The organism is Azospirillum sp. UENF 112521, from assembly GCF_058780665.1.
The window spans coordinates 1-55773 of sequence record NZ_JBSNCI010000002.1 but is presented as its reverse complement, the minus strand read 5'-3'; the positions used below and the strand labels follow the sequence as shown (position 1 = coordinate 55773).

The 55773-nt window shown below is 69.1% G+C and carries 51 protein-coding genes, 1 tRNA gene and 1 pseudogene (1 of these 53 only partly in view); 18 read left to right on the top strand and 35 right to left on the bottom strand.

Translation table 11 applies throughout. From position 1 onward, the window contains the following. Together ACWPN8_RS02415 and ACWPN8_RS02410 are read right to left on the bottom strand one after the other, a co-directional pair. Window positions 1-1680: the 5' portion of an adenylate/guanylate cyclase domain-containing protein gene (locus ACWPN8_RS02415; protein WP_492239799.1), read on the bottom strand. Its footprint begins 333 nt before the window's first position; the window shows 1680 of its 2013 coding nt (coding positions 1-1680); it begins with the start codon at window positions 1678-1680; the stop codon falls past the left edge of the window. 179 nt (window positions 1681-1859) lie between these two features. After that, a complete protein-coding gene (locus ACWPN8_RS02410; RefSeq protein ID WP_492239798.1) occupies window positions 1860-3350 on the bottom strand; it encodes a M48 family metalloprotease in 1491 nt (496 codons plus the stop codon). Between the two features lie 52 nt (window positions 3351-3402). Here ACWPN8_RS02410 and ACWPN8_RS02405 point away from each other — a divergent pair, with 52 nt between their 5' ends. Further along, a complete protein-coding gene (locus ACWPN8_RS02405) occupies window positions 3403-4275 on the top strand; it encodes a thermonuclease family protein (protein ID WP_492239797.1) in 873 nt (290 codons plus the stop codon). Continuing rightward, entirely contained in the window at window positions 4272-5132 is an 861-nt protein-coding gene (locus ACWPN8_RS02400) for a c-type cytochrome (protein WP_492239796.1), read from the top strand. The genes ACWPN8_RS02405 and ACWPN8_RS02400 overlap by 4 nt, the downstream gene beginning before the upstream one ends. Before the next feature lie 48 nt (window positions 5133-5180). Here the strand turns inward: ACWPN8_RS02400 and ptsP are convergent, their stop codons facing one another. From ptsP to ACWPN8_RS02360, 8 genes are all read right to left on the bottom strand, one after another. Next, a complete protein-coding gene (ptsP, locus tag ACWPN8_RS02395) occupies window positions 5181-7052 on the bottom strand; it encodes a phosphoenolpyruvate--protein phosphotransferase (protein WP_492239795.1) in 1872 nt (623 codons plus the stop codon). Then, window positions 7042-7344, bottom strand: a complete 303-nt coding sequence (locus ACWPN8_RS02390) for an HPr family phosphocarrier protein (protein WP_109095987.1) — start codon at window positions 7342-7344, stop codon at window positions 7042-7044. Before ACWPN8_RS02390 ends, ptsP begins: the two co-directional genes overlap by 11 nt. A 9-nt stretch (window positions 7345-7353) precedes the next feature. Further along, window positions 7354-7752, bottom strand: a complete 399-nt coding sequence (locus ACWPN8_RS02385; protein ID WP_042690507.1) for a PTS sugar transporter subunit IIA — start codon at window positions 7750-7752, stop codon at window positions 7354-7356. 122 nt (window positions 7753-7874) lie between these two features. Continuing rightward, window positions 7875-8912, bottom strand: a complete 1038-nt coding sequence (rapZ, locus tag ACWPN8_RS02380; protein WP_492239794.1) for an RNase adapter RapZ — start codon at window positions 8910-8912, stop codon at window positions 7875-7877. Continuing rightward, a complete protein-coding gene (locus ACWPN8_RS02375; protein WP_109095988.1) occupies window positions 8909-9367 on the bottom strand; it encodes an HPr kinase/phosphorylase in 459 nt (152 codons plus the stop codon). The genes rapZ and ACWPN8_RS02375 overlap by 4 nt, the downstream gene beginning before the upstream one ends. A gap of 141 nt (window positions 9368-9508) precedes the next feature. Continuing rightward, window positions 9509-9919 carry a hypothetical protein gene (locus ACWPN8_RS02370; RefSeq protein ID WP_247872783.1) on the bottom strand — a complete coding sequence of 137 codons (411 nt, stop codon included), beginning with the start codon at window positions 9917-9919 and terminating at the stop codon, window positions 9509-9511. Between the two features lie 224 nt (window positions 9920-10143). Then, the gene (locus ACWPN8_RS02365; protein ID WP_492239793.1) at window positions 10144-11898 is read right to left on the bottom strand and encodes a stimulus-sensing domain-containing protein; all 1755 of its coding nucleotides are present in this window, start codon (window positions 11896-11898) and stop codon (window positions 10144-10146) included. Beyond that, window positions 11870-12565 (bottom strand): response regulator transcription factor, encoded by a 696-nt coding sequence (locus ACWPN8_RS02360; RefSeq protein WP_109052301.1) that lies wholly within the window; start codon window positions 12563-12565, stop codon window positions 11870-11872. Before ACWPN8_RS02360 ends, ACWPN8_RS02365 begins: the two co-directional genes overlap by 29 nt. 261 nt (window positions 12566-12826) lie before the next feature. Between ACWPN8_RS02360 and ACWPN8_RS02355 the strand changes: the two genes are divergently transcribed. From ACWPN8_RS02355 to ACWPN8_RS02345, 3 genes are all read left to right on the top strand, one after another. Continuing rightward, a complete protein-coding gene (locus ACWPN8_RS02355; RefSeq protein ID WP_109095991.1) occupies window positions 12827-13771 on the top strand; it encodes a HugZ family pyridoxamine 5'-phosphate oxidase in 945 nt (314 codons plus the stop codon). 497 nt (window positions 13772-14268) lie between these two features. Next, window positions 14269-16092, top strand: a complete 1824-nt coding sequence (locus tag ACWPN8_RS02350; RefSeq protein ID WP_109095992.1) for a phosphoenolpyruvate carboxykinase (GTP) — start codon at window positions 14269-14271, stop codon at window positions 16090-16092. Window positions 16093-16385: 293 nt separating this feature from the next. Beyond that, window positions 16386-17165, top strand: coding sequence for a DUF1003 domain-containing protein (locus ACWPN8_RS02345; protein WP_492239792.1), 780 nt, complete (start codon window positions 16386-16388; stop codon window positions 17163-17165). Between the two features lie 27 nt (window positions 17166-17192). Here the strand turns inward: ACWPN8_RS02345 and ACWPN8_RS02340 are convergent, their stop codons facing one another. The 9 genes from ACWPN8_RS02340 to ACWPN8_RS02300 form a co-directional block, all read right to left on the bottom strand. Further along, window positions 17193-19061: a hypothetical protein gene (locus tag ACWPN8_RS02340; protein ID WP_492239791.1), complete on the bottom strand. Its 1869-nt coding sequence runs from the start codon at window positions 19059-19061 to the stop codon at window positions 17193-17195. 179 nt (window positions 19062-19240) lie between these two features. After that, window positions 19241-19480, bottom strand: coding sequence for a hypothetical protein (locus ACWPN8_RS02335; RefSeq protein WP_109095995.1), 240 nt, complete (start codon window positions 19478-19480; stop codon window positions 19241-19243). A gap of 151 nt (window positions 19481-19631) precedes the next feature. Beyond that, window positions 19632-20075 carry a ferritin-like domain-containing protein gene (locus tag ACWPN8_RS02330; RefSeq protein WP_109095996.1) on the bottom strand — a complete coding sequence of 148 codons (444 nt, stop codon included), beginning with the start codon at window positions 20073-20075 and terminating at the stop codon, window positions 19632-19634. A 148-nt stretch (window positions 20076-20223) separates the two neighbouring features. Further along, window positions 20224-20613, bottom strand: a complete 390-nt coding sequence (locus tag ACWPN8_RS02325; RefSeq protein WP_492239790.1) for a YgjV family protein — start codon at window positions 20611-20613, stop codon at window positions 20224-20226. A gap of 861 nt (window positions 20614-21474) precedes the next feature. After that, window positions 21475-21723 (bottom strand): hypothetical protein, encoded by a 249-nt coding sequence (locus ACWPN8_RS02320; RefSeq protein ID WP_492239789.1) that lies wholly within the window; start codon window positions 21721-21723, stop codon window positions 21475-21477. A gap of 203 nt (window positions 21724-21926) precedes the next feature. After that, window positions 21927-22000: transfer RNA gene (locus ACWPN8_RS02315), tRNA-Gly, on the bottom strand. Window positions 22001-22047: 47 nt separating this feature from the next. Continuing rightward, complete coding sequence (locus ACWPN8_RS02310) at window positions 22048-22914, bottom strand: lysophospholipid acyltransferase family protein (protein WP_109095999.1); 867 nt, start codon at window positions 22912-22914, stop codon at window positions 22048-22050. 7 nt (window positions 22915-22921) lie between these two features. Continuing rightward, window positions 22922-23815 (bottom strand): GNAT family N-acetyltransferase, encoded by an 894-nt coding sequence (locus ACWPN8_RS02305; protein WP_492239788.1) that lies wholly within the window; start codon window positions 23813-23815, stop codon window positions 22922-22924. A 397-nt stretch (window positions 23816-24212) separates the two neighbouring features. Then, the gene (locus ACWPN8_RS02300; RefSeq protein WP_014249126.1) at window positions 24213-24626 is read right to left on the bottom strand and encodes a Ros/MucR family transcriptional regulator; all 414 of its coding nucleotides are present in this window, start codon (window positions 24624-24626) and stop codon (window positions 24213-24215) included. An 89-nt stretch (window positions 24627-24715) separates the two neighbouring features. Between ACWPN8_RS02300 and ACWPN8_RS02295 the strand changes: the two genes are divergently transcribed. Next, window positions 24716-24970 (top strand): sulfurtransferase TusA family protein, encoded by a 255-nt coding sequence (locus ACWPN8_RS02295; RefSeq protein WP_098740857.1) that lies wholly within the window; start codon window positions 24716-24718, stop codon window positions 24968-24970. A 3-nt stretch (window positions 24971-24973) separates the two neighbouring features. On the opposite strand, the gene ACWPN8_RS02290 is transcribed toward ACWPN8_RS02295, so the two are convergent. Both ACWPN8_RS02290 and tsaB read right to left on the bottom strand, forming a co-directional pair. Continuing rightward, window positions 24974-25441 (bottom strand): GNAT family N-acetyltransferase, encoded by a 468-nt coding sequence (locus tag ACWPN8_RS02290; protein WP_109096001.1) that lies wholly within the window; start codon window positions 25439-25441, stop codon window positions 24974-24976. Beyond that, window positions 25438-26220 carry a tRNA (adenosine(37)-N6)-threonylcarbamoyltransferase complex dimerization subunit type 1 TsaB gene (gene tsaB, locus ACWPN8_RS02285; RefSeq protein WP_492239787.1) on the bottom strand — a complete coding sequence of 261 codons (783 nt, stop codon included), beginning with the start codon at window positions 26218-26220 and terminating at the stop codon, window positions 25438-25440. The genes ACWPN8_RS02290 and tsaB overlap by 4 nt, the downstream gene beginning before the upstream one ends. Before the next feature lie 197 nt (window positions 26221-26417). Here tsaB and ddpX point away from each other — a divergent pair, with 197 nt between their 5' ends. From ddpX to ACWPN8_RS02270, 3 genes are all read left to right on the top strand, one after another. Beyond that, on the top strand, window positions 26418-26987 hold the full coding sequence (gene ddpX, locus ACWPN8_RS02280; protein WP_492239785.1) for a D-alanyl-D-alanine dipeptidase: 570 nt from the start codon (window positions 26418-26420) through the stop codon (window positions 26985-26987). 240 nt (window positions 26988-27227) lie between these two features. Continuing rightward, window positions 27228-28280, top strand: coding sequence for a polysaccharide deacetylase family protein (locus ACWPN8_RS02275; protein ID WP_109096003.1), 1053 nt, complete (start codon window positions 27228-27230; stop codon window positions 28278-28280). Between the two features lie 189 nt (window positions 28281-28469). After that, window positions 28470-29000 (top strand): hypothetical protein, encoded by a 531-nt coding sequence (locus tag ACWPN8_RS02270; protein WP_109096004.1) that lies wholly within the window; start codon window positions 28470-28472, stop codon window positions 28998-29000. 80 nt (window positions 29001-29080) lie between these two features. Here ACWPN8_RS02270 and ACWPN8_RS02265 read toward each other — a convergent pair whose 3' ends face one another. Both ACWPN8_RS02265 and ACWPN8_RS02260 read right to left on the bottom strand, forming a co-directional pair. After that, window positions 29081-29284, bottom strand: a complete 204-nt coding sequence (locus tag ACWPN8_RS02265; protein ID WP_098740861.1) for a hypothetical protein — start codon at window positions 29282-29284, stop codon at window positions 29081-29083. A gap of 12 nt (window positions 29285-29296) precedes the next feature. Continuing rightward, a complete protein-coding gene (locus ACWPN8_RS02260; protein WP_492239783.1) occupies window positions 29297-29581 on the bottom strand; it encodes a hypothetical protein in 285 nt (94 codons plus the stop codon). A 337-nt stretch (window positions 29582-29918) separates the two neighbouring features. On the opposite strand from ACWPN8_RS02260, the gene dnaK reads away from it, so the two are divergent. From dnaK to ACWPN8_RS02245, 3 genes are all read left to right on the top strand, one after another. Then, window positions 29919-31835 (top strand): molecular chaperone DnaK, encoded by a 1917-nt coding sequence (gene dnaK, locus ACWPN8_RS02255; protein ID WP_109052287.1) that lies wholly within the window; start codon window positions 29919-29921, stop codon window positions 31833-31835. Window positions 31836-31986: 151 nt separating this feature from the next. Next, on the top strand, window positions 31987-33138 hold the full coding sequence (gene dnaJ, locus ACWPN8_RS02250; RefSeq protein WP_109096005.1) for a molecular chaperone DnaJ: 1152 nt from the start codon (window positions 31987-31989) through the stop codon (window positions 33136-33138). Window positions 33139-33363: 225 nt separating this feature from the next. After that, window positions 33364-34554 carry a GGDEF domain-containing protein gene (locus ACWPN8_RS02245; protein ID WP_247872785.1) on the top strand — a complete coding sequence of 397 codons (1191 nt, stop codon included), beginning with the start codon at window positions 33364-33366 and terminating at the stop codon, window positions 34552-34554. A gap of 8 nt (window positions 34555-34562) precedes the next feature. On the opposite strand, the gene thpR is transcribed toward ACWPN8_RS02245, so the two are convergent. The 4 genes from thpR to ACWPN8_RS02225 form a co-directional block, all read right to left on the bottom strand. Further along, on the bottom strand, window positions 34563-35114 hold the full coding sequence (thpR, locus tag ACWPN8_RS02240; protein ID WP_109096006.1) for an RNA 2',3'-cyclic phosphodiesterase: 552 nt from the start codon (window positions 35112-35114) through the stop codon (window positions 34563-34565). Window positions 35115-35193: 79 nt separating this feature from the next. After that, window positions 35194-36249: an NADP(H)-dependent aldo-keto reductase gene (locus ACWPN8_RS02235; RefSeq protein ID WP_492239781.1), complete on the bottom strand. Its 1056-nt coding sequence runs from the start codon at window positions 36247-36249 to the stop codon at window positions 35194-35196. Window positions 36250-36277: 28 nt separating this feature from the next. Continuing rightward, window positions 36278-37444: an FIST signal transduction protein gene (locus ACWPN8_RS02230; RefSeq protein WP_492239780.1), complete on the bottom strand. Its 1167-nt coding sequence runs from the start codon at window positions 37442-37444 to the stop codon at window positions 36278-36280. 6 nt (window positions 37445-37450) lie between these two features. After that, complete coding sequence (locus ACWPN8_RS02225; protein WP_492239779.1) at window positions 37451-38071, bottom strand: arylesterase; 621 nt, start codon at window positions 38069-38071, stop codon at window positions 37451-37453. Window positions 38072-38183: 112 nt separating this feature from the next. Between ACWPN8_RS02225 and ACWPN8_RS02220 the strand changes: the two genes are divergently transcribed. The 3 genes from ACWPN8_RS02220 (at window position 38184) to ACWPN8_RS02210 (ending at window position 42547) form a co-directional block, all read left to right on the top strand. Beyond that, complete coding sequence (locus tag ACWPN8_RS02220; RefSeq protein WP_492239778.1) at window positions 38184-38951, top strand: ABC transporter ATP-binding protein; 768 nt, start codon at window positions 38184-38186, stop codon at window positions 38949-38951. Window positions 38952-39149: 198 nt separating this feature from the next. Then, complete coding sequence (locus ACWPN8_RS02215; protein WP_492239777.1) at window positions 39150-41675, top strand: ABC transporter permease; 2526 nt, start codon at window positions 39150-39152, stop codon at window positions 41673-41675. A gap of 146 nt (window positions 41676-41821) precedes the next feature. Continuing rightward, window positions 41822-42547 (top strand): Bax inhibitor-1/YccA family protein, encoded by a 726-nt coding sequence (locus ACWPN8_RS02210; RefSeq protein ID WP_063635611.1) that lies wholly within the window; start codon window positions 41822-41824, stop codon window positions 42545-42547. A 103-nt stretch (window positions 42548-42650) separates the two neighbouring features. Here ACWPN8_RS02210 and ACWPN8_RS02205 read toward each other — a convergent pair whose 3' ends face one another. The 7 genes and pseudogenes from ACWPN8_RS02205 to ACWPN8_RS02175 form a co-directional block, all read right to left on the bottom strand. Continuing rightward, on the bottom strand, window positions 42651-43379 hold the full coding sequence (locus ACWPN8_RS02205; protein WP_492239776.1) for an SAM hydrolase/SAM-dependent halogenase family protein: 729 nt from the start codon (window positions 43377-43379) through the stop codon (window positions 42651-42653). Between the two features lie 66 nt (window positions 43380-43445). Beyond that, window positions 43446-44151: pseudogene (gene phoB, locus ACWPN8_RS02200) on the bottom strand (phosphate regulon transcriptional regulator PhoB). Window positions 44152-44246: 95 nt separating this feature from the next. Further along, the gene (gene pstB, locus ACWPN8_RS02195) at window positions 44247-45077 is read right to left on the bottom strand and encodes a phosphate ABC transporter ATP-binding protein PstB (RefSeq protein WP_109096012.1); all 831 of its coding nucleotides are present in this window, start codon (window positions 45075-45077) and stop codon (window positions 44247-44249) included. 5 nt (window positions 45078-45082) lie between these two features. After that, window positions 45083-46396 carry a phosphate ABC transporter permease PstA gene (gene pstA / locus ACWPN8_RS02190; RefSeq protein WP_492239775.1) on the bottom strand — a complete coding sequence of 438 codons (1314 nt, stop codon included), beginning with the start codon at window positions 46394-46396 and terminating at the stop codon, window positions 45083-45085. Beyond that, a complete protein-coding gene (pstC, locus tag ACWPN8_RS02185; RefSeq protein WP_492239774.1) occupies window positions 46389-47771 on the bottom strand; it encodes a phosphate ABC transporter permease subunit PstC in 1383 nt (460 codons plus the stop codon). Before pstC ends, pstA begins: the two co-directional genes overlap by 8 nt. A gap of 26 nt (window positions 47772-47797) precedes the next feature. After that, on the bottom strand, window positions 47798-48838 hold the full coding sequence (locus ACWPN8_RS02180) for a PstS family phosphate ABC transporter substrate-binding protein (protein WP_492239773.1): 1041 nt from the start codon (window positions 48836-48838) through the stop codon (window positions 47798-47800). A gap of 127 nt (window positions 48839-48965) precedes the next feature. Beyond that, window positions 48966-50588 (bottom strand): ATP-binding protein, encoded by a 1623-nt coding sequence (locus ACWPN8_RS02175; protein ID WP_492239772.1) that lies wholly within the window; start codon window positions 50586-50588, stop codon window positions 48966-48968. A gap of 170 nt (window positions 50589-50758) precedes the next feature. On the opposite strand from ACWPN8_RS02175, the gene ACWPN8_RS02170 reads away from it, so the two are divergent. Together ACWPN8_RS02170 and ACWPN8_RS02165 are read left to right on the top strand one after the other, a co-directional pair. Further along, complete coding sequence (locus tag ACWPN8_RS02170) at window positions 50759-51355, top strand: helix-turn-helix domain-containing protein (RefSeq protein WP_492239771.1); 597 nt, start codon at window positions 50759-50761, stop codon at window positions 51353-51355. An 11-nt stretch (window positions 51356-51366) separates the two neighbouring features. Then, window positions 51367-51927 (top strand): GNAT family N-acetyltransferase, encoded by a 561-nt coding sequence (locus ACWPN8_RS02165; RefSeq protein WP_492239769.1) that lies wholly within the window; start codon window positions 51367-51369, stop codon window positions 51925-51927. Between the two features lie 82 nt (window positions 51928-52009). Here ACWPN8_RS02165 and ACWPN8_RS02160 read toward each other — a convergent pair whose 3' ends face one another. Then, entirely contained in the window at window positions 52010-54274 is a 2265-nt protein-coding gene (locus tag ACWPN8_RS02160) for an NADP-dependent malic enzyme (protein WP_492239768.1), read from the bottom strand. Window positions 54275-54582: 308 nt separating this feature from the next. On the opposite strand from ACWPN8_RS02160, the gene ACWPN8_RS02155 reads away from it, so the two are divergent. Continuing rightward, the coding region (locus tag ACWPN8_RS02155; protein ID WP_492239767.1) for an MFS transporter at window positions 54583-55773 on the top strand (1191 nt) is incomplete at its 3' end.

Here is a 55773-nt window from a genome sequence, read left to right as displayed (position 1 = left end):
GGTGTAGTTGATCCGGCTGTCGGAGCCGATGTTGCCGACCACCACCGGGCCGCTGTGCAGCCCGACGCGGACATGGATCGGCGCCCGGCCTTCGGCGACGCGGCGGCGGTTGTCGGCGCGGATGGCATGGTGTATCGCCAGTGCGGCACGCAGCCCGCGGACGGCATGGTCCTCCTGCGCCTCGGGCGCGCCCCAGAAGGCCATCAGCGAATCGCCGATGAACTTGTCCACCGTGCCGCCCTCCGCCTCGATGCAGGCGGCAAGCAGGGTGAAATGCTCGTTCAGCAGGGCGGCGGTGTCGGCGGCGGCCATATGCTCGGCCATGCGGGAGAAGCCGCGGATGTCGGTGAACATCACCGTCACCTCGCGCTGCACCGAGTCGAGCCCGCCCTCGGTCTCGCGCTGGCGCATCAGGCGCAGGACCAGCGCCTTCGGCACATAGGTCTCGAACCAGCGCAGGCCGGCGACCATGGCGTTGAAGGCGGTGGCGGCGCGCGCCATCTCGCGCAGGCGGGAGTCGGGCAGGTCGGAAATGGCGCGGAACTCGAAGGCGCGGACGCGGTCGGCGGCCTCGGCCAGCCGCGCCACCTGCCGGCTGATCCGCCGCCCGACCAGCAGCGCCACCCCGACCGACACCAGCAGGATGGCGAGGCCGACGGCGCCGGTGATGTAGAGCCGGCGGACCTCGACATTCAGTTCGCCGTCGCGATAGCCGATGCCGATGATCCAGTCCTGCTGCCCGTATCCCGACATCTTGCGGGTCAGGAAGATGTAGTCGCTGCCGAGAACCTGGACGGCGCGCGCCTCCACCCGCTTCTTCAGCGACTGGACGGGCACGCCGCTGGACCACAGCGCCGCCAGCGCCGGGTCGTCGACCTGATCGGTACGCGGCAGCGGCGGGCCGTCCAGCTTGCCGGAAAAATCGAAGCTGCGGCCGACCAGCGCCGGATGGGCCAGCACATGGCTCTGGTCATACAGCACGAAGGCGTTCAGCCCCTGCTCCACATACAGCACCGACAGGAAGCGCGACAGGTCGCCCAGCGACACGCCGACCGCCACCTGCCCCAGATAGCGGCCGTCGCGCCGCACCGGCTGGTAGAGGGTGACGAAGCTGTTCTGCGCCTCCTTCAGCCAGCGCGGGTCGGCCCAGGTCGCGGCGCTGCGGTTGGGGCCGTCCAGGATCTCCGGCGGAATGTCGCTGTCGCCCTGCAAGTCGATGGGATCGGCGGCTAGCCCGCCGTTCAGCCGGCCGACGCGGACGCCGGTCAGGTCCGGGCGGATGAAGGCGAGGCCGGTGACGTCCGGGGCGCCGGCCAGCGCGCCGCGCAGCGTGTCGATCATCGCCGTGTTGTCGCCGGCGCGCAGGTCGCCGCGCTCGATCAGTCCGGCGACGAAGCGCGCCATCTCGCGCGCGGGATCAAGCTGGTGGCGGACCCGCACCTCCACCCCGGCCAGCGCCAGATCGGCCTTGTCGTTCAGCAGGGCGAAGGTGTTGGTGCTGGCGCTGACCAGACCCAGCACCAGGACGCTGGCGACCGCCGCCAGCATCAGCGAGCCGAACCCCGCCACCAGCACCGCGGCGATGGGCAGCCGCAGGCGCCGGCGCCCGGCGGGCTTCAGGCCGGCTTTTCCCGCAGCCTTCGCCGACGCCTTCGCCACCGCCTGTCCGGCCGGCTTCACGGCCGTCGCCGGAAGGGGCGGAGCAATCTGGGGGCGCGCTGACGGGGTATCGGACATGCGCGGCAGCCTACCCGCCCATCCGGCCGGCGGCAACCCGCGGGGCTGTATCCTTACGCGGATTTCATGCGGTCATGCTCATGCTTGGGGTTGCCGCTACTCCCTGCTCACTATTGCCCGCCCTATTGCCCGACAATCACCTTCACCCGCTGGCCGGGTTGCAGCGGCGTGCCGGGCGGGAGGTCGTTGATGATTCGGAACAATTCTTCGGCATAAGGCTCCTGCGGCATGCGGCGAACGAAGCCGGCAACGCTGTCGCCGGGCTGCACCGCCGTCACCTGCACCCGGCGCGGGCGGTAGCGGGCGGCCTCCTCCGCGGTCATGCGGTGGAAGCTGTTGGCCGCCGCCTGGAAATCGCTGTCGAAACGAGCCAGCGATCCGGCGGGCGCCAGGAAGGTGAAGCGGTACATCTTGCCGTCCTGGGCGCGGATCGCCACCAGCCGGATGTCGGCGCTGGTGCCGTCGGTCTCGCCGCGCGTGGTGGCCGTCGCCGCTGCCATGCCGCCGATGGTGAGACGCTGGAGGTTCGACAGCGTCGCGTCCTTGCCCCACACGCCGGTCAGGAAGCCGGCCGGGTCGGACACGCCGGCGGCCGATCCGCCGTCGAAGGCCATGGCGGTGCCGTTCGGTCCCTTGGCGACCACCTGATCGGCGCCGTTCAACAACGAATAGCCCTGCGGCACGGTGAAGGCGATGCCAAGCTGCGGGTGGGCGAAGGTGCGGCCGCGGACATAGCCGTTCTCCGGGCTGTCGCCATAGATCATGCCGTCGACTGCCGCCAGGTAAGGATCGCGCGGGCGGGCACCGCCCGGCGGGATGGCGCGGGCGAGGTCGGCGGTGCGGCGGACGCGCTCCTCGGTCGCCGGATGGCTGGCGAGGAAGTCGAAGCCGCCCCCGCCCTTGTTGCCGGCGCGCAGGCCGTCATACTGGCTGTCGCGGCGCAGCGTCTCCAGGAAGGTCGCCATGGCGAAGGGATCGTAGCCGGTCCGCCGCAGCGTCTCGACGCCGAGCTGGTCGGCCTCCAGCTCCTGCTCGCGCGAATAGCTGGCGACCATCGCGGTGCCGCCCAGCCCGGCCAGCTGCGCCAGCGTGTCGTTGCCGAACACCAGCCCGACCCCGGCGGCGAGCAGCCCGGCGATGGTCTGTCGGGTCTGGCGCTGCGCCGAGTGGTGGGCGGTGACGTGGCCGATCTCGTGCGACAGCACCCCGGCCACCTCGGCCTCGTCCTTCGCCAGCGCCAGCAGGCCGCGGGTGACGTAGACATAGCCGCCGGGCAGGGCGAAGGCGTTGACCACGTCGCTGTCCAGCACGGTGAAGGTCCAGGGCTCGCGCGCCAGCGCCGTGGTGGCGGCGAGCTTGCGGCCGAGCTGGTCAATGTAGCCCTGGAGCTTGGCATCCTTCACCGCGCCGCCGAACTGGGCCAGGATCTTCGGGTGTTCCTGCGCCCCCAGCGCCGCCTCGTCGCCGCCGGAGAGGACATTGTCGAGCAGCCCGGCGCGGGCGGGCGCGGGCGCGACAAGGGCGGGCGCGGCGGCTGCCAGCATCAGGGTGGCCAGTGCGGCGCGGAGGGGTGCGGCGCGGAGGGGCTTGCGGAAGGGGAGATGGGTCGGCATACCGGTCAAAACCCCGCCCGGCGGCGGATGTTCCGCAAGGACGGCCTTCCCGATGCGACGTGTCACGCTTCCGCTTGTGCGCTTGTCGATTCTGCTGCTGGCCGGGCTGCCGGTGACCGGCGCCGCCTGGGCGGACGGGCTCCGGGTCACCGCCGTGCTGGACGGCGACACGCTGGAGTTGGAGGACGGCCGCCGGGTCCGTCTGGCCGGGATCGACGCGGCAAAGCCGCCGCGGAACGCCGATCCCGCCGACGGGCGGGTCTGGCCGCTGGCCGAGGCGGCGACCGCGGCGCTGGCCGATCTGTCGCTGGGCCGCCGCGTCAGGCTGCATGGGCCGGCGCCGACCGACCGCCATGGCCGGCTGCTCGCCCATCTGGTGCGGGAAGACGGGCTGTGGCTGCAATCGGCGCTGCTGGTCCGCGGGCTGGCGCGCGTCCACACCCGGCCCGACGCCCGCGCCTATGCGGCGGAGCTGCTGGCCGGCGAGGAGGCCGCGCGCAACGCCGGGCGCGGGCTGTGGCGCAGCCGGGTCTATGCCGTGCGCGACGCCGCCGACGCCGACGGGCTTTCCCGCGACCGCGACAGCTTCCAGCTGGTGGAAGGGCTGGTGCTGGCGGTGTCCAAGGGCGGCGGCGAGAGCTGGCTCGATTTCGGCACCGACTGGCGCAGCGACGTCACCGTCCATATCGGCCGCGCCGCGATGCGCGAGGTCACCCGCGCCGGCATCGACCCGCTGTCCTACGAAGGCCGCCGGGTGCGCGTGCGGGGCTGGATCACGCTGCGCAATGGCCCCATGATCGAGATCACCCATCCCGACCAGATCGAGCGGCTGGAGCGGGAGCCGGCCGCCGCCGCCCCGCAGCGTGCCGGCGCCGACGATGACGACCCATGGGATGACGACGAAGGGGAGGAGGATCCGGAATGAGGAAGCCGTCGCTTGGGCCTGTGGCTGGACGCCTGTTTGCCGCCCTGTCTTTGCTGCTCGTCGCCCTACCGCTGCATCCGGCACTGGCCGGCGGGCCGGCGCTGACCGTCGCCGTCGCCGGGGCCGAGCGGGTGTTCGACCGCGACACCCTGCTGGCGCGGCCCGACGCGGTGACCGTCGACATCCCGGCCGACATCTCCTATGGCCGGCCGATGAGCTACCGCGCCGTGCCGCTCGCCAGCCTGCTGGGTACCGTAGATTTTCCGCCCGGCACGGTGCTGGAGGGGGTGGCGTCGGACGGCTTCACCGCGCAGCTGCCGCCGGAGCTGTGCCTGCGCAGCGGTCCCGACGGCGCCGTCGCCTTCCTGGCGGTGGAGCCGGCCGACCGGCCCTGGCCCAACCTGCCGGGAAAGGAGGTCTCCGCCGGCCCCTTCTATCTGGTGTGGGTGCGGCCGGAGGCGTCGGGGGTGCGCAGCGAACAATGGCCCTATCAGCTGGCCCGCATCGTCGCCTCCGACGATCCGCTGCGCCGCTGGCCGCAGCTGGCGGTCGAGCAGGGCCTGCCCGCCGACTCGGCCATCCGCGCCGGACAGGCGGTGTTCATCACCCAGTGCATGGCCTGCCACACCCTGAACGGCGCCGGCAGCGCCACGATGGGGCCGGACCTGAACCGGCCGATGAACCCGACCCAATACCTCACGCCCGCCGGGCTGAAGACGCTGATCCGCGATCCGCGATCCGTCCGGACATGGCCCGGCCAGCAGATGCCGGGTTTCGACACCACAATGCTGAGCGATGCCGATCTGGACCGGGTCGTCGCCTATCTCGGCCATATGGCGGGGCGGAAGGCGCCGTGAGAGGGGGGCTTTCGCCCCCATCCCACCGGCGACACATCCGGCGGGGCGTCATAGGGTCGCGTTGAAATCGTCCAGCAGCGTGGCGATGCGGCCGCTGTCGCTCTGGTCCATGATGACGCGGGCGCGGCGGCCCGCCTCCACAAGGTCGAGCGAGCGGATGCGCTTCTTCACCGCCGGCACCGCCAGCGGCGCCATCGACAGCTCGCGCACGCCCAGCCCCAGCAGCAACGCCGTATAGCGCGGGTCGCCGGCGATCTCGCCGCAGACCGACACCGGGATGCGGGCGCGCAGGGCGGCCTCCACCGTGAACTGGATCAGCCGCAGCACGGCCGGATGCAGCGGGTCGTAGAGGGTGGCGACCTGTTCGTCGGCGCGGTCGATGGCCAGCGTGTACTGGGTCAGGTCGTTGGTGCCGATGGAGAAGAAGTCGGCGGCATAGGCCAGCGCGTCGGCGGCCAGCGCCGCCCCCGGCACCTCCACCATCACGCCCACCGGCGGCAGCGGGTCGGCGATGGCGACGCCGCGGCGGCGCAGCCGGCGGGCGACCTGCCCCATCATCTCGCGCACCTTCTGCACCTCGGTGACCGAAGCGATCATCGGCAGCAGGATGCGCAGCGGTCCGTGGACGCCGGCCCGCAGCATGGCGGCGAGCTGCGTCTCCAGCAGCTTCGGCTCGCGCAGGCCGAGGCGAATGGCCCGCAGGCCCAGCGCCGGGTTGGCCGGCTCGCCATAGCGCCCGGCCATCCAGCCGGCCAGCTTCTCGCCACCCAGATCCATGGTGCGGGCGGTGACGGTGCGGCCGCCCATCCCCTCGATCATGGTGCGCAGCACGGCGTACTGCTCATCCTCGTCGGGCAGATGGTCGCGGTTCATGAACATGAACTCGGTCCGCAGCAGGCCGATGCCCTGGGCGCCATGCTCCAGCGCGTGGTCGAGATCGCGCGGCAGCTCCAGGTTCGCCATCAGCGTGATGGCGGTGCCGTCGCGGGTGACGGCGGGCAGCTTGCGCAGGCTCTTCAGCCCCTGGCGTTCGCGTTCGCGGGCGGCGCGCCGCTCGCTGTAATCGGCCAGCACATCGGCCGGCGGGTCGATCAGCACGCGGCCCTGCAGGCCGTCGACGACCACCGTCACGCCGTTGCGCACGCCGGCCAGCAGGCCGGGGGCACCCAGCACCGCCGGCAGGCCGAGCGAGCGGGCGAGGATGGCGGTGTGCCCTTCCGCCCCGCCCAGCACCGTGGCGAAGCCGCCGACGACGGTGGGGTCGAGCAGGGCGGTGTCGGCGGGGGTCAGCTCCTCCGCAAGGATGATGCTGCCGGGGGGCAGGCTGCTGAAGGCCCGGTATTCCTGCTTCATCAGGTTGCGGGTCAGCCGCCGCCCGACCTCGCGGATGTCGTCGATGCGGCCGGCGAGATAGGCGTCGTCCATGCCGGCGAAGGTCGCGGCGATGGTGGCGATCTCCGCCTGGATGGCGGCCTCGGCGTTGATCCGGTCCTGCTTGATGCGATGCTCCACCCCGCGGGTCAGGCGCGAGTTGGTGACCATCGACAGGTGGGCGTCGAGCAGGAAGCCGATCTCCTCCGACGCCGAGTCGGGCAGGACGAGCGCCTTGCTCTTCAGCTTCTTGATCTGTCGGCGCGCCTTGGTCGCCGCCTCGTTGAATCGGGCGACCTCCGCCTCGACCGCTTGCGGTTCGACGGCGTATTCGGGAATGGCGACGGCGCCGCTTTCCACCACATGGGCCGGGCCGATGGCGATGCCGGGCGACACGCCCAGGCCGCGCAGGGCGCGCGCCGCAGCGCTGGCCGAAGCGCTCACCGGCTCGGGCGACGGGGTGCCGCCGGAACCGCCGCGGTCGGGGCCGGATACTTGGCCGCCAGTTGGGCCGCCGGTCTGGCCGGCGGGGGGCAGGTCATTCTTCATCGAACTTGCGGTTGATCAGGTCCAGGAGGGCGTCCATCGCGGCATCGGCCTCAGCGCCGCTGGCGCGCAGCTCCACACTGGTGCCGGGACCGGCGGCCAGCATCATCAGCCCCATGATCGACTCGCCGGACACCACGGACTCGCCGCGGCGCACCGAGATCTCGGCATCGAAGGTGGCGACCAGCTTGACGAACTTGGCCGAGGCGCGCGCGTGCAGGCCACGCTGGTTGGTGATGGTGGCGGTGCGGCGGATTTCGCCGTCGGCGGATGCCGTGTCGTCGGGGTGGCTCATCGCGGGCGGTCAGTCCGACAGGAGGGTGGAGGCGACGTTGATGTATTTCTGCCCGGCGTCGCGGGCGGCGATCACCGATTTGTCCAGCGGCTCGGTCTTGCGCACGCTGGCGAGCTTGATCAGCATCGGCAGGTTGACGCCGGCGATCACCTCGACCTTCGCCTTGTCCATGATGGAGATGGCGAGGTTGGACGGCGTGCCGCCGAACATGTCGGTCAGCACCACGACGCCCGACCCGTCGTCGACCTCCGCCACCGAGTTCAGGATGTCCTGGCGGCGCTGTTCCATGTCGTCGTCCGGGCCGATGCACACGGCGCGCACCTGCTGCTGTTCGCCCACCACGTGGAACAGTGCGGCGATGAATTCCTCGGCCAGCCGCCCGTGGGTGACAAGAACCATACCGATCATGGGACATCCTTCAAGGTTGGGTCCTCCCCGGAGACCTGCGCGAGGGCCGCCGCCGCGGGGCGGCAGCGCTCATCGCATCTGGATCGTTGGTTGGACGCATGGTCGTCAAGGCGCAATTTGCATCATCCCTGATGGTTGGCCTGATGGTTGGCCTGATGGTTGGCCTGATGGTTGGCCTGCTGGCCGCCGGCTTGCTGGCCACCGGCCGGCTGATTGTTGGCCGGGCCGGCCCCGGCGGTCCGCAAGCCCAGCCGTTCCAGTTCGCGGTGGCTGAGATTGACCCGCAGCCCCTGGTCCTTCAGCCAGGCCGCCAGCCGTTCGGCGATGAAGACCGACCGGTGCTTGCCGCCGGTGCAGCCGATGGCGATGGTCAAATAGCTCTTGCCTTCCTGGTTGTAGCGCGGCAGCAGCGGGCGCAGCAGCTCCGTCAGGTTGCCGAAGAAGGCGGGGAAATCTGGATCGCTCTCCACCCGCGCGGCGACGGCCGGGTTCAGGCCGGTCAGCGGCCGAAGCTCCGGGTCGTAATGCGGGTTGGTCAGGAACCGCACGTCGAAGACCAGATCGGCTTCGCGCGGCAGACCCTGGCGGAAGGAGAAGGAGGTCACGAACACCTGCAAGGCTGCCTGGGCGTCACGCCGGAAATGCCCGGACAGGATGCGCCGCAAATCGTGAATGGACAGTTGCGTCGTGTCGATGGTGACGTCGGCTTCCTCCTTCAGCGGGAACAGCAGGGCGCGTTCGCGCTGGATGCCGTCGGGCACCGTGCGGTCCTCCGCCAGCGGATGGCGGCGGCGCGTCTCGGTGAAGCGGCGCTGCAGCACCTCGTCGCCGCAGTCCAGGAAGACCAGACTGACGTCGAGATCGCCGTCGCGCCGCAGCTCCTCAAGCTCGTCGAGGAAGTTCTGCGCGGAAAAGTCGCGGGTTCGGCTGTCGATCACCAGGGCCAGCGGCCGGCGCTTCGGATCGGCCTGCCGGATCAGGGCCGGCACCAGCGACAGGCGCAGATTGTCCACCGCCTCGTAGCCCAGATCCTCCAGCGCCTTCAGCGCCACCGACATGCCGGCCCCCGACATGCCGGTGACCAGGACGATGCGCCCGCGGGCGGCAGGGGCGGCGGGGTCGGCCGGCGCGTCGGACATCAGGGTGTCGGGAGGTTTCATGATGGGGCCGAAAGGCTGGCGGGCACCCGGTCCAGCCGTCCGCCGCACAGGCTGGCGGCGGCAAGGCGGATCTTCGCGGGGGTGGAGGCATCGAAGGCGTGCAGGCCGAGGCGGGGCAGGGCGACGCCCAGCAGCGTGTCGGTCTCCGCCTCCGGCAGCCGCTCCACCTCGTCACGCTCGAGCAGATCGACGACGAGGCCGACGGGGGACGGCCCGGCCGACGGAACGGGAAGAATGCCGACGCCCCGCACCTCCAGCAGCCCGGCCAGGGCGGGCGGGGGAGAGGCGGTCAGGCGGCCGGAATCGCAATGCAGCGCCACCCGGTCATCCGCGACCAGCAAGGCTCCGCCATCGATCAGTCGCAAGGCCAAATCCGATTTTCCCCGTCCGGACTCCCCACGCAGCAGCACGCCGATGCCGGAGAGCAAGACGCAGGTGCCGTGAATCGTCACCATAGTCTGGCGAAGGTGAGACGTGGCGCCGGTTCTGTCAATGGGAACGGAACGGTGTCCCGCAAGGTCAGGCGGGGAAACCTGTCCGGGATCCCCCATCCGCTTCCAACCGTTCTTTCGGCATGGATAAGGACTGTGCCGACCTCAGGCGCCGGCGGCGCCGCGGGGAGTGCGGCGGATCGCCTCCAGCTCCAGGGCGAGGGCGTCGCGGCGGCGGATCATCTCGTCCAGATCCTCCAGTTCCGCCGCCTCCTGGCAGGCGTCGCGGAAATCCTTCTCCCGCTTCAGCCGAACCAGCAGGACCTTGTAGTTGTCGGCGATGCTGGCGAGGTGGCGCTGCGCGCCCTGGAGCGCTTCGGCGAGCTGGGTCCGTTCCCGCGCGGATTGCCGCATCATCCTTGCCAGTTCGCCCTGCTGCCGGCCGGCATCCCGGATCAGGCGGGCCAGACGGTAGCGGCGCAGGTCGACGACGTCGCCCGGCGCAGCACCCGGGACGGCGCCCGCGGCGGCACCCACGACTGCGGAACGGCGGCCGGCCGCGGACAGGGTATGCACGGAGGAGGATTCGGGCGGAACGCACTCAAGCATGGCAACCCCACATCTTTGTCCCGGGGTATGGCCACCTTCCCGTTGCCGTATGGTGCAGGCACACAACCGGACCGGCATGGTCCGTCCGACCCGGCAGCCGACAAGCGAGAACGACCAAGACCATGATCGATGCTTGGACAGGGCTTGTCTAGCCGAGAGTGGGAAGGAAGCCTGGAATTCCGCAGAGTTTCTCACAGCAAAGGCAGAGTCACCACGAAGTCGGCGCCCTCGATGGTCCCGTCCGATACATGACGATTTTTCGCAAATACAGAACCATTGTGCGCACTGACTATCTGCTTGGCAATCGATAGGCCGAGACCGGAGTGGGTTCCGAACTTCTCGCCCGCCGGACGTTCGGTGTAGAAGCGGTCGAAGATCGCCTCCTCCTTGCCGTCGGGAATGCCCGGCCCCTGGTCCGACACGACCACCTTGACGCTGCGGCCGCTGCGCCTTGCGGTCAGCCGCACCGTGCCGCCGGGCGGCGAAAAGGACAGGGCGTTGTCGATCAGGTTCTGGAACACCTGGGTCAGGCGCCCTTCCAGCCCCGGCACCACCAGCCGCTCGCCGGCCGGCAGGTCGAGCACGAGGCGCGGCGGCCGCGCCCCGCCATTCCCGCCATCGCCATCTCCGGCCGCCACCCGCTCGTCCATGGTTGCGGCAACCGTCTGGCGCAGCTCCGCCAGCATGGTCAGCAGCAGTCCGATGTCCACCGGCTCCGGCTCTGCCCGCGACAGTTCGGCATCCAGGCGCGACGCGTTGGAGATGTCGCTGATCAGTCGGTCCAGCCGCTGCACATCGTCGGCGATGATCGCCATCAGCCGGTCGCGGTGGCGCGGGTCGCTGACGCGCTCCGCCGTCTCCACGGCGCTGCGCAGCGAGGTCAGCGGATTCTTGATCTCGTGGGCGACGTCGGCGGCGAAGCGCTCGATGGCGTCCATCCGCGTCCACAGCGCGTCGGTCATCTCGCGCAGCACGCCGGACAGCTCGCCGATCTCGTCGCCGCGGCGGGTGAGGTCGGGGATTTCGGCATGGCGCCCATGGCTGGTGCGCAGCCGGTCGGCGGCCTGGGCCAGCCGGCGGATCGGCCGGGCGATGGTGCCGGCCAGATAGAAGGACAGCGCGATGGTCACCAGCAGCGCCACGCCGAACACCCGCAGGATGTCGAAGCGGACGGAGCGGATGGCCCGGTCGATCTCGCCGCCGCCGCGGGTCAGCAGCACCGCCCCCAGCACCTCGCGGTAGCGCTGGACCGGAACCGCCACGGTCAGCAGCAGTTCCGGGTCGCCGCCGGCGCCGTCGACGCGCCAGACGGTGGCCGCCGCCTCGCCGGCCAGCGCCCGCTCCACGTCCGGATTGGGCTGGCCCGGCTTCTCGCGGTAGACCGGCAGCCCTTCACGGCTGGGCACCACGTCGATCAGGCGGGTGTAGAGGTCGTTGATCGCCCGGCTGACCGGATCGCCGGACGGCGGGGTCGGCAGCTCGCGGATTTCGATGCGGCCCTGCGATCCCACCAGCACCCGGCTGTCGGACAGCATGTTCCCGTCGATGTCGAAGAGGCGGGTGCGGGTCGAGGTCGCCTCTGCCAGCCGGCGGATCATCGGCCGCGCCAGTTCGGGCGCCAGCTCGAAGCGCTCGCCGCTCTCGTCGCCGGTGGGGGAGGGGGCGGTCAGGATGCGGTTCACCGCCCCTTCGCCAAGCGCGGAGGCGAAGATGCGCGCCTCCGTCGCCAGCGCCTCGGTCTCCGCCTGGATCAGCCTGTCCTGGTAGCGGCCGAGATAGAGCAGACCCGCCAGCAGCACCAGCAGCGCCAGCACGTTCACCGCAAGGATGCGCAGGGTCAGCGGCGAGACGCCGCCCAGCCTCCGCCGCTTCCCGCCCCCGGTTCCGCCCCCAGCCCTGCCGAGCGTGGACACCGCGTTATTCCTTGTACCGGTAGCCGACGCCATAGAGCGTTTCGATCTGGGAGAAGTCGGCGTCGACCGCCTTGAACTTCTTGCGCAGCCGCTTGATGTGGCTGTCGATGGTGCGGTCGTCGACATAGACATGCTCGCCATAGGCCGCGTCCATCAGCTGGTCGCGGTTCTTCACATGGCCCGGCCGCTGGGCCAGCGCACGCACCAGCAGGAACTCGGTCACGGTCAGGTCGATCGGCTGGCCCTTCCAGCTGCAGGCATGGCGGGCGCCGTCCAGCAGCAGCGGGCCGCGGGTGATGATCTGGCCGGGATCGACCTCCGGGCTCTCGCCGCGCAGGGCCTCGCGCCGCAGCAGCGCCCGGATGCGCTCGATCAGCAGGCGCTGCGAGAAGGGCTTCTTGATGTAGTCGTCCGCGCCCATGCGCAGGCCCATCAGCTCGTCCAGCTCGTCGTCCTTGCTGGTCAGGAAGATGACGGGCATCTGGCTGGTCTGGCGCAGGCGTTGCAGCAACTCCATGCCGTCCATGCGCGGCATCTTGATGTCGAGCACGGCGAGGTCGGGCGGGCGCTGGCTCAATCCGCGCAGCGCCTCGGCGCCGTCGGTGTAGGTGCGCACGTCGAAGCCCTCGGCCTCCAGGGCGATGGAGACCGAGGCCAGGATGTTGCGGTCGTCATCCACCAGGGCGACGGTGTGGGCCATGGTCGTAACTGATCCTATCGAAGCGGGGCAGGGACAGTGGGAAGCGGACAGTCGGGAACAGGTTGGCGCGGTCGAACTGCCGGAACCCGGTAATGTTAGCGGAAACATCAGGCATAGGACGAGTGGTCATTCCAATACTTTATGCCAGAGTCCAGGTACCAGCGGCAGTTTTCTCTTTTCCCGCAGCATTTGTATGGGCCAATATGGCGGCAATGCGGCGCCGAACAACGGTGCCGCGCGGGAGAACGCGCTCGTTTTGGAATGAGTTTTTCGAACGCCCTTTCCGCGTCCTCTCCGGCCGGCGCCACTGCGGACGGCCAGGGGGGCGCGACGCCGCCGGGTTCCGACCGGCCTGGCACGGCTCAAGCCAACCCGGCTCCGGCGACCCAGGGTCCGGCGACCATGGCTCCGGCCTTGCGTGCCCGGCGCCTGATGCGCGCCTGCGACCGCGCCGCGCTGGCAACCGTGCAGCGGCCGACCCCGGCCGACGAGGGTGCCGGGGCGATGGCGGATGCCGCCGGTTGGCCCTACCCCTCGCTGGTGCTGGTGGCGTTCGACCATGACGGCAGCCCGCTGCTGCTTCTTTCCACGCTCGCCGACCACACGCGCAACCTGCTGGCCGACGGCCGGGTCGGGCTGCTGTTCGACGGCACCGCCGGGCTGGCGCAGCCGCTGACCGGCGCGCGCCTGTCGGTCCAGGGCCGGGCGGAACGGTCGGACGATCCGGACCACCGCGCGCGCTACCTGCGCCGCCATCCCGACGCCGCCCTCTATGCCGGTTTCGGCGACTTCGCGATCTACCGCGTGGCGGTGGAGCGCGCCCATCTGGTCGCCGGCTTCGGCCGCATCCACTGGCTGTCCGCCGCGGAGCTGGACCTTCCCGCCCCTGCCCCTGCCTTGGCGGCGGATGAGGCGGCGCTGCTCGACCGTCTGAACGGCGAGGGGTACGGCCCCCGGCTGGCGCCCGCCTCAGACGATGGGACGGACGGCTGGAGCGTGACCGGGATCGACCCGGAGGGATGCGACCTGCGACGCGGGGGGTACGTCGCCCGCGTCGATTTTGAGCAGAGAATCCATGACCCCGAATCGGCTAAACTGATGCTGGACACGCTGGTCCGGCCGCCGGACGGGTCGGGACAACCCGGAGGATCGACATCCGGGACACCAACGGCTGGAACCCCACCTGACAGCGGCGGAGGCGCCTGACATCTCCGCAGCCGGACAAAAGCAAGAAACAGGTCAAAAAGAACAAAAAGAACGGTCAGAGAAGCAAAAAAATGAGAGAGGCGGGAAGCCAACCGTCAGCCTGCCAACCGCAAGCATAAACGACCAGCCGAGAGGTCGCTTCGACACCACCGGGCGCCGCACCAAAAACAAGAACGCGACGCGCGGGCACGCGCAACCAGGAGAACACTTCAGTGGACCATAACGGATCGACCCGTTTCCCGTCCGGGCCATTGGCCCCCAGACCTGTCGCCTCAGGACCGCCTTTTGCCCCGTATCGTCGCCGCACCCTGCCGGTGCCGCGCCTCGCGGCGGGTTCGCAGCCCGGCCGCCTGTTCGGACCGGCACGCCGCTGATGCGGCCGATGCCATCCATCTGACACGACAACGGACGAAAGAACGGCCGGACCGGCCGCGGGAGCCCCGGACAAGGGGCATGCCCGGCGCGGCGGTACCGGCCCAGCCTTCGAGAGGGACGATATGACTGGTAACACACGGACGCGGAACAAGAAGCTCCTGGCCTGGGTCGAGGAGATCGCCCTGAAATGCAAGCCGGAGCGCGTTCACTGGTGCGACGGTTCGCAGGAGGAATATGACCGCCTCTGCAACGAGATGGTCGAGGCCGGCACCTTCATCCGCCTGAACGAGGCCAAGCGCCAGAACTCCTTCCTCTGCCGCTCCGATCCGGGCGACGTCGCCCGTGTCGAGGACAGCACCTACATCTGCTCGAAGACGCGCGAGGAAGCCGGTCCGACCAACAACTGGATGGACCCGGCCGAGATGAAGGCCAAGCTGGACGGCCTGTTCGAGGGCTGCATGCGCGGCCGCACGATGTATGTGGTGCCGTTCAGCATGGGCCCGCTGGGCTCCGACATCTCGCACATCGGCGTGCAGATCTCCGACAGCCCCTATGTGGCGGTCAACATGCGGATGATGACCCGCATGGGCCAGAAAGTGCTGGACATCCTGGGCGACGGCGACTTCGTTCCCTGCCTGCATTCGATCGGCGCCCCGCTGGAGCCCGGCCAGCCGGACGTGGCCTGGCCCTGCAACGCCGACAACAAGTACATCGTCCATTTCCCCGACGAGCACCGCATCGTCTCCTACGGCTCCGGCTATGGCGGCAACGCGCTCTTGGGCAAGAAGTGCTTTGCGCTGCGCATCGCGTCCGCCATGGGCCGCGAGCAGGGCTGGCTGGCCGAGCACATGCTGATCCTCGGCGTGGAAAGCCCGGCCGGCGAGAAGACCTATGTCGGCGCCGCCTTCCCGTCGGCCTGCGGCAAGACCAACTTCGCCATGCTGGTCCCGCCGAAGGAGTTCGAGGGCTGGAAGGTCCGCACCATCGGCGACGACATCGCCTGGATCAAGCCGCAGCCCGACGGCACGCTGCGCGCCATCAACCCGGAGGCCGGCTTCTTCGGCGTCGCCCCCGGCACCAGCGTGAAGTCGAACCCGAACGCGCTAAAGACGCTGGACCACAACGTCATCTTCACCAACGTCGCGCTGACCGACGACGGCGACGTCTGGTGGGAAGGCCTGACCGACGAGGCGCCGGCGCACCTGATCGACTGGCAGGGCAAGGACTGGACGCCGGGTTCCGGCCGTCCGGCCGCCCACCCGAACAGCCGCTTCACCGCCCCGGCGGCGCAGTGCCCGTCGATCGACCCGGCCTGGGAGGATCCGGCCGGCGTTCCGATCAGCGCCTTCATCTTCGGCGGCCGGCTGTCGAAGACCTTCCCGCTGGTGTTCGAGGCCTACAACTGGCGCGAAGGCGTCTATTGGGCGGCGACCATGGGTTCGGAGGCCACCGCCGCCGCCGTCGGCCAGGCCGCCATCCGCCGCGACCCGTTCGCCATGCTGCCCTTCTGCGGCTACAACATGGCCGACTACTGGAACCACTGGCTGTCGATGGAAGGCAAGGTCGAAAGCCTGCCGCGCATCTACCGCGTCAACTGGTTCCGCAAGGACGAGAACGGCAAGTTCGTCTGGCCGGGCTTCGGCGACAACATGCGCGTGCTGAAGTGGATCGTCGACCGCGTCCGCGGCCGCGCCACCGACGTGGCGGAATCGCCCTTCGGCTATTCCCCGCGCTACCAGGATCTGAACTGGTCCGGCCTGACCTTCCCGGCCGACAAGTTCGCCAAGATCATGGACATCGACCGCAAGGAGGCCGAGGCCGAGGCGAAGGACCAGGAAGAGCTGTTCAACCGCTTCGGCGACCGCCTGCCCGAGGAGATCGAGCAGCAGCGCGTCAACGTCCTGAAGCGGCTGGAGAACAGCCCGGACGTCTGGCGCATCGGCTGACCGTCCAGAGCGGGTCGCAGGTAAGGCCCATCGGTCAAGTAAGGATAGGGGCTGCCGCAAGGCGGCCCCTTTTCCGTTCGGCGTTGTCCGCTTGTGGCGAAGATGAACCGGAATTCATCCGGAATTGCCCGATGGACAGCCGATGCGGCCGGCGTCGCCGGTGATGTCCAGCCTTTGCAAGGCCATCGCTTCCTTACCTGCGGTCTTCGCCTTTCGGTGATTTAACCGGATTGTCAAAATAATCAGGCATAAAGTCGCCCGCGCCGGAATGTGCATGCGGGGAGGGCGACATCATGGCCGATCATCAGTTTCCACCGGGGGACGGTGACGAGTCCGCGGAGCCGACTTTCCCATCCACCAATCACGATGCCGCCGATCAGGCGTCCAAGCGGCAGCCCTGCGCCATCAGCGGCAAGCGCCGGCCGAAGCGCGACCTGATCGCGCTCGACGCGCTGCGCCCCAGCCTGGCCGACCGCATCCGCCACGACCACCCGCATCTGGAGCATGACGCGCAGATCAGCCGGCAGGAGCTGGCGCGCTACCGTTCGCTCTATGTCGCCGAGCTGCTGAAGGAGGAGCATGGCGAACTCAGCGAGCTGGACCGCGAGGTCGCCGAAAGCCTCGCCCGGCACGAGACGCTGGCCGAGAACCCGGAGGAGGAATATGACGACCACCGCACGCTGGGCGAACGGCTGTCGGACGGCCTCGCCACCTTCGGCGGCAGCTGGGCCTTCCTGATCTCCTTCGCCTTCTTCCTCGGCGTGTGGATGCTGATCAACATCGTCGAGGGCGATGCGCGCGCCTTCGATCCCTATCCCTTCATCCTGCTGAACCTGCTGCTGTCCTGTCTGGCCGCCATCCAGGCGCCGGTCATCATGATGAGCCAGAAGCGGCAGGAGGCGAAGGACCGGCTGCGCTCCGAAAACGACTACCGCGTCAACCTGAAGGCAGAGCTGGAAATCCGACACCTGCACGAGAAGATGGACTATCTGATCCAGCGCCAGTGGCAGCGGCTGACCGAAATCCAGCAGCTGCAGCTGGAAATCATGCAGGAAAAGCGCCTGCGGAGATAAGCGCCCTCCGGCTGGACGGCCGGAGCGTCAGCGCTTGCGCCGGCCGTCCAGTTCCAGCATGCCGCGCAGCGCGGCGATGGTCTTGCTGAGCGGCGTCGGCTCGCCGGCGGGCTTGCCGGACAGGTCCTCTTCCGGCGGCGCCACCTCCGGTGCCTGGACGCTTTGCGGACGGACGGCATCCGGCGCGGCCGGTCCGCCGCGGGACTGGCGCGGCTTGCCGGCACGGGGCTTCGGCTGAACCGGCGGAGGCGCCGAGGGAGATGCCGGGGGAGATGCCGGCGGGTCAGCGTTCACCTCGTCCTCGATCAGCCCGCGCAGGGCCTTCATCGCCTCCTCGATCTCGCGCTCCTGGGCCGAGCGGCGCCCGGCAGGGGCCGCGTCGGGGGAGGCGGTCTCCGCGACGGGCGGCTCCGGCGCCGGGTCGGGATCGCCCCAGCCGGCCGGCAGCGACCAACCATCGTCGTCGTCATCGTCCCGGCCGGCCGGCGGCTCGTCCTCCTCCTCGCGGGGAAGAGGCTTGTCCACCGGCTTCACCGCGGACCTGTCGGCCGTCTGGCCGGCGCCGCGCGGCGTCCTGCGCGGCGGGGGCGGCGTGGGCGGGGGCAGGGGCGCGGCGTCCTCCTCCTCCGTCTCGTTCGCCGCATCCTCGATCATCGACCGCAGGGCGGCCAGGGTGCGGTCGAAACCTTCCTCGTCCTCCGGCGGCGGCGGGCGCAGGGCGCGGCGTTCGGCGCGGTGCTGGTCGAAGTCGAGTGGCTCGGCGGCCGGCGCCGGCACGGGTTTGGCGGGACGGGAGGCTGTGGCGGGCTTTTCCGGGTCGCGGATGGCGAAGGACAGGATGTCCTCCTCCGACGGTTCCTCGCCGTCCGGCTCGCCGTCGTCGAACCCGTCCTCGCGGTCGTCCTCGTCCGCGTCCGCCGCCCAGGGGTCGGCATCGCCATCGGCATCGCTATCGGCCCACTCGTCCTCGAAATCCCGGCGCACCAGAACCTTGTGCGAGAAGGCCGTCGGTTCGTCGTCATCAGGGCCGGGGGCAGGCCCGTTGCCACCATTCAAATCGCCCCTCAAACCACCGCTGAAGCTGTCGCCGGCGAAATCGTCGGCAGGCCGCCGGTCAGCGGCGTTCGCAGCACGGCCGGCGGGAGGCTGCGGCATGGCGCCGTTCCGCCCGTCCTCCTGCTCACCCTCCTGATCCTCGTCGAACTCGTCATCCGACCCATAGGCCTGCGCCAGCAGCTGGCGCATCGCCATCAGCGTCTCGTCGTCGCCATCCTCATCATCATCGACATCGTCCGGAGCGCCCGCAGGAGCCGGTTCCGGCAACGCGTCGTTGGCCGGGAACCTGGTCGGACCCCTGGAATCGCCCGCAGCCGGTTCCTCCTCCGGATCGTCGTTCCACTTGTCCTCCCACTCGTCGGGCGGCGAACTGCGGCCAAGCCGGGCCGCCATGTCGGCGAGGGACACCGGCTCCCACAACGGTTCGGCCTCGCCGTCTCCCGGCCCGTCGGCCACGAGATCGGACAGCGGAAGCTCCGACAGGGGCTTGGCGCGAGCGGGGGGAGGCGGGGGAGCGGGCGGATCCCTGTCCACGGCCCTGTCCGGACCATTGTCTCCCCGCAACGAGGCGAGCAGCCCGTTCAGCGCCGCCAGCGGCGCGTCGAAGGACGGCTCGTCAGCGGCGGGGGCAGCGGTGGGGGCCGCCGGAACGGCCAGGATCGGCCGGCTTTCGGTGTCGCGGGAATCGCAGCGCGAGCAGCGGTAATGCGGCGCGATCGACAGAACCGGGTAATTGGGGCCGAAGCGCCGCTCCAGCATGGCACGGGGCAGCACGCCGCCATGTCCGCAGGCGCGGCAGCGCAGTTGCACGTCGGCGTCGATGTCGCGGAGGAACAGCATACGGGCCATGCCGCGCAGTATAGCGGCGGCCCCGCAGCTTTCCCAATCGTTTCAATCCGCAATCCGTCGGTGCTGACGGCTTGCCGCAGCGGCGGCGTTGGCAGACGGAAGCGGGGTGGACGGCGCCCAGGCGGCGGTCGCCCTTGCGGCCGTCGTTCCGGGCGCCGTCCACATAACGCTCAGACCGCGCGGGTGACGGTCAGTCCCTGCTCGGACAGGCTTTCAAAGACGTCCTTGAACTTCCGCAGGTAACGGGTGCGGTAGGCGTCGAAATCGGCGGCGATGGCCGCCTCGGCATTCTGGGACTTCTCGAATTCGGACACACGGTGGGCATTCTCGGCGCGATAGAGCGCGAAAGCGCCCTTCGTCACCAGATCGTTGCCGGTCAGGTCCGCGTTCTTCGGTTTGTCGCTGTTCATCAATCCATGTCCAGGTGGAGTGGACATCCGGCCACCGGAGCCGGATGATCGGCAATGGCGGCGGCACAACCCTGCGGCCGTACCGGTTCGTCGCAGCCATTGCAAAAAGCCTACGCCCGCTTTTCCACACCCGCAATGCTGCGACGCACCATCAAGCCACCACCCCACGCAGGGCCGCCATGCGGTCCCGGTCGACACGGATGCGGTCGAGATGCTGGGCGATCACCGCTGTGATCGGCAGCGGAAGCTCCTTCGCCATCGCCTCGTCATAGCGGCGCAGGCATTCGCTTTCGCCGCGCTCGACCTCGGTGATGATCGCGGCCCGGTCATGCCCGAGCACGGTGGATTTCAGTTCCAGGAAGAAGCGGTGCGCGCCGCCCAGCATGGTGCCGCCCATGTCCGGCGCCCCGCCCTGTTCGGCGACCAGCCGCTGAATCTCGCGCACGATGGCGCCGCGCTGGGCGGCGAGATCGTTGAACAGGGCCTTCAGATCCCCGTCCTCGGCGGTTTCGGCGGCCTGCCGATAGCCTTCATGGCTGTCCTCGACGATGCGGATCAGCTCGTTCAGCGTATCGACGATCTCGTCCTTTTCCATGACGGCAAGCCCTCCCATGCGTCCCCTACGGTGCCACAACCAATGCGCAGGGCTGAATGTTCCCGCCAGCCACCGGGAGCACTCCGGGAGAGACAGGCGGGGAGAGACACGCCAAGGGAGACAAGGCGGGCAGGCGAACGAGGACGCCTTATGCCGCCACTTGGCCGGAGGGGTTGCGTGCAGGGAACGGACGGCCGCGGAATATCCCAGCCCGCCACAAGCCGATGCAATGACCGGACAGGCCCATCGCGTCCGACACCAGCCCGAAGACAGAGCCGGCCAGCATATTGTGTCCCGACCCGACCAGGGTCGCCAGGATGAAGAACAGGCGCATCCGCCCGACCTCGCTCTGCCAGCGGCCGAGCGTGGCCAGCAGGAAGCCGGTCGCCGACAGCGCCGACATCGGCCCCTGCCAGCTCAGCGCCGCCACCGCCAGCGCCGCCGGAACGGTCAACCCATAGAGAAGGCCGAGCGCCCGGCCGGGGTGCCGGCGCACGCGCACCGCCATCTGGATCAATCCCAGCCCGCACATCAGCATGCCGGTCTCGGGCGCCCAGCAACAGGAAGTGAAGCAGGAAGAGGGAGGAGGCCGTCGCCTGCGCCAGCAGGATCGCCCGCCGGCCGCCGAGCAGCGTCGACAGGGTGGCCGCCGACAGTCCGGCGATGCCGGTTGCCGCAACCGGCGACAGCGTGACGGACTGGGAGGTCAGGGTCGGAAGATAATCCAGCAGAAATGCCGTCATGGAACGCCTTCGCACGAAGAACATGCCGCAGTGCAGCGAAGGCGGCGGACGCTAGTCCCGGACGGTTAACCAGATATGAACATCGATGTGACCGGAAACAGACCAAAAGACGACCGGCTGGCAACCACCGAAAGTTGGGAAGCGCAATCATGTGTCTCCCGTCGTCAAAGCCGGTGATTATTGTGTGTCCTCTGCCCCGGCGCCCTGTGATGGAAATGGTTTTGAAAGATTGCATAGGTGCGGGCCCGGCGATTTCGGGTTGGATCCTGTCCATCCTTGTCGTTGGCAAAGCGGACTGAGGACGGCATTCTCGCCCCGTCACGGCGGCATCGTTATCGACGGCCTCGTTTTCGGAGGATTCGTTGCGAGGGTCGCCGGACCGGGATCGGGGGATCATCCGCAATCAGGGCGAACGCAATCAGGGCGAACCGGGGGAACCACCATGGCGCTGTATGGACGGCATCCCGCCTCATTGGGCTGGGAACCGAAGCCGAAGTCGACCAAGACCGGTGCATCGCGCGCGCATGGTGGCCGTGCCGGCCGCAACGGGCCGCTGTGCTGTTGCTGCGGCAGGCCGATCCGTGCCGGCGACCCCCATTGGGCCGGGCATGGCGACCAGAACCCTTGGCATTACGCCTGCGCCGAGCGTGCCGGGCTTACATGGTCATGGGCGGGCCGTCCGGCCGCACCGTCGCTTCCGGCCGCTGAACTGGACTGACCGCACCGGCGGCCAGCCCCGCCTGTGCCTCCTCGCGCCCGCGCCGGTAGGCGTCGCGTTCGGCCTCGACGATGGCGTCGGCCAGACGCCGTTCGAATTCGCGCTCGACAAGGGCGGAGAACAGGTCGATGCGGAAGCGCGCCTGCAGTGAACGGCTCAGCCTGCGGGCTCTTTCGATCGGCGGCATCGGCGGTTCCCTTCTTTCTGCTGAACGGCATCGCCCAGCTTCAGAGATCGGGGCTCTTCGAGCAATTGCGCCATCGGCGAACCGCCCACGCAAAAGAGAGCGCCCATCCGCACCCATCGGTGCGAACCGCCCGTCTTTGAAATTTCAAATTTTCAGGAACTGAAGCGGCCCAAGGCCGGATGCCATGCAGCCGGCATGGCGTTTGGAGCGGGTGAAGGGAATCGAACCCTCGTCGTAAGCTTGGGAAGCTTCTGCTCTACCATTGAGCTACACCCGCGCGCCCGCTGTTTATAGGCGAGTGCCGCATCGGATACAAGAGCGGAATCAAGCACTCGCGGCGGTGGGAGCGGGGGCCGGAGACGTGGCTTCTTTCGCCGGGGCGGGGACGGACGGACGGCCGGAAATGGCGCAGGCGACGCCGTCGGAAATCACCCGATGGCAATGCTCGGCCAGCGCCTTGCGGCTGCTGAAGCCGTCGATGGTCACCGGCGGGTGGAACTCAACCTCCACCGTCATGCCGCCCAGGCGGAAGGCCTGCCACAGGTGCGGCGCCAGATCCATGTCGCCGTACCACGCATAGAAGGGGCGGAAGGCGAAGCCCATCGGGATGCCGTCCAGGCGGGTGGCGGCGACGCTGACCGGCTGCACCGTCAGCGGACGGCCGTCGATGCGGCGGGCGGCGACCGCGAACAGGGCGGTCTTGAAGGGCAGGGTGCGGTTGCCGTCGCTGGAGGTGCCCTCCGGGAACAGGATCAGGCTGTCGCCGGCATCCAGACGGCTGCCGATGTCGTCGCGCTGCTTGTCGACCGAGGCGCGGGCCTTGCGTTCAACGAACACCGTGCGCTGAAGCCGGGCCAGCAGCCCGAAGAAGGGCCAGCTCCCAACCTCCGACTTGGCGATGAAGGAGCCGGGAATCTGCGACCCCAGCGCCGTGATGTCCAAATAGGAGGAGTGGTTGGACACGAACAGCACCGGCCCGTCGGCCACCCGCTGGCCGCGCACCACCACATCCAGCCCCATCACACGGGCACAGACGCCGTGATAGAAGGCCGGCAATGTGCTGCGCAGCCGCCAGCCGCGCGCCACCGCCAGGGCTTGCAGCGGGATCAGCAGCAGCGTCCACAGCAGATAGATCGTCAGGCGCAGGGCGCCGCGGCCGGAGGAGCCCAGGGCGCGGGCGGTGCGGGTCATGATGGCCTCAGCCGGTTTGGCTGTCGCGGCTGCGACGCTCGTAATGCTTGGCGTACTTGTCGGTGATCAGATCGCTCTTCACCACGATGCAGACGTCGGTGGTGTTGAACTGATGGTCGATCACGGCACCGTCGCCGATGAAACCGCCCAGCCGCAGATACCCTTTGATCAGCGGCGGCAGGATGTTCAGCGCGCGGCGCGGATCGATCTGGTCCTTGGGCATGCGGTTCAGCGAGACGAAGCGTTCCGGCAAGGCCGTCGCCCGCAGCTCCGCCGGGGCGAGATGGTGATGGTAAAGGTAGGACAGCGGCTCCGCCAGCGCATCCGGATCGGTGCCGGGCAGGCTGGCGCAGCCGAACATCAGGGCGATGTCGTGCTGGAACACATAGGCGGCGATGCCCTGCCACAGCAGCTGCATGCTGCCGCGGGACCGATAGCCGGCATCGACACAGGAGCGCCCCAGCTCCAGCACCTCGCCGGGATAGCTGGCGAGGCGGCCGATGTCGTATTCGTCGCTGGAATAGAAGCGGCCGACCTTCTCGGCGGCGGGGCGGCGGATCAGCCGGTAGGTTCCGACCACCATGTCGGGGCCGTTGCCGCGGGCGTGGTCGATGACCAGCAGATGGTCGGCCACACCGTCGTAATCGTCGAAATCGCGGGACCGGGCCTGCATCGCCGGAGAGGGGACCGCCGCCATCTCTTCATAGAAGACGCGGTAGCGCAGCGCCTGCGCCCAATCGATCTCCTCAGCCGAGCGGGCCAGCCGCACCTCCAGTGTGCCCAGGCGAATACCGTCCGTCAGCTTCTCGCCGCCGACACCGGAGGCATCGGGTGCGGACGCCTCGCGCCGCTCCGGGCTAGTCCGGGTCATGCCCGGCTGGTCCAAGCTTGCATCAGCCATGTCGAGGGTCCGCTGCGATGATGGTTCGGGACTATGCGCTGCGCCTCCCTGCCTGACGCCGCCGGACTGTAACGGCCGGGCCACAGCGGCTGGGTCGGGACGACAGAGTCGCGCGCGCCACAAGGCATAACACGATCCGCCGGTTGCCGGTCAACCGACATCGTAGCCGACAGCGCGGCACGCGGTCAGCCGGCACCCTTGGCCGGCAGCGGATCGGCCTGCGTGATTTTGCAGTTGTGGAGTCTGGAGCGCCGGAGAGCAGGTCGGCGCCGACGCCCTGCCGGACGGACCACCCGCAGCGAAGGCGGGATCGACGGGCGCGGAAGGGAAGGGGAGGGGGCGGAAAAGGGCGGCGGCGCCGGCACGGCACCGGTCCGCCCTGCGGGACCCCCAACCCTCAGGCGCCGCGGCGGGCGCGGGTACCGAGACCGATCTGCTTGGCCAGCGAGCTGCGCTGGCGGGCGTAGTTCGGCGCGACCATCGGGTAGTCGGCCGGCAGGCCCCAGCGGTCACGGTATTCTTCTGGTGTCATATTGTACGCCGTCTTGAGATGGCGCTTCAGCATCTTCAGCTTCTTGCCGTCTTCCAGGCACACAATATAGTCCGGCGTGACCGACTTCTTGATCGGCACGGCAGGCTGCGGACGCTCTTCCGCCACCACCGGTTCGGTGCCGACATTGGCCAGCGACTTGTAGACCTGTTCGATCAGAGTCGGAAGATCGGTCAGTGCGACTGTATTGTTTGAGACATGCGCCGCCACGATCTCCGTGGTCAGAGACAACAGCGCGTTGGAAGGGGACCCGTTGCTCATGTAAGCTTGCTCCGCGGCATTCGTACCTCACCATATAAAGAGGTTTCCTGCATCGTGCAATATCCATCCTTTGGAACAAAGAGGAATCGGTGACCGAAAAAATCTCCACAGACTTGTTTCTCGACATCACCTCGCAGGTTTGTCCGTTAACCTTCGTCAAGACCAAGTTGATGGTGGAGCGGATGGACGCGGGGCAGACCCTCGAAGTCCGGCTGAATGCCGGTGAACCCTTGGAAAACGTTCCACGATCCTTGATCGAGTTGGGTCACAGCATTCTCTCTGTCCACCCCGAACGAATGGATGAGCCCGACGGCGTCCATCGCCTGATCGTGCAGAAAAATTAACCCCTATGCCCCGTCAAGATTGCGGCGCAGAACAAGTGCCGCGACCCGTCCATCCGGTCGTTTGTAGTATCCGGGGCGACGCCCGACCGAAAAAAAGCCGCTGGCCTTGTATAGACTCGAAGCTGCCGGGTTATCCTCGGCAACTTCAAGAAACAATGCAGTCGCGCCCAGGTCCTGCGATCCGCTGACCGCAGCCTCCACCAGCAGGCGGCCGATGCCGCCGCGGCGGGCCTGCGGCAGCACGCCGATGGCGAGGATCTCCGCATCCTCCGCCGCGACCCGGGCCATCACAAAACCGAGCGGCCGGTCCCGGTCGTCGAGGGCGATGGTGGCGAAGCCGGCCGGCGGGACGATCAGGGTGGCGACCGACGCCTCGTCCCAGGGATCGTCCGGGAAGCAGGCCTGCTGCAGGGCCGCCACCACACCGGCCTCCAGCAGGCCGGCGGGGTGGAGGCGGACGGCGGCGGTCATGCCGCGGCTCCGCCCGGTACGGCTTTGCTCCCCGGCTTGGCTGCCGCGGTCTTCGGTCCCGCGGTCTTCGGCCCCCCCGTCTTAGGCCCCCCCGTCTTAGGCAGGGTGACGTCGGGCGGGCGGAGATAGAAGGGGTCGACTGGCAGGCCGGTGGGGCGGACGGCCCCGAGCGCCGCCACCACGGCGGCATCCGGCAGCCCGTCGCCGGACGCCAGCGCCAGATCGCCACGCCCGGCCAGCAGCGGCGCCAGCACCGCCGCCGCGTCGCCGGCCAGCAGCAGCGGGCCGGACGGGTACAGCCCGTCGAGCCAGCCGGGGATCGCCGCCGGATCGGGCATCGCCGGATCGCCGACGGGGGCGAGCGCCGCGTCGTAGAGCTGAAGGAAGGGTTCCGCCCGCCGGCTGTCGACGGCAACCAGCAGGAACCGGCCGGCACGCTCGGCGACCGGCACGCCATGGGCGATGGCGTCGAAGCTGGTGATGCCGATCACCGGCAGGTCCCGGGCGACGGCGATGCCGCGCGCGGCGGCCAGCGCGATGCGCAGCCCGGTGAAGGCGCCCGGCCCGACGGTGACGGCGATGCGGTCGAGGTCGGCGAAACCGGCGCCGGCGTCGGCCAGCACCTCCTGCGCCAGCGGCACCAGCACTTCGGCCTGCCCGCGCGCCATCGGCGGGCTGCGCCGGACGGTCACCCGCGCACCGTCATCCTGACCGGCCGTTCCGTCCCACACTGCCGCCGAACAGCCCGACGTGGCCGTATCCAGACCCAGAACCTTCATCACCCCACCTTCCCTGCCGCCGCGACCCGCGGACGGCCCGTTCATGATACGCAAGCCAGACTGCCACGGATTTCCTCACCGTGCGGCATCATCCCGAAATGGGGCCGGCCGTCATGGCACGCCGCCATGGGAATGGCAGACCCGCGACCATGGCAGACGGCGCCGCGGCCATGCTACAGGACGATCGTCTTTCTCATATGCCGACGGTTGCCCTGTTCATGCTGACCGAGATCACGCCTCCGGCCTTCGACATCGACCTGGAGCTTCTCTACGCCACCGCCGACAATCTGTCGGGCGTGCCGATCTACCGCTCGGCGGTGTGCATGCTGCACCCCGACGCGGCCCGCCGGCTCGGCGACGCCATCCGGCTGGCCCGCGGCATCGGCTGCCGGCTGCGGGTGTACGATGCCTTCCGCCCGGCGGAGGCGCAATGGAGGCTTTGGCACGCCTTCCCCGATCCCACCTATATCGCCGACCCGCGGCTGGGGTCCAACCACACCCGCGGCGTGGCGATCGACCTGACGCTGGTGGATGCCGCCGGCGTGCCGCTGGACATGGGCACCGGGTTCGACGCGATGACCGAGCGGTCGCACCATGGCCGCAGCGACCTGACCGCCGACCAGCAGCGCAACCGCGCCCTGCTGCTGGGCGTGATGGTGGGGGCGGGGTGGGAGCATTACCCCTCGGAATGGTGGCACTACCAGCTGCCGGATGCCGAACGCTACCCGCTGCTGACCGACGCCGCGGCCGGCGGCCGGCTGATGTAGGGACAGGGGCGGCCGGTACCGGCCCAAACCCGTCTGCCGAACCCATCTGCCGAAGCTCATTTGCCCCGGCTCATTTCTACGTGTGCTACGCCTGAGGCGTTCCATTGTTGCACGCGCGCACCGCATCTCTGCTCTCCGCAGGAAAGCGGCGGACGGCGCTTGTTCGCAGGACGGGGACTGTGGCACATCATTTGCGTTGGGGCGGAGGTCGCCCCAATCAGCCTTTTCCGCAAGGGCGCCATGCCGTTCCGTCGTGCCGTCTCGGTAGTCGCCGCCGCCGCGCTGTCCATCTGGACCGCGTTCGTGCCGGTGTCCCGGCCCGCCGCCGCCGAAGCCGCCTCTCCGCAGGGCGCCAGCGCGGTGGTGTTCGCCTATGACCGCTTCGGCGAGGACCAGAACCCGTCGATCAGCATCCGCATCGACCAGTTCGAGGCCCATCTGGACGAGCTGACCGACGGCGACTACACCGTCCTGCCCCTGCCGAAGATCCTGGACGCGCTGCGCACCGGCAAGCCGCTGCCCGACCGCACCGTGGCGATCACCATCGACGAGGCCAGCCGCTCCGCCTTCACCGAGGCGTGGCCGCGGCTGAAGGCGGCCAATCTGCCCTTCACCCTGTTCGTCGCCACCGATGCGGTGGACCGCGGCTCCCCCGCCCACATGACCTGGGGCGAAATCCGCCAGCTGGCGGCGGCCGGCGTCACCATCGGGGCGCTCGGCACCTCCACCCAGTCGATGCTGGCGCGCAGCCCCGACCAGCTCGCCGCCGACCTGCGCCGGATGTCCGACCGCTTCCAGGCGGAGCTGGGGCGGCGCCCGGCGGTCCTGGCCTATCCGCAGGGCGAATATTCGCTGGCGGTGCGGCAGATGGTGATCGACCAGGGCTTCACCGCCGCCTTCGGCCAGCAGTCGGGGGTCCTGCACCCGCAGGCCGATCCCTGGAGCCTGCCGCGCTTCGTCATGAACGAGACCTATGGCAGCGCCGACCGGTTCGAGCTGGCGGCCAACGCGCTGCCGCTGCCGGTGTCGGACCTGACGCCCGACGACCCGCTGGTCACCGTCAACCCGCCGCCGCTCGGCTTCACCATCGCCGACGGGGTGGGCGACAGCTCCAAGCTGGCCTGCTTCGCCACCGGCCAGGGCCGCACCGCGCTGGAACGCATCGCCGAGGACCGGGTGGAGGTCCGCATCCGCGATCCCTTCCCGCCGGGCCGGGCGCGCGTCAACTGCACGCTGCCGGCCGCCGACGGCCGCTGGCGCTGGCTGGGCGTGCAGTTCCTGATCCCGGAGTAAACCGGCCGCACCAACAGTTCCCAGGGCAGTCCCCAGGGCAGTCCCCGGGCATTTCCGACCGCATCAATCGGGCATTGGCGGCCGGTTCCGCCACGCCTATGGTGCCGGTTCCGGCGGGCCGTCGCGTGGCGCGCTGCGGTTTCCAGAAATGGGCGTTTTCACAAGCGGGCGATTTTTCGGGAGCGGGCCATGGCCGACGACACCTATTCAGCAAGCGGGCCTGGGGGCGCGCAGGGCTCCGACATCGGCTGGGCCGACACGGTGCGGTTCCGGCTGCCGGCCGGCTGGGCCGTCGATGTGGAGGAGCATGAAGGGCAGCCGGTCGGCACCTTCCGGCCGCCGCCGCCGGCCGCGGGCGTCCTGCGGCTGGTGACCGACCGGGTGGTGCCGCGGCCGGACTCCGGCGGCACCGCCGCAACCTTGCAGGAAATGGCTCTGCGCTTTGTCCGGCCGCAGGACCAGCGGGCAGGGGACCGGACCGTGGACAGCCGGTCCGACGGCGCCGTGATCGCCCAGGCGATGATGCGGACGGAAGAGGACGGCCGGGCGGAGACCCATTATCTGTGGCTGGTCGGTGCGGAGCGCGCCGATGCGGCAGGGTCCGTCGCCGCGGTCGCCATGTTCAGCTTCGCGCTGCCCGACCTGATGGATGGCGACGAATCCTGCGCCGAGATGCTGGGCCGGATCGACGACGCCATCCGCAATGCGGAGATTTTGTGAGGCGGCAGGTTTTGTGAGACGGAAGGCATCCGCCTCTTCGGGACAGGGTTACCGCAACGCCGTCATGGGAGGAACGCCGGTCAGCAGTGGCCGGCGCCGGTGGCCATCAGCGCCTTCATGCGGAGCGCATGCGGGTCGTGGGCGACGGCGGCCTCTTCGGCCGCAAGGGCGGCGAGGCTGAGGAAGCGCACCAGATCGTCCAGATCGCATCGCGTGGCATCGCTCATCAGGCTGTCGAGGCAGGACTTGATGGCCAGGGCCACGTCGCGTCGTTCGTCCATCATCGCGCTTCCCTTTCACACCTGTGTGACCAGCATCGCAATTGAACCGCATGGCCCGGCGGCGGCAGCGGCAGCATTGCCGGCCCCTTCCCTTGCGGTCATCCCCAATGGGTAAACGAGATAGCATATTCCTTTTGGGGTTTCACTATTAGATTCTCCAAAACTTGAATAATCATAGCAACTGCGAATTGATTGCACACAGCTTTGCACGCGGTTGCTTGTTAATGAAAGGTTAACTTCCTTGACTAGTTCATAAGCTAAGGATTTATCTCTTGTAACACCTGTGACGATTTGAATCATCGCGCTTGAATATCGGGATACTCGTCCTTGCGTACTTGAATACACCGGTATTCTATTGCCAGGAGCAATAGGACGGCGGCGGTGTGGCAAAGGCTGTTGGGGACGCGTTTTTTCCCCGCTTTTGCAGGCTGAAAGGCGCGCCACCCTGTTGCAGCCCGAAACGGCTCCGCCTATATCTCCGCCAGCACGGGCCGGACCCGGGGGCATCGCTTTCATGTGTCGCCCCCGGACACCAGGACCCCAAGCGCTCCACCGACGTTTCACCGACCCTATGGGGATCGCGGCGGTGCCGGACCAGACGGGCCGCCACGCATCTGCCGAACGAAAGAGGCTGAACATGAGCAAAGTGATTGGTATCGACCTCGGCACCACGAACTCGTGCGTCGCCGTTATGGAAGGCGGCAGCGCCAAGGTGATCGAGAACGCCGAGGGCGCGCGGACGACGCCGTCCATGGTCGCCTTCAGCCAGGGCGGCGAGCGGCTGATCGGCCAGCCCGCCAAGCGCCAGGCGGTCACCAATCCGGAAAACACCCTCTTCGCCATCAAGCGTCTGATCGGCCGCCGCTTCGACGATCCGCTGACGAAGAAGGACCAGGGCCTGGTTCCCTACCGCATCATCTCCGGCGACAACGGCGACGCCTGGGTCGAGGCGCACTCCAAGAAGTACAGCCCCAGCCAGATCAGCGCCTTCATCCTCACCAAGATGAAGGAGACCGCCGAGAACTATCTGGGCGAGAAGGTCACGCAGGCGGTCATCACCGTCCCGGCCTACTTCAACGACAGCCAGCGCCAGGCCACCAAGGACGCCGGCAAGATCGCCGGGCTTGAAGTCCTGCGCATCATCAACGAGCCGACGGCCGCGGCGCTCGCCTACGGCATGGAGAAGAAGGGGTCCGGCACCGTCGCGGTCTATGACCTGGGCGGCGGCACCTTCGACATCTCCGTGCTGGAGATCGGCGACGGCGTGTTCGAGGTGAAGTCGACCAACGGCGACACCTTCCTGGGCGGCGAGGACTTCGACAGCCGCATCATCGAGTATCTTGCCGACGAGTTCAGCAAGGAGCAGGGCATCGACCTGCGCAAGGACAAGCTCGCGCTGCAGCGCCTGAAGGAAGCTGCCGAGAAGGCGAAGATCGAGCTGTCGTCCACCACGCAGACCGAAGTCAACCTGCCCTTCATCACCGCCGACCAGACCGGTCCGAAGCACCTGAACATCAAGCTGACCCGCGCCAAGCTGGAAGCCCTGGTGGACGAGCTGGTGCAGCGCACGATCGAGCCCTGCAAGGCGGCCCTGAAGGACGCCGGGCTGAAGGCCAGCGAGATCGACGAGGTGATCCTGGTCGGCGGCATGACCCGCATGCCCAAGGTCATCGACGCGGTGAAGCAGTTCTTCGGCCGTGAGCCGCACCGCGGCGTCAACCCGGACGAGGTGGTCGCCATCGGCGCCGCCATCCAGGGCGGCGTGCTGAAGGGCGAGGTCAAGGACGTCCTGCTGCTCGACGTCACCCCGCTGTCGCTGGGCATCGAGACGCTGGGCGGCGTCTTCACCCGCCTGATCGACCGCAACACCACGGTGCCGACGAAGAAGAGCCAGACCTTCTCGACCGCCGAGGACAACCAGAACGCCGTCACCATCCGCGTCTTCCAGGGCGAGCGCGAGATGGCGGCCGACAACAAGATGCTGGGCCAGTTCGACCTGGTCGGCATCCCGCCGGCCCCGCGCGGCGTGCCGCAGGTCGAGGTGACCTTCGACATCGACGCCAACGGCATCGTCAGCGTCACGGCGAAGGACAAGGCGACCGGCAAGGAGCAGCAGATCCGCATCCAGGCCTCGGGCGGCCTGTCGGACGCCGACATCCAGAAGATGGTCAAGGACGCCGAGGCCCATTCGGCCGACGACAAGAAGCGCCGCGAACTGGTGGACGCCCGCAACCATGCCGACGCCCTGATCCACACCACCGAGCGGACCATCAAGGAGAACGGCGACAAGATCCCGGCCTCCGACAAGACCGCCGCGGAGGCTGCCGTCGCCGAACTGAAGTCGGTGCTGGACAGCGAGGATCTGGACGGCATCAAGGCGAAGACCGAGGCCCTGGCCCAGGTCTCCATGAAGCTGGGCGAGGCGATGTACAAGGCCGGCCAGGGCGAGGCCCCGGCTGCGGGCGGCGAGGCGCCGGGCGCCCAGCCGAACGAGCCGGGCGTCGTCGACGCCGACTTCGAGGAGGTCCAGGACGACAAGAAGAAGTCGGCATAAGCCCGACGCCAGCTTCTTTTTGATACGGACCTGACGCGAGCATCGATGGCCCGCCGCCTTTCCCCGGCGGCGGGCCTTCGGTATGCTGGGGTCAGGCTCCGACGCGACGCGGACAGTTTGGACCAGAACGACTCAAAGGCGGTCGGCCCCCATGGCGAAACAGGATTATTACGAGCTGCTCGGTGTGGCGAAGAACGCCAGCGCGGATGAGCTGAAAAAGGCTTATCGCAAGATGGCGATGCAGTACCACCCGGACCGCAACCAGGGTGACAAGGACGCCGAGCAGAAGTTCAAGGAAGTCAGCGAGGCTTATGAGGTCCTGAAGGACGATCAGAAGCGCGCAGCCTACGACCGGTTCGGCCACGCCGCCTTCGAGAATGGCCGTGGTCCGGGTGCCGGTGCGGGCGCCGGCGGCTTCAACTTCGACTTCGGCGGCGGCGGCGGCTTCGCCGACATCTTCGACGAGATGTTCGGCGAGTTCATGGGCGGGCGCCGCGGCGGCGGCGGTGCGTCCGGCCGCGGCCAGGACCTGCGCTACAATCTGGAGATCGGGCTGGAGGAGGCCTTCAAGGGCACCCAGACCACCATCCGCGTGCCCACCACCGTGCAGTGCGACGGCTGCAACGGGTCGGGTGCCGCGGCGGGGACCCAGCCGATCACCTGCCCGACCTGCCAGGGTCACGGCAAGGTGCGGGCGCAGCAGGGCTTCTTCACCATCGAGCGGACCTGCCCCGGCTGCCACGGCGCCGGCAAGGTCATCAAGGACGCCTGCAAGACCTGCGGCGGCTCCGGCCGGCTGCGCAAGGAGAAGACCCTTCAGGTCAACATCCCCGCCGGCGTCGAGGACGGCACCCGCATCCGTCTGGCGGGCGAGGGTGAGGCGGGCCTGCGCGGGGCGCCGGCCGGCGACCTCTACATCTTCCTGGCGCTTGCCCCGCACCCGATCTTCCAGCGCGACGGCGCCAACATCCACTGCCGGGTGCCGATCCCGATGACCACGGCGGCGCTCGGCGGGGCGGTGGAGGTGCCGACCATCGACGGCAGCCGCACCAAGGTGACGGTGCCGCCGGGAACCCAGTCGGGCCACCAGTTCCGCATCAAGGGCAAGGGCATGTCGGTGCTGCGCAGCGCCCAGCGCGGCGACATGTACATCCAGGCGGTGGTGGAAACCCCGGTGAACCTGACCAAGCGCCAGCAGGAACTGCTGCGCGAGTTCGAGGGCGCCGCAAAGGAAGGGTCGAACCCGCAGTCGGAAGGCTTCTTCGCCAAGGTGAAGGAGCTTTGGGAAGACCTGAAGGACTGATCCCGGCCATCGCCGGGGACAAATCGGGACTGTCTGGACGGGCGGCGCGTCGATGATGCGCCGCCCGTTACTTTTTGTCGCATACTGGGATCTTTGCGTGTTTTCCACGGCTGCCGAGCGGTTTTTGCGCGAAAGCCGTTGAAGGGGCGGTCATGCACGTGTAATCACCCAGCATGGCTAATCCATTGGCGACATGCCCGGCCGGTGCCGGGGGCAGGCTGCCTCATGCGGGTTGAGAGGCTTCTCACCGCGCTGGTCGACGCTTTCGTCCGCGGCGACGAGCTGCCCGACCTGATCCTGCCGGCGGGCCACTCGCCGATCCTGCAACGCCGCCGCGCCGCGATGATCCAGTCGCGTGTGCGCATGGTGGCGCTGATCTTCGGCATCCTGACGCCGCTGTGGATCGCCATCGACGTCACCGTCTTTGAATGGTCGCTGGCGATCTGGCTGATCCTGCTGCGCCTGACCGCCAGCGCCGCCTTCCTGGCGCTCGCCTTCGACCGCCGGTCCTGCGAGGACATGGCCTGCGCCTGGTGGCGGCTGGCCGCGCTGCTGGCGATCCCGACCGTGTTCTTCGCCGTCTCGCACCCGCTCCTCTATAACCAGGGGGTCGACGACCTGCGCATCGCCGTCAGCGCCGGCTACGGCTATCTGCCCTTCGTGATGGTGGCGGGGCTCAGCGTCTTTCCGCTGACCGCGCTGGAGGGGGCGCTGTTCGCCGCACCGATGCTGGGTGCCCATCTGGCCGCCGGCTTCTACGGCTCGCTGGTGATGCCGTTCCCCTCCTACATCAGCGCGCTGTGGCTCTTGGCGCTGATCGCGGTGGTGGCGACGCTGGCGGCGATCAGCCAGCTGCATTTCATGATCGCGCTGCTGGAGCAGGCGGCGCACGACGCGCTGACCGGCGCCTTCTCCCGCCGGATCGGCGAGGAGTTGCTGAAACTCCAGGTCGCCCATGCCGAGCGGGCATCACAGCCGCTGACGGCGATCTTCGTCGATCTGGACGACTTCAAGGCGGTCAACGACCGCTATGGCCATGAGGAGGGCGACCGCGTCCTGCGTCATGCCGCCAACACCATCCGCAGCCTGCTGCGCCAGTCCGACGCCCTGATCCGCTGGGGCGGCGAGGAGTTTTTGGTCGTCATGCCCGACACCCCGGTGGACGGCGCGATGATCGCGGTGGAGCGCATGCGCCGCGCCGGCTTCGGCAAGCGGCCGGACGGCAGTTTGCAGACCGCCAGCATCGGCATCGCCGAACAGACGGCCGACCGCCCCGCCGATTGGGAAGCGCTGGTGGAACTGGCCGATCAGCGCATGTACCGCGCCAAGCAGGACGGCAAGGACCGGGTGGTCGTCACCGGCGCCGGCGTCAAGCCCGACGCCGAGACCGATCCCTGGGACGGCATCACCGCCTGAGCGCCCAGTCAGCTTTCCGCCGGGCCGTCCAGCGGATACTCCCCCAACGCCTCATACACCGCGCCGCCGTTGCCGAGATGGCTGCGGTAGAGGGTGAGGCGGTCGACCGGCATCGGGCCGGCGCGGAACAGGCCGCGGTCGGACAGGAAACGGCCGATGCGGTCGGCCGGCGCGTCCTTCAGCCGGGCCAGCGTGATGTGGGGGGAGAATTTCCGCTCCTCCGCCGGCAGGCCGCAGCGGACGACGACGGACTCGACCTTGGCCTGGAGATGGGCCAGCGCCTCGTTGCGCTCCACCCCCGCCCACAGCACCCGTGCCTTGCGGCCGGCGCCGAACACGCCGACCCCGTCGAGGGTGAGCGCGAAGGCCGGCGCCCGCAGTTCCGCCAGGGCGGCGTCGATGTCCATCGCCTGATCCTCCGGCACCTCGCCGATGAAGCGCAGGGTCAGGTGCATATTCTCAGGCTCGGTCCAGCGCGCGCCGGGCACCCCGCCGCCCAGACCGGCCAGCCGCCGGCGAACCTCCTCCGTCAGGTCGAGCGCGACGAACAGGCGGAGCATGGGGCACCTCCAGACTTGCAGGGCCGGTTGCTGCAACGGCCCGCCCCCGTTCGATGAAGGGTGCGGGCCGTACGGTGGCTTACGGGCAGGGATCCGGCATGCGGTTGTGCACGGCGTCGATCTCCGCCAACACCTCGGGCGACAGGGTCAGCCCGACCGAGTCGATGTTGGAGATCAGCGTCTCCATCGTCGTCGCCCCGATCAGCGAGGAGGTGACGAAGGGCTTCTGCAGGGTGAAGGCGATGGCCATCTGGTTCGGCGCCAGACCGTGGCGGCGGGCGATGTCCAGATAGGCCTCGGTCGCCGCGTCGGCATTGACCGTGTTGTAGCGCGACGGCCGGTGGTCGAGCGAGCGGCGGCTGCCCGGCGGGATGGCGCCGTTCAGGTACTTGCCGGTCAGCGTGCCGGCGGCGAGCGGCGAATAGGCCAGCAGCCCGACATCCTCGCGCAGGGCCACCTCCGACAAGCCGTTCTCGAAGGTCCGGTTCAGCAGGTTGTAGGCGTTCTGGATCGAGGCGACGCGCGGCAGACCGGCCGGCTCCCCTGCCACCTCGGCGGCGCGCAGCCAGCGCATGACGCCCCACGGACTTTCGTTCGACAGGCCGACATGGCGGATCTTCCCCGCCTGCACCAGCTCGGCCAGCGCCGCCAGCGTCTCCTCGATCGGCACGGCGTCCTGCTCGGGCTTGTGCTGATAGGTGCGGCCGCCGAAGCGGTTGGTGACGCGGTCGGGCCAGTGGATCTGGTAGAGGTCGATGTAGTCGGTCTTCAGCCGCGACAGGCTGGCCTCCACCGCCGCGAAGAGGTTGGCGCGGTCGAGCCGCGACTTGCCGTCGCGTATCCAGCCGAAGCCGCCGGCCGGCAGGCCGATGATCTTGCTGGCAAGGATCACCCGGTCGCGCTTGCCGCGCGACTGGAACCAGCTGCCGATCACCTCCTCCGTCTTGCCATAGGTGTCGGCGGTGGGCGGGATGGCGTACATCTCCGCCGTGTCCCAGAAATTGATGCCGCGGTCGAGCGCCGCATCCATCTGGGCATGGCCTTCGGCCTCGGTGTTCTGGCGGCCCCAGGTCATGGTGCCCAGGCCGATGGCGCTGACCGACAGGCCGGTGCGGCCAAGCGGACGATACTGCATCCGGAACGTTCCTTATTCGAAATGATCTTTACAGAAACAGCGTCAGCACGCCGGTGTAACCATAGAGCCGGTTGTGCGACACCTCGCCCGAGGCGAAGAAGCCGGTCAGCGGGATGTCGCCGAAGACCTCGCGGATCATCGACAGCTCGGCATTGGCGGCACCGAACAGGCTGGGGCCGCGGGCGATGCAGCTGACATACACCGCCCCCTTCGGCGTCGCCTTCACCCGTTTCTTGAGGCTGTCCAGCATCCGGCGCATGTCGGCGGCGGCGGTCTCCGCGTCGCGGCGGGTGAACATCACCGGCTGGCCGGTGGTCACCCGTTCGGCGATGGAGAGCCAGCCGGCGCGCGGGTCGATGGCGATCAGGTCGCGCACCAGATAATCCTGGGTGTCGGAGCCGGCGATCGGCAGCCCGGCGCAGATCACCCCGGCCACCTGTCGCAGGTCGGCGGCAAGCTCCGGCCCGATGTCCTCCTTGAACACGTCGAGCGCCGGGCGGCCGTCGATCTCCAGGATCACGTTGTCGTCGCTGGCGGTGACGGTGCGCGTCGGCCCGATGGGGCGGCAGCCCTGGGTCAGCGCGGTGGCGACCGGCAGCTGCGGCGCGAACAGCACGCCGGACACGCCGCCGTCGGTGACCGGGTCGGCATCCTCCGCCCCGGCGGCGATCTGCGGGAACTCCCCGCGCGAGGCGGTCAGGCCGCCGACCAGGAAGACGCCGGCCTCCTCCGACAAACGGGCGACCAGCCCGGCCATGTCGGCATGGTGCGGGTCGACATGGATCAGCGCCAGCGCCGCGCCATGCTTGTCCAGCCAGCCGCCGGCATTGCCGCGCAGCGGCTCCAGCCCGTCGGTCAGGGTGGGGAACAGGCGGAAGCTGTCCTCCGGCAGGCGGGCGGCCATGATCGCCAGCCCCGGCTCGTCGAACAGGGCCGCACCGTTCGCCATCACGCCGATGCCGGCGGTGCCGACCCAATGGCGGATGCCGGTAACGCCGCGCAGCAGGGTGACGATGCTGGTCGCATGCTCCGCCAGCCCGTCGGTCAGATAGAGGAAGCCCAGGTTGCAGCCGGCGACCGGCCCCAGCCGGTCCAGGCAGGCCTTGACCGTCGGCCCCCACTCGGACCCGGCGGCGCAGGCGGCGGTAAAGCGGGTGTCGCTGTCCTGGGGCACGGTCATGGGGGTCACGGTCATGGCGGCTCAGCCTCCGGTCTTTTCTGTAGTCTTCTGGATTTGCGGCAGGCTGTCGAGCAGGGCGGTGACGGAGGGCAGGATGCGCTCGACGATCACCGCCACGCCCTGGGCGTTGGGGTGCAGGCCGTCCGGCTGGATCAGCGCCTGCTGCAACGCCACCCCGTCGAGGAAGAAGGGATAGAGCGGCACATCGTAGGTCTTGGCGAGATCCGGGTAGATGGCGTTGAAGCTGTCGGTGTAGGGCTTGCCCAGGCTGGGCGAGGCGAACATGCCGGCCAGCAGGGTCGGCACCTTGCGCTCCTTCAACGTCTTCAGGATGGCGTCGAGGTTGGCCCTGGCCTGACCGGGGTCGAGCCCGCGCAGCATGTCGTTGGCGCCCAGCTCGACGATGGCGGCGTCCGGCTTGTCGGCCAGCGCCCAGTCCAGCCGCGCCCGCCCACCGGCGGTGGTGTCGCCCGACACGCCGGCGTTGACGACGGTGACGCTGTAGCCCTTCGCCGCCAGCGCCTTTTCCAGCTGGCGGGTGAAGCCCTGCGGTTCGGGCAAGCCGTAGCCGGCGGTCAGGCTGTCGCCCAGCGCCAGCAGCTTCACCGGCGGCGCGGCAGCCGCGCGGGTCGGAACGGTCATCGATGCCCCTGCGGCAAGAAGAAAGGCGAGTGCGGCGCCAAGGGCGCCCGTGTTGAAAGCCCGGCGGGTCGTGCCATATGGCGATGGTCCATTCCGCTTGTGCGAGTGTCGCATGTCCAAGGCTCAGTCCCCTGCAACGTCGTCAAACTCCATCGCCCGGCCTTCAAACGAAATCATCGTTGAACTCGACGACGTCCACCTGAAATTGGACAGCGGCGCCGGACCCGTCAACATCCTGCGCGGCGTGAATCTTCAGGTTTCGGCCGGCGAGCGGGTCGGCGTCGTCGGCCCCAGCGGCTCCGGCAAGTCCACCATGATGATGGTGATGGCCGGGCTGGAACGCCCCAGCGGCGGCCTCGTCCGCGTCGCCGGCCAGGATCTCGGGAAGCTGGACGAGGATGGGCTGGCCCGCTTCCGCCGCCAGCATGTGGGGATCGTCTTCCAGGCTTTCCATCTGGTGCCGACCATGACGGCGCAGGAGAATGTCGCCATCCCGCTGGAGTTCGCCGGGGTCGCCGACGCCTTCGACCGCGCCCGCGTCGGGCTGGAGCAGGTGGGCTTAAGCCATCGCATCCACCATTATCCCGGCCAGCTGTCGGGCGGCGAGCAGCAGCGCACGGCGCTCGCCCGCGCCTTCGTCACCGAGCCGTCGCTACTGCTGGCCGACGAGCCGACCGGCAACCTCGACATCGACACCGGCAGCACCATCGTCAAGCTGCTGTTCGATCTGGCCGAGCGGCGCGGCACGACGCTGGTGCTGATCACCCACGACCAGAGCCTGGCTGCGCGCTGCGACCGCACGGTGCGGCTGGCGGACGGGCGGATCGCCGACGATGGGCAGGCCGCCCGGCGCGCGAAGCTCCAGGCGGCGGGGGAGTGAGGGGGATGGAAAGGATGTTCGCGCCAAATACTCCCTCTCCCCCCGGGGAGAGGGTCGGGGTGAGGGGGACGCAGTGCGTGGCGTTGCTCGACGCGCAAAGTCCTCGCCATTGAAGCAATCCTCGCCACGCACCCCCCTCACCCTAACCCTCTCCCCGGGGGGGAGAGGGGACAGCAGCAGGTGGAAGGGGGCTACGCGATGACCAACCTCAGCCTCGCGCTCCGGCTTGCCCGGCGGGAGCTGCGCACCGGCCTGAAAGGGTTCTGGGTCTTCCTCGCCTGCCTCGCCCTGGGCGTCGCCGCCATCGCCGCGGTGCAGTCGGTGTCGAGCGGGCTGCTCGACGGGCTGGCGAGCGACGGGCGTTCCATCCTTGGCGGCGACGTCGCGTTGCGGCAACTCTACAATCCGCCGGCCGACGGGCAGATGGCCGCGCTGAAGGCCGGCGGCCGGGTGTCGACCTCCGCCGAGATGCGGGCGATGGCCCGCGCGGATGACAACGTCCGCTCATCGCTGGTCGAGCTGAAGGCGGTCGACGATCTCTATCCGCTCTACGGCGCCGTGACGCTGGACGGCGGCGGCGACCTGCGCGACGCGCTGGCGCAGAAGGACGGCCGCTGGGGTGCGGTGGTCGAGGCCAGTCTGGTCGACCGGCTGGGCATCAAGCCCGGCGACACCATCCATGTCGGCGAGGGCGCCTACCGCGTCGCCGCCGTGCTGGACCGCGAGCCGGACCGCGCTTCCTCCAACGCCTTCTCGCTCGGACCGCGCCTGCTGGTGGCGCTGCCGTCGCTGGCGAACACCGGGTTGCTGCAACCCGGCAGCCTCACCTGGTGGAGCACCAAGGTGGCGCTGCCGCCGGACACCGACCTCAAGGCATGGCAGGATACCCTGCGCAGCCGCTTCCCCGACGCGCCCTGGCGGATGCGCGACTACACCAACGCCTCGCCGCAGATCGAGCGCTTCATCGACCGCATGACGCTGTTCCTGACGCTGGTCGGGCTGACCGCGCTGCTGGTCGGCGGCGTCGGGGTCGGCAACGCGGTGCGCAGCCATCTCGATTCGCGTGCCCGCACCATCGCCATGATGAAGTGCATCGGTGCGCCCGGCGCCCTGGTGTTCCAGCTCTATCTGGCGCAGATCCTGGCGCTGGCGCTGCTGGGCATCGTCATCGGGCTGGCGCTGGGGGCCGTGGCGCCGCTGGCGCTTGGCCGGCTGCTCGACGGCGTGCTGCCGGTGTCGGCCCACATCGGCGTCTATCCCGGCGCCCTGGCGCTCGCCGCCCTCTATGGCGTGCTGACCGCGCTGACCTTCTCGCTGTGGCCGCTCGGCCGGGCGCGCGAGGTGCCGGCGGGCGCCCTGTTCCGCGACGTGATCGCCCCGGCCGGCGGACGGCCGCGCACGCCTTATACGGTCGCGATGGTGGTATCGGCCGCGGCGCTCGCCGGGCTGGCGGTGCTGACCGCCCACAACAAGATCTTCGCCCTGTGGTTCGTCGGCGGCTCCATCGCCACCTTCCTCGCCTTCCGCGCCGCCGCCGCCCTGGTCACCTGGGGTGCTGCGAGGGTAGGGCGGGTCAGGCGTCCCGGCCTGCGGCTGGCGCTCGCCAACCTGCACCGGCCGGGCAACCCGACGGCGGCGGTGGTGCTGTCGCTGGGGCTTGGCCTGACGGTGCTGGTCGCCATCGCGCTGATCCAGGGCAACTTCTCCCGCCGGGTGTCGGAGACGATCCCGCAGGACGCCCCGGCCTTCTTCTTCGTCGACATCCAGCGCGACCAGTTCGACCCCTTGCGCGAGCTCGTCACCGCCGTCCCCGGCGCCAGCGCCTTCGAGGCGGTGCCGAGCCTGCGCGGTCGGATCGAGCGGGTGAACGGCGAGGATGCCGAAAAGGCGCTGGTCAACCCGGAGCAGGCCTGGATCCTGGCCGGCGACCGCGGCATCACCTATTCGGCGACGCTGCCGAAGCACTCCACCGTCACCGCCGGGTCCTGGTGGCCGACCGACTATGCCGGGCCGCCGCTGATCTCCATCCACCAGAGCGTCGCCGAGGCCTTCGGCATCGGTCCCGGCGCCACCATGACCGTCAACATCCTGGGCCGCAGCTTCGAGGCGAAGGTCGCCAACGTCCGTTCCGCCGATTTCAGCAGCATGGCGATCAACTTCACCATGGTCTTTGCCCCCGGCACGCTGGAAGGGGCGCCGCAGACCTGGGTCGCCACCGTCCGCGCCACGCCGGACGCCGAAACGCAGGTGCAGCGCGCCGTCCTGCAACGCTTCCCCAACATCACCATGGTGCGGGTGAAGGACGCGCTGGACACGGTGGCGGAGATGCTGGGCCATATCGGCACCGCGGTGCGCATCGTCGCCGGCATCACGCTGGCCGCCGGCACGCTGGTGCTGGCCGGGGCGGTCGCCGCCGGCCACCGCCGCCGGGTCTACGACGCGGTGGTGCTGAAGGTGCTGGGGGCCACGCGCGGCGACATTCTGCGCGCCTTCCTGCTGGAATACGGGCTGCTCGGCCTGCTGACCGCGGTCATTGCCGGCTTCATCGGAACCTTGACCGCCTGGGCGGTGCTGAAGTTCCTGATGCATTGGGAATGGAGCTTCCTGCCGTCGGCTGTCGTCACCACCGCGTTGCTGAGTACGGCGATCACGCTGGCTTTCGGGTTCTATGGTACTTGGCGGGCTCTGGGCCAGCCTTCGGCGCCATTGCTTCGGAACGAGTGACTCCCGTATGATGAAGCCGCAGGAAAAACGAATCGTGAAAGCTTTTTCATCTGGAAAAAGCGCCGCCGATTCCTATTGAACCGCCTGGCGGACTCGCCAATATGTCCTGCGACGGGATCACCCAATTCCACCGAGGAAACCAAACCATGGCAGACCCGACCTATAACCGCTTCGCGACCGCAGGCCGCGCGACAGATCGGGGATACTTCGACGAAGGCCTGCGCCAGCACATGCTGCGCGTGTACAACTACATGGGTGCCGGCCTGATCCTGACGGGTCTGGTCGCCGCGCTCGTGTCGTCCAGCCCGGCCATGATGGCCACCATCTTCGGCACGCCGCTGAAGTGGGTGGTGATGCTGGCGCCGCTGGCCTTCGTCATGGTGCTGTCCTTCGGCATCCAGCGCCTCTCCTTCGCATCGGCACAGATGATCTTCTGGGCCTATTGCGGTGCCATGGGCCTGTCGATGTCGGCCATCTTCCTGGTCTTCACCGGGGCGTCGATCGCGCTGACCTTCTTCGTCACCGCCGCGACCTTCCTGGCGATGAGCCTCTACGGCTACACCACGAAGGCCGACCTGTCGAAGATGGGCTCGTTCCTGATGATGGGCGTCATCGGCCTGGTGATCGCCGGCCTGGCGAACATCTTCTTCCAGTCGCCGGCCCTGCACTTCGCGATCTCCGCCATCGGCGTGCTGATCTTCACCGGCCTGACCGCCTACGACACCCAGGCGATCAAGGAAAGCTACGCCGAGGGCTACGATCACGAGAGCACCGGCAAGCTGGCCCTGATGGGCGCCCTGACGCTGTACCTGGACTTCATCAACCTGTTCCAGTTCCTGCTGCAGTTCCTGGGCCAGCGCAACAACGACTGAGCCTGAGGACATCCGACCCGAGACGCCCGATCGGACAAGCACCTGATCGACGCAGCAGCCGCCCGGAAGCACCCGCTTCCGGGCGGTTTTCTTTTGGGCCCGCTCAGGACTCTACCGTCACCAGGTCGCCCACGGCCAGTCCCAGCACCCGGTCGGCCCGCCCGCGGTTGACGGCGATCTCGGCCAGCCCGTTGGAGTTTTCGTACCACAGCGGCTGCCCCGGCCCGACGGCGCCGAAGGTGCGGGCGCGGGCGACGCGGGCGCCACCGGCGGTCAGCACCGCGTCGGCGGGCAGGGCGGAGGCCCGCAGGCCAGTCATGACGTTGCCGTAGACATCGACATAGACGATGCGCGGCAGCTCCTCCGGCCAGTCCGGCCGGTCGATGGCGGCGGGATTGAGCGGGCTGCGCGCGACGGCCCGGCCGGTGGCAAGGCTGGCGGCGACGGGGGCGAACAGGTCGCGGCCGTGGAAGCTGGCGGACAGCCGGTCCGGGATCCAGTCGATTGTCCAGGCGTTTAGCGACGTTGCGCGGCGCGCGATCAGGGCGAAAAGGCCGTTGTCCGGACCGACGAACCAGCGCCCGTCGGCCTCCACCATCACCGGCCGCCGGTCAGTGCCGACGCCGGGATCGACAACAGAGAGAAAGACGCTGCCAGCCGGGAAGGCCGGAGCATAGGCTGCCAGCAGATAGGCGGACAGCTGTGGGTCGAAGGCGGGGGCGTCGGCGAACAGGTCGATGACCGGCACGCCGGGCGCCTGTTGTGCCAACACCGCCTTCATCTGGCCGGTGTAGGGGCCGGAAAGTCCGAAATCGGTGAAAAGCAGGATCATCGAGGGCCTTCTCACCAGTGCTGTGGTGGTCTTGGCCCCCATCCTACCCCCATCCGAACCCCGCACTCACACCGACTTGGTATCGAGCGCGTAGCCGGCCGACCGCACGGTGCGGATCAGGTCCAGCTCGTCCTCCTCGTTCATCGCCTTGCGCAGGCGGCGGATGTGTACGTCGACCGTACGCGGCTCGACATACACGTCGTGGCCCCACACCAGATCGAGCAGCTGCTCGCGCGAGAACACCCGGCCGGCATGCTGCATGAAGTGGCGCAGCAGGCGGAATTCGGTCGGGCCGAGGTGTACGTCACGGCCGTTGCGGCGGACGCGGTGGGCGGCCAGAATCCATCGTCACGTCGGCAAAGGTCAGCACCTCGTCGGTCATGCCGGGAGAGGCGCGGCGCAGCACCGCGCGCATGCGGGCGACCAGCTCGGTCGGCGAGAAGGGCTTGGTGATGTAGTCGTCGGCGCCGGAGTTCAGGCCGCGCACCCGGTCGCCTTCCTCGCCGCGGGCGGTCAGCATGATGATCGGGATGTCGCGGGTCTTGGCGTTGCGGCGCAGCTGGCGGCAGACCTCCAGCCCGCTCATCAGCGGCAGCATCCAGTCGAGCAGCACGATGTGCGGCGTCTGCTCGCCGGCGGCCAGCAGGGCCTCCTCGCCGTCGCTGGCGGTGGCGACGCGGAAGCCTTCCTTTTCCAGGTTGTACTTCAGCAGCGTCAGGATGTCGGCCTCGTCCTCGACGATCAGGACGAGCGGCTTCAGGGCCGCGTTCATGGTGGCTCCGTTGACAGCGCGCGTCTCGACGTTAACCGGCATGGGACAGCCTTTTCAACAAAGGAGGAGGGGAGGGCGCAGAGGTAAGGCGGGGCTCAGCCATAGCGGCCGGTGATGTAGCCCTGGGTGCGCTCGTCGCGCGGGTTGGTGAAGATGTCCTCGGTGTCGTCGCACTCCACCATCTCGCCCAGATGGAAGAAGGCGGTGCGCTGCGACACGCGGGCGGCCTGCTGCATGTTGTGGGTGACGATGACGATGGTGTAGTTGGCCCGCAGCTCGTCGATCAGCTCCTCGATGTGGGCGGTCGCGATGGGGTCGAGCGCCGAGCAGGGCTCGTCCATCAGGATCACCTCGGGGCTGACGGCGATGGCGCGGGCGATGCACAGCCGCTGCTGCTGGCCGCCGGACAGGCTGGTGCCGGGTTCGCGCAGGCGGTCCTTGACCTCGCCCCACAGCCCGGCGCGCTTCAGCGAGGTCTGCACCACCTCGTCCAGTTCGTCGCGGCCGGAGGCCAGGCCATGGATGCGCGGGCCGTAGGAGACATTGTCGTAGATCGACTTGGGGAAGGGGTTCGGCTTCTGGAACACCATGCCGACGCGGGCGCGCAGCTGCACCGCATCGACCGCCTTGCCATAGACGTCCTCGCCATCCAGCGCGATCCGCCCCTCGACCCGGCAGCCCTCGATGGTGTCGTTCATCCGGTTCAGGCAGCGCAGGAAGGTCGACTTGCCGCAGCCGGACGGGCCGATCAGCGCCAGCACCCGGTTTTCCTGGATGTCGAGGTCGATGCCCTTCAACGCCTGTTTGGCGCCGTAGAACACCGTCACCCCGCGGGCGGTCATCTTGTTGGGCAGGGCGGCACCCGCGCGTTGACCGGGGCGGTCTTCGGCGCGGGGCCGCAGCTTCAGCGGGTTCTGAATGCTCATGACGCTCACCACCGTCTCTCGAAAATCTTGCGCAGGATCACGGCCGCGCCGTTCAGCAGGATCAGGACGCCGAGCAGGATCAGGATCGCCGCCGAGGTGCGCTCGGTGAAGGCCCGCTCGGGGCTGTCGGCCCACATGTAGATCTGCACCGGAAGCACCGTGGCGCTGTCGGTCAGCCCGTGGGGCACGTCGACGATGAAGGCGACCATGCCGATCAGCAGCAGCGGCGCCGTCTCGCCCAGCGCGCGGGCCATGCCGATGATGGTGCCGGTCAGGATGCCGGGCATCGCCAGCGGCAGCACATGGTGCAGCACCGTCTGCAAGGGCGAGGCGCCGATGCCCAGCGCCGCCTGGCGGATCGACGGCGGCACCGCCTTCAGCGCGACGCGGGACGCGATGATGATGACCGGCAGCGTCATCAGCGCCATCACCAGCCCGCCGACCAGCGGGGCGGAGCGCGGCATGCCGAAGAAACCGAGGAACACCGCGAGGCCGAGCAGGCCGAAGATGATCGATGGCACCGCGGCGAGGTTGTTGATGTTCACCTCGATCAGGTCGGTCCAGCGGTTCTTCGGCGCGAACTCCTCCAGATAGACCGCGGCGGCGATGCCGGTCGGCACCGACAGCGCCATGGTCACCAGCAGGGTCAGCAGCGAGCCGGCGATGGCGCCGCCGATGCCGGCCTGTTCCGGCTCGCGGCTGTCGCCGGCGGTGAACAGGGTGGTGTTGAAGCCCTGCGCCAGCGCGCCGGAGGCCAGCAGCGCGTCGGCGGCGGCGACCTTGGCGTCGCTGAGCCCGCGCTCGCTCTCCGGCAGGTCGCGGCGGTAGCCGCCCTTCACCAGCTGGTCGATCTGGTCGTCGGCGCGGACCCAGATCGTCTGCGTGGTGCCGGCCAGCGCCGGGTTCTTCGCCACCATCGCCTCCAGCTCGTAGGGTGCCCCCGACGACAGCAGGTCGTTCAGCACGCGGCGGCCGGCGCGGTCGGTGACCTGGGGGAACTGGGCGTAGAGCGCCCGGCGCAGCGGGGCGGCGTAGTTGCGGTCGGCGACCTCCGCCGGGTCCAGCGTCACCTCCAGCCGGATGCGCGCTTCCCAAAAGGCACTGGCGCCCTTGGCGACGATGGAGCCCAGCAGCAGAACCAGCATCAGCGCCGCCAGCGCCACCGCGGCGGCGCCGGCCAGCCGGAAGCGGCGCTCCGCGGCATGGCGGGCGCGCAGACGGCGGGCGAAGGCCTCGCTGCGCAGGCGCGACTTCGGCGGGGTGGTTGAGGCGGGGGAGGGCGTCACGGCCGCCGCGTCCCGCTCGACGAGGTCAGTCATATTTTTCCCGATAGGTCCGGACCACCCGCAGGGCGACCATGTTGAGGCAGAGCGTGACGAGGAACAGCACAAGGCCGAGGCCGAAGGCCGACAGCGTCTTCGGGCTGTCGAACTCCTGGTCGCCGACCAGCAGCGTGGCGATCTGGGTGGTGACGGTGGTGACCGCCTGCAATGGGTTGGCGGTCAGGTTGGCGGTCAGGCCCGACGCCATGGTGACGATCATCGTCTCGCCGATGGCGCGGCTGACCGCCAGCATCACCGCGGCGACGATGCCCGGCAGCGCCGCCGGCAGCACCACCTGCCTGATGGTTTCCGACTTGGTGGCGCCGAGGCCGTAGGAGCCGTCGCGCAAGCTCTGCGGCACCGCGTTGATGACGTCGTCCGACAGCGAGCTGACGAAGGGGATGATCATCACCCCCATGACGATGCCGGCGGCCAGCGCCGATTCCGAACTGACGTCCAGCCCCAGCGCCTCGCCGACCGAGCGCACGAAGGGCGCCATGGTCAGTGCTGCGAAGAAGCCGTAGACCACGGTCGGGATGCCGGCCAGGATCTCCAGCGCCGGCTTCAGCCAGGTGCGCACGCCGCGTCCGGCATATTCCGACATGTAGATCGCCGCCATCAGCCCGACCGGCACCGCCACCGCCATGGCGATCACCGTGATCAGCAGCGTGCCGGCGAACAGCGGGATGGCACCGAAGGAACCGCTCGATCCGACCTGATCGGCCCGCATCGCCATCTGCGGGCTCCAATGGGTGCCGAACAGGAAGTCGAGCGGTGAGACGACGCTGAAGAAGCGCAGCGCCTCGAACAGCAGCGACAGGACGATGCCGACCGTGGTCAGGATGGCGACCAGCGAACAGACGACCAGCGCCACCCGCACCACCCGCTCCACCGCCGGACGGGCGCGCAGGTCCGGGCCGATGCGGTGGCGGCCCCAGGCGAGCCCGGCGACGGCGAGGCTGGCGCCGACCGCCAGCAGGCTCCAGCCGGCGAGATCGCGGAAGCCCGCATAGCGGCGCGCCGCCTCGACCACCAGCGGATCGGAGTCGCGCCCGGTCGAGATGCCGTGGGCGAGGTTGAGGATGTCGGCCTTCAGCAGGGCGACCGACTGGCCGTCACCGGTGGTCAGCCGCTCCGGCAGGGCCGACAGCACCAGCTGCATCGCCAGCCAGCCTTCCGACGCCGTCCAGGCGACGAACAGCAGCAGCGCCGGCAGCCCGGCCCACAGCGCGACATAGACGCCATGATATGACGGGACCGAATGCAGCTCCGCCACCCGCCCGCCAACGGACGCCGCCGCCCGCGACCGGCCGATCATGAAGCCGATCAGGGTGAGCAGGGCCAGGATCAGGGCGAGGAGGGTCAGCTGCATGCGGGTCGCTCAAGAGGAGGAGTTGGTCAGAACTGCAACGGCGTCAGGTTGACCGCCTCGACGCGGGCGGTGTCGCGCAGCGCCTTCGGCTCCGGGATCAGGCCCTTGTCGACCAGATAGCCGTCGTCGCCCATCGCCCGCTCCGACGTGTATTCGCCGATGAACTCGCGGATGCCCGGAATGACGCCGGCATGGGCGTTCTTGACATAGATGTAGAGCGGGCGGGCCAGCTCATACTTGCCGGCGGCCACCGTCTCCGCCGTCAGCTCCACCCCGTCCATCTTCGCGGATTGCAGCGTGTCGCGGTTCTGGTCCAGGTAGCTGTAGCCGAAGACGCCGAAGGCGTTGGGGTTGGCGAGCAGTTTCTGGACGATCAGGTTGTCGTTCTCGCCGGCCTCGACATAGACGCCATCCTCGCGGATCGTCATGCAGGCGCGCTCGCGCGCCTTCTCGTCGGGAACCGCCTTGGCGACCTCGGCCAGTTTTTTGCAGCCTTCCAGCATCGCCAGCTCGTTGAAGGTGTCGCGCGTCCCGGAGGTGGGCGGCGGCCCCAGCACCTCGATGGCCGCCTTGGGCAGCGACGGGTCGATGTCGGACCACAGCTTGTAAGGATTGGCGACCAGGGCGCCGTTGACCGGCACCTCCTTCGCCAGCGCCTTCCACAGCAGGACGGTGGACAGTGACACCGGCGCTGCCTTCTTCGAGGAGGCCAGCGCGATGCCGTCATAGCCGATCTTCAGCTCGGTCATCGTGGTGACGCCGTTGCCGGCGCACTGGTCGATTTCCGACTTCTTGATCCGGCGCGAGGCGTTGACGATGTCGGGATGGGCCGGGCCGACGCCGGCGCAGAACAGCTTCAGCCCGCCGCCGGTGCCGGTCGATTCGACCACCGGGGTCTTGAACTTGCCGGTCTTGCCGAAGGCCTCCGCCACCGCGGTGGTGAAAGGGAAGACGGTGGAGGAGCCGACCGCACGGATCTGGTCGCGCGACTGCGCCCAGGCCGGGGCGGTGAAACCCACAGCCAGGCCCAAAGCGGTCGCGGCGAAAACATGGGTCCGGATGGTCACGGGTGCCCTCCTCGATCAAACGGAGACTGGTCCAGCGGAATTGCGCGGACCATAGACCCGGAGGGCGACCGATTGATTACGTTTTTATGACGCTTTCATGACAGCGTCATGGAATGGTGCGCCCCTCTCACACCCCGCCATATCCCCTCTCCCCCCCGGGGAGAGGGTTAGGGTGAGGGGGAAGCACGGCGGCCCTTCCACGAAAATCCTGACGCGTCTCCCCCTCTCCCCGGCCCTCAGCTCGGGAAAGGGAAGGGGCCTCGGCCGGCAGATAGACCGTGAAGGCGCTGCCGACCCCGACCTCGCTTTCGATGGTCAGCCGGCCGCGGTGGCGGTTCAGGATGTGCTTGACGATGGCCAGCCCCAGCCCGGTGCCGCCCATGGCGCGGGAGCGCGCGGCGTCGACGCGGTAGAAGCGCTCGGTCAGGCGGGGCAGGTGGGTGCGGGCGATGCCGTCGCCGCGGTCGCGCACCGACACCGACACCATGGCAGTGCCGCCGCGCCCGGCCCGCTTGTCCTTCGCCACGCCGCCCGGCGCCGGCAGGCCGGTGAAGCCCACCGCGGCACCGTCGGCCAGCGCCACGCTGACGGTCACGTCGGTGTCCTCGCGCGTGTATTTGATCGCGTTGCTGACGAGGTTCTGGAAGACCTGGGTCAACTGGTCCTCGTCGCCGACGACCGGCGGCAACTCCTCCGGCGCCTCCAGGCGCAGGCGGATGCGGCGCTCCGCCGCCTTCAGCTGAAGCGCGGCGATGACGTTCTCCAGCTCCTCCACCACATCGACGCGGCCGTTGGGCTGCATGTGCTCGTCAAGCTCGATGCGCGACAGCGACAGCAGGTCGTTGACCAGACGGGTCATGCGGCTGGCCTGATCGTGCATGATCGCCAGGAAGCGGTCCTGCGCCTCCGGATCGTCGCGGGCCGGGCCGCGCAGCGTCTCGATGAAACCCAGCAGGGAGGACAGCGGCGTGCGCAGCTCGTGGCTGGCGTTGGCGATGAAGTCGGCGCGCATCTGCTCCGACCGGCGGGCGGCGGTCACGTCGTGCAGGGTCAGGATCGCCATGCGGGCGACGGTGGGCGGACGCGGCGCCGGCTCCTCCTCGATCTCGCCGTCCAGCAGCGAGGGGTCGGGTTCCTGCACCAGCCGCTGGAAGGGCTTCACCTGCGCCTCGAAGCTGCGCTCCACCGGCACCGGCAGGGTGAACTCGATGATGCGGGACGCACCGCCGCGCAGCACCGAATCCACCGCTTCCAGCACCGCCGGCGTGCGCAGGGACGAGGCGAGGTCGCGGTCGACGATCTTGTCGCCGAACAGCTCCCGCGCCGTCTGGTTGGCGCGCACCACCTGCCGGTCGGCATCCATCAGCAGGAGAGGGGCGGGCAGGGCGTCGATCACCGCCTCGTCGGCGTCCAGCTGCATCCGCACGCTCTCGGCCCGGCGCAGCCCGACCCGGTGCAGGCGGCCGATGGTGGCGGCCAGCGCCTTCAGCGCGGGCGGCGTGCCGGCCGGGGCCAGCGGCTCGTCGGCTTCGGCCAGCCGGGCGGCATAGTCGGTCACTGCGTTGGCATCGCGCCGATAGGTCCGCAGGATCTGGACCGCACCCGCCACTGCCACGATGCCGGCCGCCAGCGCCAGCCCGCCATGCAAGGCCCCGCCATAGACCGCCCAGCTCAGCACGCCGGCAAGGGGGGCCAGCATCAGCAGGATGGCGGTCAGAAGCGGGGTGGGCGGCGACGCCTTCTGGCGCATGGGGTGGCACCGGATTTGAGAGTGGAGACGGAACAGGAAACCGCAGGTTCAGCCCTTCTACACCATCGCCACGACCCCCGCGCGGCGGTCATAAAAGATTCATGGCGGCGACTGTGCGGCTGGCCGTTGACTCCAATATCCTGGACCTTCATTCTATCTTCATGGAAAAGATGGAAAACGACATCGACAGCCGGCTTGCAACCCGGTTGCGCACGCTGCGGGCGGATCGTGGCCTGACGATGGACGGCTTGGCCGAGCGGTCGGGCGTCAGCCGCTCGATGATCTCGCTGGTGGAGCGCGGGGAGAGCAGCCCGACGGCCTCGGTGCTGGAACGGCTCGCCGCCGGGCTTGGCGTGACGCTGGCGACGCTGTTCGCCGAGGCGGAGCGCGAGGACGCCGACCCGGTGGTTCGCCGCGCCGACCAGATCGCCTGGACCGACCCGGCCACCGGCTATCGCCGCCGCAACCTGTCGCCGCCGGGCTATCCGTCCCCCATCGAGCTGGTGGAGGTGGAGCTGCCCCCGGGCGCCCGCGTCTCCTACGACAGCGGCACCCGCGCCGCCGTTGTCGAGCAGCAGATCCATCTGCTGGACGGCACCATCGAGCTGACGGTGGGGGAGGTGACGCACCGGCTGGACACGGGCGATTGCCTCGCCATGCGGCTCGACCGGCCGACCGGCTTCCACAACCCGACCGACCGCACCGCCCGCTACATCGTGGCGCTGACCACTGAGGGGCGCGGCGGGTCAAACGCCGTTAAACGCTGAAGGAGCGAGCCATGGACGCTGCCTGCCTGGACCCGAACCGGCGGAGTGGAGACGGTGCGGTGACGGTCCGCCTGCTGACGGCGGAGGACGCCGGCGCCGCCGTGCCGGGCCTGACCGACGTGCTGCTGGATTGCGTGGAGGGCGGCGCGTCGGTCAGCTTCATGGCTCCCCTCGACCGCGCCACCGCCGAAGGCTTCTGGCGGAGCGTGGCGGCCGGGGTGGAGCGGGGGGAGCGCATGTTGCTGGTGGCGGAGGATGGCGAGGGCGTGCTCGGCACCGTCCAGCTGGTTGTCGCCCAGCCGCCGAACCAGCCGCACCGCGCCGACCTGTCCAAGATGCTGGTCCACCGCCGCGCCCGCTGCCGGGGCGTCGGCGCCGCCCTGATGCAGGCTGCCGAGGATGCGGGACGCGCCGCCGGCAAGACCCTGCTGGTGCTGGACACCGCCTCGCCCGAGGCCGAACGGCTCTACACCCGCGCCGGCTGGGTGAAGGTCGGCGTCATCCCGAACTTCGCCCTGTGGCCGCAAGGAGGGCTCTGCGACACGGCGTTCTTCTACAAGGCGTTGGGGTGAGTGCATCCTTTAAACCCCTCTCCCGGGGCGGGAGAGGGGGGTGTCCTCCACCGCGGCGGAAGAAGAGGCGTCCTACCTCACCTCACCACGGCAGCGAGTCATGCGCCGCCAATGCTGCGGCGGTGACGATGTCGTTGACCGAGGCGCCCATGGTGACGATCTGCGCCGGCTTGTCCAAGCCGATCAGCAGCGGGCCGATCATCTGGCCGCCGGCCATCTTGTTCAGCAGCTTGGCCGAGATGTTGGCCGAATGCAGGCCGGGCATGATCAGCACGTTGGCCGGACCGGACAGCCGGCAGAACGGGTAGACCCGCTTCATCAGCTGGTAATCCAGCGCCACGTCGGCCGACATCTCGCCGTCATACTCGAAATCGACCCGGCGGCTGTCGAGGATCGACAGGGCTTCCCGCAGCGGATCGGTGTTCGGATGCGGCGTCTGGCCGAAGTTGGAGAAGGACAGCATCGCGATCCGCGGCTCGTGCCCCATCTGCCGGGCCTTGGCCGCAGCCCCGATGGCGATGTCGGCCAGCGTCTTGCCGTCGGGACGGACATGGACGGTGGTGTCGGCGATGAAGACGGTGCGGTTGCGGGTGATCGACAGGTGCAGGCCGAACACCGGCCCGCTCGCCTTGGGATCGATGACGCGGCGGATTTCCTCGTAGGCGACGCCGAAGCTGCGGGTCAGGCCGGTCACCATGGCATGGGCGTCGCCCTGCGCCACCATGCAGGCGGCGAAGACGTTGCGGTCCTGGTTGACCATCCGCTGGCAGTCGCGCAGCAGCGCGCCCTTGCGCTGCAGGCGGCGGTAAAGGTGGTCGGCATAGCGGCGGTTGGCGTCCGACAGGCGGGCGTTGTGGATCTCGAACTGGACGTTGGGCTGCCCCATCGCCGTCAGCTGTTCCCGGATGACCTCCTCCCGGCCGATCAGCACCGGCGTGCCGTAGCCGTGGGCGCGGAAGGCCATGGCGGCGCGGATCGTCCGCTCCTCCTCGCCCTCGGCGAAGACGACGCGGCGCGGGTTGGTCCGCACCTTCTCCAGGATCAGCTCCAGGCTGTCGGCGGTCGGGTCCAGGCGGGTGCGCAGGCTGTGCTTGTAGCTGGTCAGGTCGAGGATCGGCTTGCGCGCCACCCCGCTTTCCATCGCCGCCTGGGCGACGGCGGCCGGAACCGTGACGATCAGGCGCGGATCGAACGGCACCGGGATGATGTAGTCCGGGCCGTAGCGCAGCCGGCGACCGGAATAGGCGGCATCGACCTCGTCCGGCACGTCCTCGCGCGCCAGTGCGGCCAGCGCCTTGGCGGCGGCGACCTTCATCGCCTCGTTGATGGTGGTGGCGCGGACGTCGAGCGCGCCGCGGAACAGATAGGGGAAGCCCAGGACGTTGTTGACCTGGTTCGGATAGTCGGAGCGGCCGGTCGCCACGATGGCGTCGCCGCGCACCGCCTTGACCTCCTCCGGCGTGATCTCCGGATCAGGGTTGGCCAGCGCGAAGATGATCGGCTTGGCCGCCATCGACTTGACCATCTCCGGCGTCATCGCCCCCTTGGCCGACAGGCCGACGAACACGTCGGAGCCGGCAACCGCCTCTTCCAGCGTGCGCTTGTCGGTGTCGACGGCGAAGGACGACTTCCACTGGTTCATGCCGTTGGTGCGGCCGCGGTAGACCACGCCCTTGGTGTCGCACAGGATGATGTTTTCACGTGAAACACCCATCGTGCAGAACAGCTCGGCGCAGGCGATGCCCGCCGCACCGGCGCCGTTCACCACCATCTTCACGTCCTCGACCTTGCGGCCGGTGATGTCGCAGGCGTTGATCAGGCCGGCGGCGGCGATGATCGCGGTGCCGTGCTGGTCGTCGTGGAAGACCGGGATGTCCAGCAGTTCGCGCAGCCGCTCCTCGATGATGAAGCAGTCGGGCGCCTTGATGTCTTCCAGGTTGATGCCGCCGAAGCTGGGGCCGAGGAAGCGCACGCAGTTGACGAATTCGTCCACGTCGCGGGTGTCGACCTCGAGGTCGATGCCGTCGACGTCGGCGAAGCGCTTGAACAGCACCGCCTTGCCTTCCATCACCGGCTTGCCGGCGAGCGCACCCAGGTCGCCCAGCCCCAGCACCGCCGTGCCGTTGGAAATGATGGCGACGATGTTGCCCTTGGCCGTGTAGTCGTAGGCGAGCGACGGGTCTTCGGCGATGCGCAGGCAGGGGGCGGCGACGCCGGGGGAATAGGCCAGCGCCAGATCGCGTTGGGTGGTCAGCGGCTTGGTCGGGGTGATTTCCAGCTTGCCGGGCCGGCCGCTCGAATGCAGCAGCAGGGCCTCTTCGTCGGTGACGCGCTTGGTGTCGGACATGGATGTCGTGTTCCTCAACGGAGTGCATAGCCCGTCGGTCTTCATTGATGCCCTTCTGGGCGGTGCGCTGCCGACGGTGGGGCCGCGATGGTACACGCGGCACGCGCAACTCGCCAAGCCTCCAAAGCCCGCTTTTTGTACGAATCATGCATTTTTTTGACGATTGAAGACACATTCAGTTGGTATTGCGTCCTATCTGCTGCGCTCGCCTTGCATGACCATGGCGTTTGGGATGGCCGGGCGGTGGCTGTTACCATCGGGGGCGGTCCCGCGATCCGCGCTTTTCCGCCTCTGCCGGAGCCTCCATCTTGTCCCAGGCCACACGCCCTGCGGCGCCCACCGCTTTGACGCCCGACGAACGCCGCATCACGCTGGTCATCGCGGCGGTGCAGTTCATCAACATCCTGGATTTCATGATGGTGATGCCGCTCGGCCCCGACTTCGCGCGGGCGCTTGGCATTCCGGCGGCACACATCGGCTATATCGGCGGCAGCTACACCGCCGCCGCCGCGGTGGCCGGGCTGATCGGCTCGATGCTGCTCGACCGCTTCGACCGCCGCAGGGCGCTTGCCGTGGCGATGGCCGGGCTGATCGTCTCCACCGCACTCGGCGGCTTGGCCTGGGACTTCCCGTCGCTGCTGGCGGCCCGCGTGCTGGCCGGGCTGTTCGGCGGTCCTGCCGTCGCGGTCGCCATCGCCACGCTGACCGACCAGGTGGCGCCGCAGCGGCGCGGACAGGCGATGGGGGCCGTGATGTCGGCCTTCTCGCTGTCGGCCATCGCCGGGGTGCCGGTCGGGTTGGAGCTGGCGCTCTATGGCGGCTGGCGCCTGCCATTCTTCGCGGTGGCCGCCGCCGGGCTGGTCGTCGCCGTCGCCGCCATCGCCATCCTGCCGCCGCAGCGCGGCCATCTGGCCGCCGGGGCAGGGGCGGGGGTGAAGACCGGCGCGTGGGTGCGGATGACGGCGCTGCTGTCCCGCCGCAAGGTCTGGCTGGCCTACGCCACCGTGGCACTGGTGCAGGTCCAGCAATTCATGATCGTCCCCAACATCGCCGCCTATGTGCAGGGCAATCTGGGCTTCCCGCGCGACCATCTGAGCCTGGTCTACATGACCGGCGGCGCGCTGAGCTTCTTCGCCTCGCGCTGGGCCGGCCGTCTGGTCGACCGCCACGGCTCCAGCGCCATCACTTTCGCGGCGACCGTGGGGTTGAGCGTCGTGATCTTCACCGCCTTCATCGGCTACCGTCCCTGGATGCCGGTGCTGGGGCTGTTCCCCTTCTTCATGACCTTCGTCGGCGTCCGCATGGTCGCCAACGGCGCCGCCTTCTCCCGCGTGCCCGACCCGCAGGAGCGCGCCGGCTTCATGGCGCTGGTGTCGGCGGTCCAGCATCTCAGCTCGGCCTTCGGCGCCTTCCTGTCGGCGGAGATCCTGACCAACGCGCCCGACGGCCGGCTGGAGCATGTCTCGACCATGGCCATGGTCTCCATCGCCATCGGGCTT

What these genes read in the sequence shown, in the direction of transcription:
- ACWPN8_RS02375 (WP_109095988.1), bottom strand. Translation starts at nt 9,367, where the DNA reads ATGGTGACGATTCACGGCACCTGCGTCTTGCTCTCCGGCATCGGCGTG.
- ACWPN8_RS02310 (WP_109095999.1), bottom strand. Translation starts at nt 22,914, where the DNA reads ATGACCCGCACCGCCCGCGCCCTGGGCTCCTCCGGCCGCGGCGCCCTG.
- ACWPN8_RS02340 (WP_492239791.1), bottom strand. Translation starts at nt 19,061, where the DNA reads ATGCTGTTCCTCCGCGACATCGACGCCGACGTGCAACTGCGCTGCCGC.
- ACWPN8_RS02265 (WP_098740861.1), bottom strand. Translation starts at nt 29,284, where the DNA reads ATGATGGACGAACGACGCGACGTGGCCCTGGCCATCAAGTCCTGCCTC.
- ddpX (WP_492239785.1), top strand. Translation starts at nt 26,418, where the DNA reads ATGCCGACGGTTGCCCTGTTCATGCTGACCGAGATCACGCCTCCGGCC.
- tsaB (WP_492239787.1), bottom strand. Translation starts at nt 26,220, where the DNA reads ATGAAGGTTCTGGGTCTGGATACGGCCACGTCGGGCTGTTCGGCGGCA.
- pstC (WP_492239774.1), bottom strand. Translation starts at nt 47,771, where the DNA reads ATGCAGCTGACCCTCCTCGCCCTGATCCTGGCCCTGCTCACCCTGATC.
- ACWPN8_RS02225 (WP_492239779.1), bottom strand. Translation starts at nt 38,071, where the DNA reads ATGACCGTTCCGACCCGCGCGGCTGCCGCGCCGCCGGTGAAGCTGCTG.
- ACWPN8_RS02205 (WP_492239776.1), bottom strand. Translation starts at nt 43,379, where the DNA reads ATGATCCTGCTTTTCACCGATTTCGGACTTTCCGGCCCCTACACCGGC.
- ACWPN8_RS02355 (WP_109095991.1), top strand. Translation starts at nt 12,827, where the DNA reads ATGAGTTTTTCGAACGCCCTTTCCGCGTCCTCTCCGGCCGGCGCCACT.
- ACWPN8_RS02165 (WP_492239769.1), top strand. Translation starts at nt 51,367, where the DNA reads ATGGACGCTGCCTGCCTGGACCCGAACCGGCGGAGTGGAGACGGTGCG.
- ACWPN8_RS02300 (WP_014249126.1), bottom strand. Translation starts at nt 24,626, where the DNA reads ATGAGCAACGGGTCCCCTTCCAACGCGCTGTTGTCTCTGACCACGGAG.
- ACWPN8_RS02175 (WP_492239772.1), bottom strand. Translation starts at nt 50,588, where the DNA reads ATGCGCCAGAAGGCGTCGCCGCCCACCCCGCTTCTGACCGCCATCCTG.
- pstB (WP_109096012.1), bottom strand. Translation starts at nt 45,077, where the DNA reads ATGAGCATTCAGAACCCGCTGAAGCTGCGGCCCCGCGCCGAAGACCGC.
- ACWPN8_RS02170 (WP_492239771.1), top strand. Translation starts at nt 50,759, where the DNA reads ATGGAAAACGACATCGACAGCCGGCTTGCAACCCGGTTGCGCACGCTG.
- ACWPN8_RS02400 (WP_492239796.1), top strand. Translation starts at nt 4,272, where the DNA reads ATGAGGAAGCCGTCGCTTGGGCCTGTGGCTGGACGCCTGTTTGCCGCC.
- ACWPN8_RS02320 (WP_492239789.1), bottom strand. Translation starts at nt 21,723, where the DNA reads ATGCCGCCGATCGAAAGAGCCCGCAGGCTGAGCCGTTCACTGCAGGCG.
- ACWPN8_RS02390 (WP_109095987.1), bottom strand. Translation starts at nt 7,344, where the DNA reads ATGAGCCACCCCGACGACACGGCATCCGCCGACGGCGAAATCCGCCGC.
- ACWPN8_RS02405 (WP_492239797.1), top strand. Translation starts at nt 3,403, where the DNA reads ATGCGACGTGTCACGCTTCCGCTTGTGCGCTTGTCGATTCTGCTGCTG.
- ACWPN8_RS02260 (WP_492239783.1), bottom strand. Translation starts at nt 29,581, where the DNA reads ATGATTCAAATCGTCACAGGTGTTACAAGAGATAAATCCTTAGCTTAT.
- ACWPN8_RS02365 (WP_492239793.1), bottom strand. Translation starts at nt 11,898, where the DNA reads ATGGCGTCGGCTACCGGTACAAGGAATAACGCGGTGTCCACGCTCGGC.
- ACWPN8_RS02235 (WP_492239781.1), bottom strand. Translation starts at nt 36,249, where the DNA reads ATGCAGTATCGTCCGCTTGGCCGCACCGGCCTGTCGGTCAGCGCCATC.
- ACWPN8_RS02350 (WP_109095992.1), top strand. Translation starts at nt 14,269, where the DNA reads ATGACTGGTAACACACGGACGCGGAACAAGAAGCTCCTGGCCTGGGTC.
- ACWPN8_RS02210 (WP_063635611.1), top strand. Translation starts at nt 41,822, where the DNA reads ATGGCAGACCCGACCTATAACCGCTTCGCGACCGCAGGCCGCGCGACA.
- ACWPN8_RS02270 (WP_109096004.1), top strand. Translation starts at nt 28,470, where the DNA reads ATGGCCGACGACACCTATTCAGCAAGCGGGCCTGGGGGCGCGCAGGGC.
- ACWPN8_RS02160 (WP_492239768.1), bottom strand. Translation starts at nt 54,274, where the DNA reads ATGTCCGACACCAAGCGCGTCACCGACGAAGAGGCCCTGCTGCTGCAT.
- ACWPN8_RS02290 (WP_109096001.1), bottom strand. Translation starts at nt 25,441, where the DNA reads ATGACCGCCGCCGTCCGCCTCCACCCCGCCGGCCTGCTGGAGGCCGGT.
- ACWPN8_RS02325 (WP_492239790.1), bottom strand. Translation starts at nt 20,613, where the DNA reads ATGCTGATGTGCGGGCTGGGATTGATCCAGATGGCGGTGCGCGTGCGC.
- ACWPN8_RS02360 (WP_109052301.1), bottom strand. Translation starts at nt 12,565, where the DNA reads ATGGCCCACACCGTCGCCCTGGTGGATGACGACCGCAACATCCTGGCC.
- thpR (WP_109096006.1), bottom strand. Translation starts at nt 35,114, where the DNA reads ATGCTCCGCCTGTTCGTCGCGCTCGACCTGACGGAGGAGGTTCGCCGG.
- ACWPN8_RS02410 (WP_492239798.1), bottom strand. Translation starts at nt 3,350, where the DNA reads ATGCCGACCCATCTCCCCTTCCGCAAGCCCCTCCGCGCCGCACCCCTC.
- dnaJ (WP_109096005.1), top strand. Translation starts at nt 31,987, where the DNA reads ATGGCGAAACAGGATTATTACGAGCTGCTCGGTGTGGCGAAGAACGCC.
- ACWPN8_RS02245 (WP_247872785.1), top strand. Translation starts at nt 33,364, where the DNA reads ATGCGGGTTGAGAGGCTTCTCACCGCGCTGGTCGACGCTTTCGTCCGC.
- ACWPN8_RS02345 (WP_492239792.1), top strand. Translation starts at nt 16,386, where the DNA reads ATGGCCGATCATCAGTTTCCACCGGGGGACGGTGACGAGTCCGCGGAG.
- ACWPN8_RS02220 (WP_492239778.1), top strand. Translation starts at nt 38,184, where the DNA reads ATGTCCAAGGCTCAGTCCCCTGCAACGTCGTCAAACTCCATCGCCCGG.
- dnaK (WP_109052287.1), top strand. Translation starts at nt 29,919, where the DNA reads ATGAGCAAAGTGATTGGTATCGACCTCGGCACCACGAACTCGTGCGTC.
- ACWPN8_RS02330 (WP_109095996.1), bottom strand. Translation starts at nt 20,075, where the DNA reads ATGGAAAAGGACGAGATCGTCGATACGCTGAACGAGCTGATCCGCATC.
- ACWPN8_RS02275 (WP_109096003.1), top strand. Translation starts at nt 27,228, where the DNA reads ATGCCGTTCCGTCGTGCCGTCTCGGTAGTCGCCGCCGCCGCGCTGTCC.
- ptsP (WP_492239795.1), bottom strand. Translation starts at nt 7,052, where the DNA reads ATGAAGAATGACCTGCCCCCCGCCGGCCAGACCGGCGGCCCAACTGGC.
- pstA (WP_492239775.1), bottom strand. Translation starts at nt 46,396, where the DNA reads ATGACTGACCTCGTCGAGCGGGACGCGGCGGCCGTGACGCCCTCCCCC.
- ACWPN8_RS02305 (WP_492239788.1), bottom strand. Translation starts at nt 23,815, where the DNA reads ATGGCTGATGCAAGCTTGGACCAGCCGGGCATGACCCGGACTAGCCCG.
- ACWPN8_RS02335 (WP_109095995.1), bottom strand. Translation starts at nt 19,480, where the DNA reads ATGAACAGCGACAAACCGAAGAACGCGGACCTGACCGGCAACGATCTG.
- ACWPN8_RS02230 (WP_492239780.1), bottom strand. Translation starts at nt 37,444, where the DNA reads ATGACCGTGACCCCCATGACCGTGCCCCAGGACAGCGACACCCGCTTT.
- rapZ (WP_492239794.1), bottom strand. Translation starts at nt 8,912, where the DNA reads ATGAAACCTCCCGACACCCTGATGTCCGACGCGCCGGCCGACCCCGCC.
- ACWPN8_RS02215 (WP_492239777.1), top strand. Translation starts at nt 39,150, where the DNA reads ATGACCAACCTCAGCCTCGCGCTCCGGCTTGCCCGGCGGGAGCTGCGC.
- ACWPN8_RS02385 (WP_042690507.1), bottom strand. Translation starts at nt 7,752, where the DNA reads ATGATCGGTATGGTTCTTGTCACCCACGGGCGGCTGGCCGAGGAATTC.